Here is a 56288-nt window from a genome sequence, read left to right on the forward strand (position 1 = left end):
GCTGGCCTCCCTCCCCCAGCACGCGCCCCCGGGCCGCCGCCTCCCCGCCCTGCGCGGCACCCCGCCCGCCCCGGGCGCACTCCCGCCGGGCTGCGCCTTCACCCCGCGCTGCCCGCTCGCGGCGGACCTCTGCCGTACGGCGGAACCGGAGCCGCAGGAGGTGGAGGGACGCCTGGTGGCCTGCCACCGCTGGCGGGAACTCCCTTCCCCGGCAATGGAGTTGTTCCAGAACCAGGAAGAGAAGCGGCAGCCCGCATGAGTGATGACGCCCTGCTCGACGTCCGCGACCTCGTGGTCCGCTACGGCGACGTCACCGCCGTCGACCACGTCTCCTTCACCCTGGCCCCCGGCGAGACCCTCGCCCTCAACGGCCCCTCCGGCTGCGGCAAGTCCTCCACAGCCCTGGCGATTCTCCGGCTGCGCCGGCCCGACGCCGGTGAAGTCCGCTTCGAGGGGCGGGAGTTGACCCACCTCACGGAACGCGAGCTGCGCCCGGTCCGCCCGCGCATGCAGCCCGTCTTCCAGGACCCGTACGGCTCACTGAGCCCACGCCATCGCATCCGCGACGCGGTGGCCGAACCGCTGAAGGTGCAGGGCCGCTGGAGCGGCGCCGAGGGCCCCGCCCGGGTCGCCGAACTCCTCGACCGGGTCGGCCTCGACCCGTCGTACGGCGACCGTCGCCCGCACGAACTCTCCGGCGGGCAGTGCCAGCGCGTGGGAATCGCCCGCGCGCTGGCCTCCGGGCCCCGCCTGCTGGTTCTCGACGAACCGGTCTCGTCCCTCGACCCGTCCGTCCGGGCCGGCGTGCTGAACCTGCTCGCCGACCTCCAGGACGACCTCGGCCTCGGCTACCTCTTCATCTGCCACGACCGGGCGGTCGTACGGCATGTGGCGGACCGGGTGATCGAGATGCGCGAGGGGCGGGTCATTTCCGGGTAGCGGCGTCGATCACCTGGCGGAGGCCTTCGGTGAGTTCCTCGGCGCGGGGCGCGGTCTCGGGGTCGAACGTCCACTGGGCGATGAGTCCGGTCATGAGCGTCACATAGAACTTGCCGAGGGTGTTCACGGTCTCGTCCCGGACGTCCTCCTCACGCCCGCCCATGAGCAGCGGGATGATGCCGCGCCCGGCCTCCAGCTGGGCACGCGACAGATAGTCGCGCACCTCGGGCAGCTGGTCGCCCAAGGCGATGATCTCCACGCTGAGCCGCCACACGGAGCCGGGCTCCCGCATGGTGCCGATGATGTTCGACCACACCTCCTGGAACCGCTCGATCGAGCCCGGTTCGGCGGTGATCCCAGCCGTCCCGTCACCCTCGAAGGCGTCGCCCAGCTCTTCGACCAGCGCCACGTACGCCTGCGCCAGCAGCGCGTCCTTCGAGCCGTAGTGATAGCCGATCGACGCCAGGTTGGTCCCCGACTCCTTGACGATGTCGCGCGCCGTCGTGCGCACGAACCCCTTCGCCAGCAGGCAGCGCTTGGCTCCCTCGAGCAGATCCTCACGGTGTCCCATGGCACGCCACCCTACCCCGGATCCATACGGACGTCCTATACAGACGTTCTAGACAAGCGTTTAAGACGCGTGTACGTTCACCGGCATGACAACGAACACGACGAGCACCACCCCTCCCCCGCCCCCACCCGCCCGCGCCGGCCGCCGTGAATGGACCGCCCTCGGCGTGCTGATGCTGCCGTTGCTGCTGGTCTCCATGGACGTCTCGGTCCTCTACTTCGCGATCCCGGCGATCAGCGCGGACCTGGAGCCGAGCGGCACCCAGCAGCTGTGGATCTTCGACATCTACGCCTTCGTCCTGGCTGGCCTGCTGATGACGATGGGCTCGCTCGGCGACCGCATCGGCCACCGCCGCCTCCTGCTCATCGGCGCCGCGGCCTTCGGCACCGCCTCACTCGTGGCGGCGTACGCCAACAGCGCCGAGCTGCTGATCGCGGCCCGCGCGGTGCTCGGCATCGGCGGCGCCACCCTGATGCCGTCGACGATGGCCATGACCCGCACGATGTTCACCGACCCCGCCCAGCGCGCGAAGGCGATCGGCCTGTGGTCCGGCGTGATGACGGCCGGGATCGCGCTCGGCTCGGTGATGAGCGGCGTGCTCGTCGAGCACTTCTGGTGGGGCTCGGTCTTCCTGGTCAACCTGCCCGCGATGGCCCTGCTGCTGATCCTCGGCCCGATACTGCTCCCCGAGTCGAGGAACCCCGCGCCCGGCCGCTTCGACCTGCTGAGCGTGCCGCTGTCCATGGCGGCCGTGCTCCCCGTGGTCTACGGCCTGAAGGAGATCCCGTCCGAGGGCTGGAACGTCCGCTACGTCGTCTCGATCACCCTCGGCCTGCTCTTCGCGGCCCTCTTCGTCCACCGCCAGCGCACGACCGCGGCTCCGATGATCGACCCGGCCCTGTTCCGCGGGCGGGGGTTCGCGCCCTCGGTCGGCCTCAATCTGATCTGCGCCTTCGGGGTGTTCGGGTCGTCCTACTTCACCACGCAGTACCTGCAGTCGGTGCTCGGCAAGAGCGCCCTGGAGGCAGCCTTGTGGGCGCTGCTGCCCTCGGTGCCGATCGGGGCGGCCGGGCCCGTCGCGACCCAGCTGGTGCAGCGGGGCGTCAACCGCGCCTACGTCGTCACCGCGGGCTTCGCGATCGCCGCGGCCGGTTTCGCGCTGCTGTCCCTCGCCGGGACGGATTCCCTGTGGCTGGTGCTGACCGCGTGCGCGGTCCTCGCCGTCGGCGGCGTCACGGTGATGTCCCAGATCATGGACCTGGCGATGGGCACCGCCCCGGTGGAGCGTGCGGGTTCCGCTTCGTCCCTGATGGAGACCGGCGGGGAGTTCGGCGGCGCGCTGGGCATGGCGGTGCTCGGAGCGATCGGCACGGCGGTCTACCGGCACGAGATTCCCGACTCGGCACCTTCGGTGGCCCACGAGACGCTGGGCGGCGCACTGGCGGTCGCCGACCGGGTCCCGGGACTGGCGACAGCGGCTCGGGAGGCGTTCACCAGCGGGATGCAGGGGGCGGCGATCGCGGGGGCCGTATTGCTGGCCGGGGCCGCGGTGCTGGCGGCGGTGACCCTGCGCCGGGTCGAGGTGCGGGAGCAGCCACACGAAACGCCGGACGAGCCGAGAAACCTCAGCCCGTCCGGCGTTTGAGGACGAGGCCCCTTAAGGGCCGAAGCGGGGGTCCGGGGGCGGCAGCCCCCAAGGACGGCCACCCCGGCCAACGGCGACCTACGCCAGGTTCACCGCACGGGCCGACGTCGCCCCGATCTCCTCGGCGACCTCGGTCAGCACCCCGGAGGGAACCGTGTCGTCGACCGTCAGCACGGCCAGCGCCTCGCCACCGGCGACGGCACGCGACACCTGCATACCGGCGATGTTGATGCCGGCCTCGCCGAAGATCCGGCCCACCGTGCCGACGACACCCGGACGGTCCTCGTACCTCAGGACCACCATGTGGTCGGCCAGGGCCAGGTCCACGTCGTAGTCGCCGACCGCGACGATCTTCTGCAGGTGCTTCGGACCGGCCAGCGTGCCGGAGACCGACACCTCCTCGCCGCTGCCGAGCGTGCCGCGCACGGTGACGACGTTGCGGTGGTCGGTCGACTCCGAGCTGGTGGTCAGCCGCACCTCGACACCGCGCTCCTGCGCGAAGAGGGGGGCGTTGACGTACGACACCGTCTCGTCGACGACGTCCTCGAAGACACCCTTGAGGGCCGACAGCTCCAGCACCTTCACGTCGTGCTGGGTGATCTCGCCGTACACCTCGACGTCGAGGCGGACCGCCACCTCACCGGCGAGCGCGGTGAAGATACGGCCGAGGCGCTCGGCGAGCGGCAGACCCGGCTTGACGTCCTCGGCGATGACACCGCCCTGCACGTTCACCGCGTCCGGGACCAGCTCACCGGCGAGGGCGAGGCGCACCGAGCGGGCGACGGCGATACCGGCCTTCTCCTGCGCCTCGTCGGTGGAGGCGCCGAGGTGCGGGGTGGCCACGACCTGGTCGAACTCGAAGAGCGGCGAGTCGGTGCACGGCTCCTTCGCGTACACGTCCAGACCGGCGCCCGCGACGCGGCCCTCCTTCAGCGCCGAGTACAGCGCCTCCTCGTCGACGATGCCGCCGCGCGCGGCGTTGACGATGCGCACGCTGGGCTTGACCTTGCGCAGCGCCTCGTCGCCGATGAGGCCGAGGGTCTCGGGGGTCTTGGGCAGGTGGACGGTGATGAAGTCGGAGACCTCCAGCAGCTCGTCCAGCGACAGCACCTTGACGCCCATCTGTGCGGCGCGCGCGGGCTGCACGTAGGGGTCGTAGGCGACGACCTTCATGCCGAAGGCGGACATGCGCTGTGCGACGAGCGCACCGATACGGCCGAGGCCGACCACGCCGAGGGTCTTCTCGGCCAGCTCGACGCCCGTGTACTTGCTGCGCTTCCACTCGCCGTTCTTCAGCGCGGCGTTGGCCTGCGGGATGTTGCGGGCGGTGGCGAGGAGGAGACCGCAGGCCAGCTCGGCGGCGGTCACGATGTTCGAGGTGGGCGCGTTGACGACCATCACGCCGGCCTTGGTGGCGGCGGAGACGTCGACGTTGTCCAGGCCGACGCCGGCTCGTGCGACGACCTTCAGCTTGTTCGCGGCGGCGATCGCCTCGGCGTCGACCTTGGTGGCGGAGCGGATCAGGATCGCGTCCACGTCGGCGATGGCCGGGAGCAGCTCGGCTCGGTCTGCTCCGTTGCAGTGGCGGATCTCGAAGTCGGGGCCAAGCGCGTCGACGGTGGCGGGCGACAGCTCTTCAGCGATGAGTACGACGGGTTTCGAGCTCACGTGAGTCCTCACAAGTCCAATGCGGACGGCCGTCCCGACGGCCGCAGGCGGTGGAGGGGTGCTAGCCGCGTGGAAGACGCACGACGCTGTGGGCCTGACGCGTATGTAGTACGGCAGTGTAGTGCCGTGGCGGAGGTCGTCTTACGCCTCTGCGGAAGGATCACCCGGACGAGAAACTCCATTTTGTATGGGGCCTTTTATGCGGGGCCTTCTACGGGGATATATGGGGTCTTCTACGGGGGTCCGTGGGCAAAGCCCCGTGGCGGTACCCCCTGCCGAGGGTACCGCCACGGACGTGAGGCTTACGCCTCCTCGTTCACCCAGCTCATGAGCTTGCGCAGCTCCTTGCCGGTGGTCTCCAGCAGGTGCTCGGAGTCGGCGTTCTTGTACTCGTTGTACTTCTTCAGACCGCCGTGGTACTCGTCCATCCAGGCCTGCGCGAAGGTGCCGTCCTGGATCTCGGCGAGGACCTTCTTCATCTCGGCCTTGGTGGCGTCGGTGATGATCCGCGGGCCGGTGACGTAGTCGCCCCACTCGGCGGTCTCGGAGATCGACCAGCGCATCTTCTCCAGGCCGCCCTCGTACATGAGGTCCACGATCAGCTTCAGCTCGTGCAGGCACTCGAAGTACGCGATCTCCGGCTGGTAGCCGGCCTCGGTCAGCGTCTCGAAACCGGCCTTCACCAGGGCGGCGGTGCCACCGCAGAGGACGGCCTGCTCACCGAACAGGTCGGTCTCGGTCTCCTCGGTGAAGGTCGTCTTGATGACGCCGGCACGCGTGCCGCCGATGCCCTTGGCGTACGACAGGGCGAGCGCGAAGGCGCCTCCGGAGGCGTCCTGCTCGACGGCCGCGATGCAGGGAACGCCGCGGCCCTCCTCGTACTGACGGCGCACCAGGTGGCCCGGGCCCTTCGGGGCGACCATGCAGACGTCCACGCCGGCCGGGGGCTTGATGAAGCCGAAGCGGATGTTGAAGCCGTGGCCGAAGAACAGGGCGTCGCCGTCGTTCAGGTTCGGGGCGATGTGCTCCTCGTAGACCTGGGCCTGGATCGGGTCCGGCACCAGGATCATGATGACGTCGGCCTCGGCGGCGGCCTCCGACGGGGTCACCACGCGCAGGCCCTGCTCCTCGGCCTTGGCCTTGGACTTGGAGCCCTCGTGCAGACCGACACGCACGTCGACACCCGAGTCACGGAGCGACAGCGCGTGGGCGTGGCCCTGGCTGCCGTAACCGATGACCGCGACCTTGCGGCCCTGGATGATGGACAGGTCGGCGTCGGCGTCGTAGAACAGCTCGGCCACTTTGGGTTCTCTCCTTGAGTGCAGGTGTTGCGTCCCACCGTATGACGGCGGGGGGAAGGGAAGTTTCGGGGTCTCGCTATACGGGCGGAATCCGGACGGCCGGTGTCACCCGACCGTCCGAACGCGTGCTCATGCCGAGCGGTCGAGGGCGCGCAGCGACCGGTCCGTGATCGAGCGGGCGCCGCGGCCGATCGCGATCGTGCCGGACTGGACCAGCTCCTTGATGCCGAACGGCTCCAGCATCTTCAGCATGGCCTCCAGCTTGTCGCTGGAGCCGGTGGCCTCGATGGTGACGGCCTCCGGGGAGACGTCGACGGTCTTGGCGCGGAACAGCTGGACGATCTCCACGATCTGGGAGCGGGTCTCGTTGTCGGCCCGCACCTTCACCAGAACGAGTTCGCGCTGAACGGCCGAACCGGGCTCCAGCTCGACGATCTTCAGCACGTTGACGAGCTTGTTGAGCTGCTTGGTCACCTGCTCAAGGGGCAGGTCCTCGACGTTCACCACGATGGTGATGCGGGAGATGTCGGGGTGCTCGGTGACGCCGACCGCGAGCGAGTCGATGTTGAAGCCGCGGCGGGAGAACAGGGCGGCGATCCGGGCGAGGATGCCCGGCGTGTTCTCCACCAGGACGGAGAGCGTGTGCTTGGACATGGTCTTTTTACGTCTCTCTCGCTCAGTCGTCTTCGTTGTCGCCGAAGTCGGGGCGGACGTCCCGGGCGGCCATGATCTCGTCGTTGGAGGTGCCGGCGGCGACCATCGGCCACACCATCGCGTCCTCGTGGACGATGAAGTCGATGACGACCGGGCGGTCGTTGATGGAGTTCGCCTCTTCGATGACCTTGTCGAGGTCGGCCGGGTCCTCGCAGCGGATCGCGTAGCAGCCCATGGCCTCCGACAGCTTCACGAAGTCGGGGACGCGGGTGCCGGCGCTGGGCTGCTTGCCGTCGGCCTCGGGGCCGGAGTGCAGCACGGTGTTGGAGTAGCGCTGGTTGTAGAAGAGGGTCTGCCACTGGCGGACCATCCCGAGGGCGCCGTTGTTGATGATGGCGACCTTGATCGGGATGTTGTTCAGGGCGCAGGTGGTGAGTTCCTGGTTGGTCATCTGGAAGCAGCCGTCGCCGTCGATCGCCCAGACGGTCTGCTGCGGGGCTCCGGCCTTGGCGCCCATCGCGGCCGGGACCGCGTAGCCCATGGTTCCGGCGCCGCCGGAGTTCAGCCAGGTGGCGGGCTTGTCGTACTGGATGAAGTGCGCGGCCCACATCTGGTGCTGGCCGACGCCCGCCGCGAAGATCGTGCCCTCCGGGGCGAGTTGGCCGATGCGCTCGATGACCTGCTGCGGGGACAGCGAGCCGTCCTCGGGCTGGTCGTAGCCGAGCGGGTAGGTCTCGCGCCAGCGGTTGAGGTCGTTCCACCAGGCGGCGTAGTCACCCTGGTGACCCTCGGCGTGCTCCTTCTGGACGGCCTGGACCAGGTCGGCGATGACCTCGCGGGCGTCCCCGACGATCGGCACGTCGGCGGCGCGGTTCTTGCCGATCTCGGCCGGGTCGATGTCGGCGTGGACGATCTTGGCGTACGGGGCGAAGCTGTCCAGCTTGCCGGTGACGCGGTCGTCGAAGCGGGCTCCGAGGGCGACGATCAGGTCGGCCTTCTGCAGCGCGGTGACGGCGGTGACCGCACCGTGCATGCCCGGCATTCCCACGTGCAGCGGGTGGCTGTCGGGGAATGCGCCGAGCGCCATCAGGGTGGTGGTGACGGGCGCTCCGGTGAGTTCCGCGAGGACCTTCAGCTCGGCGGTGGCGCCGGCCTTGATGACGCCGCCACCGACGTAGAGGACGGGGCGCTTCGCGGCGGTGATCAGCTTGGCGGCCTCGCGGATCTGCTTGGCGTGCGGCTTGGTGACGGGCCGGTAGCCGGGCAGGTCCATGGTGGGCGGCCAGGAGAAGGTGGTCTGCGCCTGGAGGGCGTCCTTGGCGATGTCGACCAGGACGGGGCCGGGGCGGCCGGTGGAGGCGATGTGGAACGCCTGCGCGATCACCCGCGGGATGTCCTCGGCCTTGGTGACCAGGAAGTTGTGCTTGGTGACCGGCATCGTGATGCCGACGATGTCCGCCTCCTGGAAGGCGTCCGTGCCGATCGCCTTGGAGGCCACCTGCCCGGTGATCGCCACGAGCGGCACCGAGTCCATGTGTGCGTCGGCGATCGGCGTCACCAGGTTGGTGGCGCCCGGGCCCGAGGTCGCCATGCAGACGCCGACCTTGCCGGTGGCCTGCGCATAGCCGGTGGCCGCGTGGCCGGCGCCCTGCTCATGGCGGACCAGGACGTGGCGCACCCTGGTGGAGTCCATCAGCGGGTCGTACGCCGGAAGGATCGCACCACCGGGAATGCCGAATACCGTGTCGGCGCCGACCTCCTCGAGCGAACGGATGAGGGACTGCGCACCCGTGACGTGCTCGGGGGCGGACTGGTGTCCTCCGGATCGGGGCCGCGGCTGCGGGTGAGCCCCGGTGGCCTGCTCGGTCATCGGCATTCTCTTCTCGATGCTGAGGGTTTTTTGCGAGGTTTGAGCGGAGTTTCGGTGCTGCACGACTGGTGCCTGTGCAACAAAAAACCCCTCGTGCCAAAAGGCAAGCGAGGGGAGCGCGCCGGGTGTGGTCGCTGGGAGTTCCGGGTCCGTCCGGACGTCACCAGCTTCAGCCGACGCGCTTTCCAAGTACGAGAATTCGGGTGCGCATGGCACTGACCCTCTCCCCGGCACACACTCACTGTCAAGTGGGTGGGACGGGAGTCTCATTATGTGAGCGAAGGGCACTGCCGCCTCCGAGAACAGCGGCCACACCACTGGTGTACACCCCCGAGCCGCCACCCGCGAACGCGGGCTCCACCGGTCCGTGCGGCACCGGATAGTGGCCGGAATTGAGCGCCCGGCGCAGCCGGTACTCGTCCAGCGGACCGGAGAACGCCATGCCCTGCCCGTGGGTGCACCCCATCGCGCGCAGGGCGACGACCTGCTCGGGCAGGTCCACCCCGTCGGCCACGGACTGCAGGCCGAGGTCGCCGGCGATCCGCAGCAGCCCGCTGGTGATCTTGTGCAGGCGGGCGGACTCGACGACTCCCTCGACCAGGCTGCGATCGAGTTTGAGTACGTCGACGGGAAGCCGGCGCAGGGCGGTGATCGCCGCGTATCCGCTGCCGAAGCCGTCCAGGGCGACCCGGACACCGCATCTGCGCAGGCCGCTGAGGCGGCGCTCCAGTTCGTCCAGCGAGACACGGGGGTCGAGGTCGGACAGCTCGATGATCAGCGAGCCGGACGGGAGCCCGTGCCGGGTCAGCAGCGCCTCGATCGAGCCGAGGGGCATCGAACGATCCAGCAGCCTGCGCGCGCCCATCCGCACGGCGACGGGCACGGCGAGCCCGGTCGCGGTGCGCTCGGCGGCCTGCTCGACGGCCTCCTCCAGCATCCAGCGGCACAGCTCGGCGGTCTTGTCGCTGTCCTCGGACACCCGCAGGAACTCGGCCGGCGTGAACAGCACCCCTTGCGAGGACCGCCAGCGCGCCTGGGTGGCGACCGACGTGATCCGGCCGTCCGCCAGGCACACCACCGGCTGGTGCAGCAGCGCGAACTCGCCGTCGTTCAGCGCGGCACGCAGGCGCGTGGCGAGCTCCGCCTTGCGGACGACGTCCTGCTGCATCTGCGGCTTGTACAGCTCGACGCGGCCCTTGCCGCCGGCCTTGGCGCGGTACATGGCCAGGTCGGCGTTGCGCAGCAGCTCCCCCGCGCCGAGGCCGGGCTCGGCGAAGGCGACGCCGATGGAGGCGTTGACACGGACATCGTTGCCGTCGATGACGTACGGCTGGGACAGCGTCACCCTGAGGCGGTCGGCGAGCTCCAGGATGTGCCGTTCACGGGCGGTGCGGTCGCGGGTGTTGTCCCCGGCGATCAGGGCCGCGAACTCGTCGCCGCCCAGCCGGGAGGCGGTGTCCCCGTGCCGGACCGCCTCGTGGAGTCTGCGGGCGGCCTGGACGAGCAGCTCGTCGCCGGCCTGGTGTCCGATCGTGTCGTTGACGCCCTTGAAGCCGTCGAGGTCGATGAAGAGGACGGCCGTGTTGCGCAGGGCGAGGCCCCGGTCGGTGGCGCGGCGACCGGACAGGGCCTGCTGGACGCGCTTGGTGAACAGCGCGCGGTTGGGCAGGTCGGTGAGCGGGTCGTGCTCGGCGTTGTGCTGGAGCTGCGCCTGCAGGCGCACTCTTTCGGTCACGTCCCGACTGTTGAAGATGAGGCCGCCGTGGTGCCGGTTGACGGTCGACTCCACATTGAGCCAGCCGTCCTCCCCCGACCGGAAGCGGCACTCGATGCGCGTAGTGGGTTCCTCAAGTGGGCTGGCGGCGAGGAAGCGGCGCACTTCGTGCACCACGCAGCCCAGGTCCTCCGGGTGGATGAGATTGGCCAGTTCCGTACCCACCAGCTCCTCGGCGGGGCGGCCGTAGACGCCGGCGGCGGCCGGGGAGACGTACCGGAGGATGCCGTTGGGCGCGGCGATCATGATGACGTCGCTGGAGCCCTGCACCAGGGAGCGGAAGTGGTTCTCCTTCTGCGCCAGTTCCTGGGTGAGGGTGATGTTGTCCAGCAGCATGATGCCCTGGCGCACGACGAGGGCGAGGACGACCGTGCCGCCGGTGATGAGCACCACGCGGTCGACGCTGCGGCCGTTGAGGACGTTGTAGAGGATCCCCAGCGTGCAGACGGCGGCGGCCAGATACGGGGTGAGCGCGGCCAGGGAGCCGGCGATCGGCCGCGTGGCCGGGTACCGGGTGAGATCACCTCCCTGCGCGGGCGGGTGGTGGTGGCTCGGGGAGCGCTGTCCGGGCACGTGCTCGTGCACCACGCGCGTGTGGCCCGCTCCTTCGCACCGGTCGGCGTCCGCGCGCCCGCGCCGGGGCGCGGCCCACGGGGCGTACGCCAGGAGCAGCGAACCGGCGAACCAGCCCGCGTCGAGCAGTTGGCCCGAGCGGTAGCTGTTGTGCAGCAGCGGCGAGGTGAACAGGGCGTCGCACATCACGGTCAGGGCGAGCGCGCCGATCGCGGTGTTGACCGCCGTGCGGTTGGCCGAGGAGCGGCGGAAGTGCAACGCGAGCACCATGCTGACCAGGGCGATGTCGAGCAGCGGGTAGGCGAGCGAGAGCGCGGTGTGCGCCACGCTCGCCCCTGCCCCGGAGTCGATCTTGGCGGCCTGGGCGAGGGCGAGGCTCCACGCGAGGGTCAGCAGCGAGCCGCCGATCAGCCAGGCGTCCAGCCCGAGGCAGACCCAGCCGGCCTTCGTCACCGGGCGCTTGGCGAGCACCAGGAGTCCCACGATGGCGGGGGGCGCGAAGCACAGGAAGAACCCGTCGGCGTAGGAGGGGCTGGGCACGGGCCGCTCCAGGACGACCTCGTACCACCCCCAGACCAGGTTGCCGAGGGCCGCCATCGCCGAGGAGAGGGCGAACAGCAGCCAGGCGGGTCGAAAGCGGATACGGCGGCTACGGGCGTAGCGGAAGCACGACACGGCGGCGGCGCCGGCGGCGGCGGCCAGCCCGAAGTCGCCCATGATCAGGGCGAGTCGGTCCGAACCCCAGCCGAGCGCGGAACCGACGGCGTATCCCGCGCACACCAGGGCCAGAGCGAGCTGCGGAACCAGTCCCGAGCCGCCCGGGGACGAAAGGCGGGGCAGCATCGCCGCCGGCGACGGCTGGGGCCTCAGCGCCGAGTCGAGGGTGGTCGTGGGGGGCGGCGGCGAGCTCACCGGAGCCTCCCGGTCCGCGCCGCTCCCGGATCCCGAGGGTCCCGGTGCGCCGGCTGGGCATGCCGCCTGCGGCTGCTGTGCCTGCGGTGGTGAGGGGTGTGGCGGCAGTTGTGAGTGTCGTGGTGGCCGCGTCTGCGCGCGGCCGTACGCCAGGGTCGCCGGCGGCGGCCCCGCCGCGTCGGATCGCTCGTCCATAGGCCGTGCATCGCCCGTCGCCCCCCTCACACATCTGAAATGTCCATCCCCGGCGCCGACAGTGCGCGGCGCAACCCCTGTCCGGACGATACACCAGTCTCGTCACTCAGGGACATAGCGCCTCTACGCTCCGTGACGACCAGCGCATATGCGAGTACGGACCGCTTCCGTGAGGTTGCGGAGGGTACTCGAAGCGCGTGAATGGATGGTTGCGGTTGCCGGGCGCGGCACGCGTGCGACGTTCAGCCGGTGAACGTCACGCGCGCGTCACGCCCGTCGTAAGGATCACGTTGCGCAGGGGCTCCCGGTTCACATAACGACGCAACTGGTCCACCAGCAGCCGCTTGGCGCGCGGCAGGAACGCGGACGTCGGTCCGCCCGCATGCGGGCTGATCAGCACGCCCGGCGCACGCCACAGAGGGTGCTCCCGAGGCAGTGGTTCGGGGTCGGTGACGTCCAGGGCGGCGGTGATGCGCCCGGTCTCCAGCTCGGCGAGCAGCGCCTTGGTGTCGACGACGGCTCCGCGGGCGACGTTGACCAGCAGCGCCCCGTCCTTCATCCGGGCGAGGAAGCCGGCGCCCGCCAGGTGGCGGGTGGCGTCCGTCAGGGGCGTGGAGAGGATGACGACGTCCGCTTCCGGGAGCAGGGCGGGCAGTTCGGTGAGCGGATGCACTGGTCCGCGCGCCGTGGTGCGCTCAGAGCGCGCGACGCGCGCCACCCGCGCGAGTTCAAAGGGTGCGAGCCGGTCCTCGATCGCGGCTCCGATCGAGCCGTATCCCACGATGAGGACGTTCTTGTCGGCGAGCGCGGGCCGGAATCCGCCGAGCCACTCCCCCTTGTCCTGCGCCCGCACGAAGTCGGGGATGCCGCGCAGCGAGGCGAGGATCAGCGTGAGGGTGAGCTCGGCGGTGCTCGCCTCGTGCACCCCGCGCGCGTTGCACAGCCGCACGCCCGGGCGCAGGTGCTTCAGGCCCGCCTCCACGTGGTCGGTGCCGGCGGACAGCGTCTGCACGACCTCCACGGAGGTCATCCGCGGCAGGGGACGCTGCCCGAGTTCGGGCGCCTTCATGTAGGGGACGACGTAGAAGACGCAGTCGGCCGGGTCGGCGGGGAAGTCCTCGGCGCCGTTCCAGAAGCGGTACTCGGGGCCCTCCGGGAGTCCTTCGATCTCGTCCGGCGGGAGGGGGAGCCATACGTCACCAGTCATGTCAGGAGGCTATGTCAGGCGAACAGGAGTTCAGAGGTTAGGTTGGGGTGCCGAAAGAGGGAGGGTTACGGCCAGGTGGAGCGCAGGACGATCGGCGCGGCGGCGCTCGCGGTGGGAGCCGTCGGGCTCGGGTGCATGCCGATGAGCTGGGCGTACAGCTCGTCGCGGCAGCGGGGCGAGGAGTCGGTCAGGGCGGTGCACCGGGCGCTCGATCTGGGCTCGACGCTGCTGGACACGGCCGACATGTACGGTCCGTTCACCAACGAGCTGCTGGTGGGGCGGGTGTTGAAGGAGCGCCGCCAGGACGCGTTCGTCTCCACGAAGGTCGGTCTGCTGGTCGGCGAACAGCACATCGTGGCCAACGGCCGCCCCGGCTATGTGAAGCGGGCCTGCGACGCCTCCCTGCGCCGCCTGCAGACGGACGTCATCGACCTCTATCAACTGCACCGCGCGGATCCCGAAGTTCCGGTCGAGGAGACGTGGGGTGCGATGGCGGAGCTCGTACAGGCCGGAAAGGTACGGGCGTTGGGGCTGTGCGCGGTGGGCGCGCGGGGTGGCCGCCGCTCCGGAACCCGGCTGCACGACGCGACGATCCGTCAGCTGCGGCGGGTGCAGCAGGTCTTCCCGGTGAGCGCCGTGCAGGCGGAGCTCTCGGTGTGGTCGCCGGAGGCGCTGGAGGCGCTGCTGCCGTGGTGCGAGGCGCGCGGCGTGGGCTTCCTGGCGGCCATGCCGCTGGGCAACGGCTTCCTCACCGGCACGCTGACCCCCGGCGAGGGCTTCGAACCGGACGACGTCCGCGCCCGGCACCCCCGCTTCACCGCGGAGATGATGGCGGCGAACCAGCCGATCGTGGCCGGCCTGCGCCGAATAGCGGCCCGCCACGGTGCCGGGGTCACGCCCGCTCAGGTGGCGCTGGCGTGGGTGCTGGCGCAGGGACGGCATGTCGTCGCGGTGCCCGGCACCAAGCAGGAGCGCTGGGTGACGGAGAACGCGGGGGCCCAAGGGGTGCGGCTGACTCAGGAGGACCTGGCGGAGGTGGCGGAGCTGCCGGGGGCACAGGGGTCCTGGGACTGACGTCCGCCGAAGGCCGGGCGGCACTGATTCGAGGTTCATGGATCGGGAACCTCTGAGACGCGAGCGGTGTATGAAGAGTAGAACCGGCCGCGTCGAAGGGACCGTGATCGTGCATCCTCGAGCTGTGACGGCCGTATGGGCCGCGGCCGCGCTTCTGCTGACGGCCGGCTGCTCCTCCGACGACGGGGGATCACCGGGCGAGGGCAAGAGCGCGGCGTCGAGCACCGCTACGGCCGGGGGGTCGTCGCCCACCGGTGACGCGGCCGGGACGCCGCCCGCGAAGGGCACGGCCAAGGTCGTGCGCACGGTCGCCGAGGGGCTGAACACCCCCTGGGGCCTGGCCCCGCTCCCCGACGGCGACCTGCTCGTCTCCTCCCGCGACGAGGCCACGATCACGCGGGTCGACGCGGAGACGGGCAAGAAGACCGAGCTGGGCGAGGTACCAGGGGTCGACCCGGCGGGCGAGGGCGGCCTCATGGGCCTGGCCCTGTCGCCGGACTACGCCTCGGACCACATGGTCTACGCGTACTTCACCTCCGCCTCGGACAACCGCATCGTCCGCATGCTGTACGACGAGCAGAGGCCGTCCGGCGATCAACTGGGCGCACCCGACACGATCTTCAAGGGCATCCCCAAGGGCTTCATCCACAACGGCGGCAGAATCGCCTTCGGCCCGGACAGGATGCTGTACGCGGGCACGGGCGAGAGCGGCAACACGGGCCTGTCCCAGGACAAGGAGTCCACGGGCGGCAAGATCCTGCGCATGACCCCGGAAGGCGAACCGGCTCCCGGCAACCCCTTCCCCGACTCGCCCGTGTACACCTACGGCCACCGCAACGTGCAGGGCCTGGCCTGGGACTCCGAACAGCGCCTGTTCGCCGCGGAGTTCGGCCAGGACACCTGGGACGAGCTGAACGCGATCAAGCCGGGCGACAACTACGGCTGGCCGGAGGCCGAGGGCAAGTCCGACAAGGCCGAGTATCACAACCCCCTGGCCCAGTGGGCCACCGACGACGCCTCCCCCAGCGGCATCGCGCACGCCGAGGGTTCCATCTGGATGGCCGGGCTGAAGGGGCAGCGCCTGTGGCGCATCCCGCTGAAGGGGACCGAGGCCTCGGCGGACCCGCAGGCGTTTCTGGAGGGCGAGTACGGCCGCCTGCGCACGGTCGTCGCGGCGGGCGGCGACAAGCTGTGGCTGACGACCAGCAACACGGACGGGCGGGGCAGCCCCAAGGACGGGGACGACCGGATCCTGGAGGTGCAGGTGAGCTGATCCGCCCCCTGTCACCTCTCCGCGTCGTCCTCGGCGTCGTCCCGCTCGGCCGACGGCTCGGGCGGCCGTACGACGACCTTCCCGGACGCGAGATCTATCGGACCGCGCCCGGGGTCGTTGTCGCCGACGTCCTCGCGGGTCAGCTCCAGGCGGTTCTGCTCGTCGCGGGTGTGCTTGCGGCCCGGGGCGAAGAGTTCCTCGAACGCGTTGAACACGGATCCTCCCTGGACCGACGTCCTTTACAGCGTAAGCCTCAGCTGCGCGTCCCGGACGTGAGCGTTTCGGCCGGAAACAACCCCATCCGATGCGCCACCGCGGCCGCCTCGCCCCGTCCCGAGACACCGAGTTTGCCCAGGATGTTCGAGACATGGACGCTGGCCGTCTTCGGGGAGATGAACAGCTCCTCGGCTATCTGGCGGTTGGTGCGGCCGGCGGAGACCAGGCGCAGGACGTCCCGCTCCCGGGTGGTGAGGCCGAGGGCGTCGGACGGGTCGGGCGGGGGCGGGGCTGCCGTGAGGGCGAGGCGGGCTCGCTGGGCCAGCTGGGCCGTGGCGTCGGCGAGGGGGCGGGCACCCAGATGGGTGGCGGTGGCCCGGGCCAGCCGGAGCAGTTCCGCGGCGCGGGCGCGCTCGTCGTCGCCGCCGATCTCGAGCAGGGCCTCGGCCAGGCGGTGGCGGACCCGGGCGAGGTCGTAGGGGCGCTCCAGGGCCTCGAAGGCGGTGACCACGTCCGACCAGGTATCGGGGGTGGCCCGGCTGTCGGCGCGGTCGAGTTCGGCTCGGGTCCACTTCTCGTATGCCAGCCACAGGGGCACGCCGGTGGTGAGCTTGCGGACGGTTTCGGAGAGCCGTTCCAGGAAGGCGGCACGGCCCTCCTGCGCGGCGGGCAGCGCGCGGGCGTCGGACTCGGCGACGGCGGCGGCCCGCAGCAGCGGCCAGGCGTAGCGATGGGTGCCCGGCGGGAAGCCGGCGCTCAGGGCCCGGTCGGTCTCCGTGCGGGCGTCGAGGAGGCGGCCCTCTGCGGCGGCTATGCCGATGGCGAGGCAGGACATCGGCAGGTTGTTCTGCGGCATGGGGTCGTGACTGCCGTAGGAGGCGCGGGCGGCGGCGAGATGGCGGGCGGCCTGAGCGACCTCGCCGCGGGCGAGCGCGAGGTGGCCGAGCCAGTTGGAGCCTCCCCCGCGTGGCTTGGCGGACTGTCCCGTGCCCCGCGCGTTGACCGCGGCCTCGGCGGCCTCGTCCCAGCGGCCCAGGGAGATCAGTGACTCGGCGAGGTTCGTCCAGACCCAGGCCTCGGAGTCGCGCAGGCCCATCGTCTGCGTCAGCCGCAGACCCTCCCGCAGGATGCCGGCGGATTCCTCGGACCGGCCGATGCCTTCCAGGACGGACGGCAGGTTCACATGGCTGCGCCCGACCACGGCGGTGAGGCCGCGCGCCAGCACCTCGTTCCTGACGTCGTACATCTGGGCCAGTCCGGCCTCGATCTGCCCGGCGTCGACCATGAGTCCGCCGAGCGTGAGGCGCGCGTTCAGTTCGATGTCCTCGGCGCCGACCATGCGCGCGTACTCGACGGCGCGCTCGGCGGCCGACATGGCCTCGGGTCCCGGGTTGCGCAGCATCGACCAGTTGGCCGCGATGGCCAGTACCTCGGCGTGCACCTCGGACGGTGGCAGACCGCGTACCAACTCCCGTGCCGTGCCGAGCTCTTTCCAGCCGTCGCCGCGGGCCTGCGCCTGGACCAGGCGGGAGCGCTGGACCCAGAACCAGGCGGCGCGGAGGGGATCCCCCTCCTCCTCCAGCAGGTGCAGGGCCCGCTTGGTGATCTTCAGGGCCCGTTCGCGCTCCCCGCACAGCCGGCCGGCGACGGCGGCTTCGGCCATCAGGTCGAGGTAGCGCAGGGGGGCGGTCTCGGGGTCGCAGCCGCAGGGCGGATAGACCTCGGTGTAGTCGACGGGGCGCAGTGTGGCCCGTACGTCCTCGGGGGTGGAGTCCCAGAGTTCCATCGCGCGTTCCAGCAGCCGCAGTTGCTCGGAGTGGGCGTGCCGGCGGCGGGCGGCGACCGAGGCGTCCAGGACGGCGGGCAGGGCCTTGGCCGGATCGTGGGCGTGGTACCAGTAGCTGGCCAGCCGCATGACGCGCACGTCGGCCGGGACGAGCGTCGGGTCCGCCTCCAGGGCTTCGGCGTAGCGGCGGTTGAGGCGGGAACGCTCGCCGGGCAGCAGGTCGTCGCCGACGGCCTCGCGGACCAGGGAGTGCCGGAAGCGGTAGCCGTCGCCGTCGGGCGCGGCGATGAGGATGTTGGCGTTCACGGCGGCCCGCAGCGCCTCGATGAGGTCGTCCTCGGCGAGCTGGGCGACGGCCGCGAGCAGCCGGTACTCGACGGTGGAGCCGCCCTCGGCGACGATCCGGGCGATCCGCTGGGCGCTCTCGGGCAGCCCCTCGACGCGGACCAGGAGCAGGTCGCGCAGGGAGTCGGTGAGGCCGGGGCGGCAGCCCTCGTGGGCGGCGCAGGCGAGTTCCTCGACGAAGAAGGCGTTGCCGTCGGAGCGTTCGAAGATCTCGTCGACCTGGGCCGGGTCGGGTTCCGTGGCGAGGATGCCGGCGATCTGACGGCCGACCTCGGCGCGGTTGAAGCGGCCGAGTTCGATACGGCGGACGGTGCGCACCCGGTCGAGTTCGGCGAGGAGCGGGCGCAGCGGGTGGCGGCGGTGGATGTCGTCGGAACGGTAGGTGGCCAGGACGACGAGGCGGCCGGTGCGCAGGGTGCGGAAGAGGTAGGCGAGGAGGTGGCGGGTGGAGGCGTCGGCCCAGTGCAGGTCCTCCAGGGCGACGACGACGGTGCGTGCGGCGGCGACGCGCTCCAGCAGGCGGGCCGTCAGCTCGAAGAGGCGGGCCATGCCCTCCTCGTCGGAACGGTCCGTCCCCCGGGCCGGAGACGTCTCGCCCAACTCGGGCAGCAACCGGGCCAGTTCCTCGTCCTGGCCGGCGGCCGCGGCGGCGAGCTCGTCCGGCAGTTCGCGGCGCAGGGCGCGCAGCGCGGTGGAGAAGGGGGCGAACGGCAGCCCGTCGGCGCCGATCTCGACGCAGCCGCCGAGCACCACCACGGCGTCCTCGCGGGCGGCGGCGGTGGCGAACTCCTCGACGAGGCGCGTCTTGCCGACGCCGGCCTCGCCGCCGATCACCAAGGCCTGCGGGTTGCCTGCGGCGGCTTGGGCGAGGGCGTCGTTCAGTGTCTCCAACTCGGCTGTGCGGCCGACGAACACGGGGCTTACGGACCTGCTCTCCACGGGGGCGAGCATCGCATGCGCCGCTGACAGTCCGGCACCGGTTTTCCGGGGGCTGCCGCCCCCGGACCCCCGCTTCGGCCCTGAAGGGGCCTCGTCCTCAAGCACCGGACGGGCTGGAATGCCCGGACCGGCGTCGAGAAGCTCCGCCCCCGCAGCCATCGCGTTCACGCGGTGCGTGGGTGTCGGTTCCTGCGGAGGCGGGACGTATGCGACTCCTTCTCCGCCGCACCCTTGGCGGAGCGTTCCGCGGACGCGCGGCGGGCGCGGAGTGCCTCGCGGACCATGCGCTCGTGTTCGGCGCGGCGGATCAGGTCGGCGGAGCGGAGGTGGTGGAACTCGTATTCATACATGGCAGATGCCTCGTTCTTCCTGGTGAGAGTCGGTTGACTCGGCTTCGCTCGCTGCGATGCCTCAACCTTCGTCTCCCAGGGGGGTCCGCCACATCGGGAGAGTTCCGCATCTTCGCCGGTGGGAGGGGCCTTAGACACGCATGAGGGGCCTCAGGCGCCGCCTAAGGTGCTTACGGCGGCTCTGAGACCCCTCGGGACCTGCGGTGATTCAGCTCGCTGACGGCAGGCCGAGCAGCGCGTCGGTGTACTTGAGCACGGCCAGCAGCAGGCCGATGACGCCGAGCGCGACGCCGCCCCAGGCGACCGACTTGATCCAAGGGGCCTGCGGCTTGCCGGGCGCCCCGAACGCGGGCCGGGCGAGCACCACGACGCCGACGATCAGCGCGGCCAGCGCGAACACGCCGGCCCACAGGGCGGAGGTCTGCCAGGCGTCGCCGTAGACCTCCTTGATCTGCTTGGCGACGCTCGCGCTCTGGGCGGTCTCCAGCTGGCCGACCAGGGTCTCGCGCGCGGCAGCGACCGTGCCGATCCAGCCACCGGTCAGGGAGACGAGGCCCAGCGCCGCGGAGACCACCGCCCCCGCGCCCTGGCCGACGCCGGTGGGGCCCTCTTCCGTGGCCTCAGCGGTCACCTCGTCCCCGGCCTCGGCCTCGTCGGTCTCCGTCACCTCGTCGGCGTCGGTGGAGCCGGTCGCGTCGGTCGTCTTGACGACGTCCACCTTCTCCTCGTCGGTCTTCGCCTCGGTGCCGGTGTCGGCGCCGGTCTCGTCCACTGTCTTCGTTCCCATGCCTCGCACCGTACGGACGCTGTCTGAGAGGTCTCTTAATGATCGCGTGACGATCGAGAGGACTCTTCATGGTCGTTGTGAGCGGCACGCGCGCGTGCCTCACGCCACTCGGGGGCGAGGACGGACCACACCTCGAGGTCCTGGCGCACTCCCCGATAGGGGAAGCTCTGTCGCAGCACGCCGTCACGCGTCATGCCCAGCCGCCGCGCCACGTTGATGCTCGGTTCGTTGGCGGACGACGCCTGCCACTCCACACGGTGGATGCCGCGCACGTCAACCGCCCAGTCGATGAGGACCCGCATGGCACGCGTGACCAGTCCGCGCCCCGCGCCCGCCGGCTCCAGCCAGCAGCCGACCTCGCAGGTGCCCCGTTCGGCGTCGAAGTGCAGGAACAGCACGCCGCCGACGAGCTTTCCGTCCAGCCACAGGCCGTGCAGGCTGCCGGCATCGGCGGCGCGCTTGTCCGCGTACGACTGAAGGAGTTCCCGTGCGGAGTCGACGTCGACGGCCTTGGCCCCGAACGGGATGTGCTGCCCGATGAACTCCCTGCCCCGGTTCAGATGCGCCAGGAACTCCTCCGCGTGCCAGGGTTCCAGGGGCCGCAGTTCCGCTCCGTCGTCACCCAGCGATATCGCGTACATCCCGCTGTCGCTCCTCCTCCGCCAGCACGTCCGCCACTTCGGCGTCCGTCGCGGCGGCCAGCCTCTCATGGGCGGCACGGGACTCGGGCGGCTCGATGCTGATGCGGGGCATACGCCGGTCGAGCCAGCGGGGCAGCCACCAGTTGGCGCCGCCGAGCATGTGCATCAGGGCGGGGACGAGGAGCGTACGCAGCACGAAGGCGTCCAGCGCCACGGCGGCGGCGAGGGCGATGCCGAACATGGCGATCACGCGGTCGCCGCTGAGGACGAAGGCGAGGAACACCGAGATCATGATGACCGCGGCGGAGTTGATCACCCGGCTGGTCTCGGCGAGGCCGACCCGGACGGCCCGCCGGTTGTCACCGGTCTCCAGCCACTCCTCGTACATCCGGCTGACCAGGAACACCTGGTAGTCCATGGACAGGCCGAACAGCACCGAGACCATGATGACCGGGAGGAACGGTTCGATCGGGCCCGCGCGGCCCAGGCCCAGCAGCTCGCTCCCCCAGCCCCACTGGAAGATCGCGACGACGACGCCGAAGGCGGCTGCGACGGCTGCGACGTTCATCGCGGCGGCCTTCAGCGGGATGCCGACGGACCGGAAGGCCAGCAGGAGCAGCAGACAGCCCAGGCCGATGACGACTCCGACGAACAGCGGCAGCTTGCCCACGATGACGTCGGCGAAGTCGTCGTAGCCGGCCGTCATGCCGCCGACCTGCACATCCAGCGAGGTGCCGGTCTCGGCGTGCGGCAGCACCTCGGAGCGGAGCCGGTCCACGAGGTCACTGGTCTGCTGCGACTGCGGGGAGGACTCCGGTACGACGGTGAGGTACGCGGTGTCGCCGCCGGTGTTGTACGTCACCGGGGTCACCGCCGCGACGCCCTCGGTGCCGCGCAGGGTGGCGTCGAGGTTGTCGAGGGCGAGCTTGTCGTCGGCGCCGTCGACCTCGGTGACCAGGGTGAGGGGGCCGTTCACGCCAGGGCCGAAGCCGTCGGCGAGGAGGTCGTAGGCCTGGCGGGTGGTCGAGGACTCGGGGTTGTTGCCCTGGTCGGAGGTGCCCAGGCGCAGGCCGAGGGTGGGCAGGGCGAGGACCGTGATGACGGCCAGGGCGATGGCGCCGAGCGCCTTGGGGTGGCGCTCCACGAACGCCGACCAGCGGGCGGCGAACCCGGTCGGCAGCTCGGGCTCGGGCCCGTGCTCGGCCAGCCGGCGCCGCTCGCGGCGACTCAGGGCGCGCATGCCGATGAAGGACAGCAGGGCGGGCAGCAGGGTCACGGAGGCCGCGACCGTCAGGACCACGGTCAGCGAGGCGGCGATCGCGACGCCGTTGAGGAAGCTGAGTTGGAGGATCAGCATGCCGAGCAGGGCTATGCAGACCGTCGCGCCCGCGAACACCACCGCGCGTCCGGTGGTGGACACGGCGTTCGTGATCGACTCGGCGACGGACAGACCGCGTTTCAGCCCGCGCCGGTGTCTGGTGACGATGAACAGCGCGTAGTCGATGCCGACGCCGAGCCCGATGAGCATGCCCAGCATGGGGGCGAAGTCGGCGACGGTCATGGCGTGCCCGAGCAGCGCGATGCCGGCGTAGGCGGTGCCGACGCTCACCAGCGCGGTGGCGATGGGCAGCAGCGAGGCGGCGAGCGAGCCGAAGGCGAGGAACAGCACGACCGCGGCGACGGCCACGCCGACGATCTCGGCGATGTGCCCGCCCGGCGACTCGGTGAGCCCGACAGCGGTGCCGCCCAGCTCCACCTGGAGCCCGTCGGCCTCGGCGGCCTTCGCGGCGCTCACGACGGCCTGCGCCTCGCCCTTGTCGAGGTTCTCGGCGCTGTCGTCGAAGGTGACGGTGGCGTACGCCGTGTGCCCGTCCTCGCTGATCTGGGCGGCACCCTGCTTGCCGTACGGGCTGCCGACGGCCGCGACGCCGGGCAGTTCCGCGATCTTGTCCAGCGTGTGGGTCATGGTCTGTTCGACGTCGGCGGCGCGGACGGTGCCGGACGTGGTGTGCCAGACGACGGTGTCGCTGTCGCCGCCGAGGCCGGGGAAGCCGTCCTCCAGGAGCTGGGTGGCGCGTCCCGATTCGGTGCCGGGGACGTTGTAGTCGTTCGAATACGCGGTGCCCGTGACGGCGGCTGCGGCGGTCACTCCGCCGAAGGCGAGCAGCCAGAGCAGTACGGCGACGAGGCGGCGTTGGACACACCAGCGTGCAAGAGCTGCCACGAACGTGCTCCCGGGTCGACTATGTGGGGATCTTTGGCCGGGAACAGTTGTTCATGAGGTGAACAGCCCGCAAAGAACGCATGAGGGTTGTGAAGCCACTGTTGCAGGCGCTGGTGATCGTTTGTCGTGTTCGTGGGTTTATTCACAGGAATGGGAGGCAGATCACAGGACAGTAACGGCCGCTCTGTCGTCGCGGGTGGCGTCTCTCACAGAACTACGTCCACGCAGCGGGAACTTCTCAGTCGAACTGGTCCCCCAGCGCCATCACCATCACCCCGGCGATGAGCAGCCACAGCGCCCGCCGGGTGCGCCCCCGGGAGCCGAGGAACGCGGCGAGCCCGCAGACGGCGGCCCCGAAGGCATAGGCGGCCGGGACGAGGACCGGGGCGGAACCGGTGGCGGCACGCAGCGTCGAGGCGGCCAGCCCGGCGAGGGCGAGGAGCGCACCGGTCGCGGCGGCCGTCCAGCGGGCTCGCCGCGCCTCCTGCGCCGGGTCCTCGACGTCCTCCGGGTCCGTCAGGGCCCGCTCGTCGTCCGGCGTCCTGGCCTGGTCCTCCCCCGTCTCGGATATCTCGGAATCACCACGTCCGCTCATGGCGGGCGAGCGTAGCGCGTCGCGCTGAGAAACCCGGATGCGGGGCGGTACGGGCCGCTGCTAGCTTCCGAAGGTCAGCCGTTGCCGCGGCACACCGCCGCCGACCTGGGCAGGTGCATTGTTTGAGCGTCCGGCCGAGCTCCGACGTATCCCTTTCCGCTTCTCCGGACTCAAGGAGCCCGTTCACCGATGCCAGACATCACCCGGGGGACCTCGAATGAGGACCTCACCAAGCGGCTGACCCACGCCCGCTACCCGCGCAGCAACAGCTACGACGTCCGCTGGGTCATCGAGAACCAGATGGGCCCGAACGCCCTGTGGCTGCTGGAGTGGCTGGCCCCCGCCCTCGGCCTGGACACCCTGCGCCCCTGCGCACGCGTCCTCGACCTGGGCTGCGGCCGGGCGATGACCTCGATCTTCCTGGCCAGGGAGTACGACGCCCAGGTCACCGCCGCCGACCTGTGGATCAAGCCCGACGAGAACGCCGCGCGTGTCGCCGAGGCCGGCTTCGCGGACCGTGTGCTGCCCGTGCACGCCGAGGCGCACGACCTGCCGTTCGCCGAGGGCAGCTTCGACGCGATCGTGAGCATCGACGCGTACCAGTACTTCGGCACGAACGATCTGTATCTGCCCACGCTCACCCGGCTGCTGAAGCCCGGCGGGCGGATCGGTGTCGTCGTACCGGCGCTCCGGGAGGAGCCGGAGGGCACCGAGCCGCCGGAGCACCTCGAGCCGTGGTGGGAGCCCGACTTCTGGTGCTTCCACTCCGCCGAGTGGTGGCGACGGCACTGGACCCGCGGTGGCGCCGTCGAGGTCGAGGCCGCCGACTGGCAGCCGGACGGCTGGCGGGACTGGCTGCTGTGGTGCGACGTGATCGCCGAGGAGAGCCCGGAGGAGTTCCATCGCACGATGGCCCGCCGGGTCGGCGAGATGGTCCGGCGGGACGAGGGCCGCGCGCTGGGATTCGTACGGCTCGTAGGACGCCGCAAGTGACCTGCTGAGCAGCACGACGGCCCCGGAGGACCTGCCTCCGGGGCCGTTGTGGACTTGTGCGCTCAGCCCTCGCTGACGCCCAGCTTCTCCAGGATCAGCTCCTTGACGCGCGCGGCGTCGGCCTGGCCCCGGGTCGCCTTCATGACCGCGCCGACCAGGGCGCCGGCCGCGGCCACCTTGCCGCCGCGGATCTTGTCCGCGATGGCCGGGTTGCCGGCGATGGCCTCGTCGACGGCGGTGCCCAGCGCGCCCTCGTCGGAGACGACCTTCAGCCCGCGCTTGTCGACGACCTCGTCCGGGGTGCCTTCGCCCGCGAGGACGCCCTCGATGACCTGACGGGCCAGCTTGTCGTTCAGGTCGCCCTTCGAGACCAGCTCGGCGACCCGGGCCACCTGCTCCGGAGTGATCGCCAGCTCGTCCAGCGCCTTGCCCGACTCGTTGGCGCTGCGGGCCAGCTCGCCCATCCACCACTTGCGTGCGGAGGCCGCGTCGGCACCGGCCTCGATCGTGGCGACGATCGGCTCCAGCGCACCGGCGTTGAGGATCGCCTGCATGTCGGTGGCGGAGACGCCCCACTCCTCACGGAGCCGGTTGCGGCGCACGAGCGGCAGCTCGGGCAGCGCGGCGCGGATCTCCTCGACCCACTCGCGGGTGGGGGCGACGGGGACCAGGTCGGGCTCCGGGAAGTACCGGTAGTCCTCGGCCTCCTCCTTCACGCGGCCCGAGGTCGTCGACCCCGTGTCCTCGTGGAAGTGGCGGGTCTCCTGGACGATCGTCCCGCCGCTGCTCAGCACGGCGGCGTGGCGCTGGATCTCGTAACGGCAGGCCCGCTCCACGGAGCGCAGCGAGTTGACGTTCTTGGTCTCCGAGCGCGTGCCGAACTTCTCGGTGCCGTTCGGGCGCAGCGACAGGTTCACGTCGCAGCGCATCTGGCCCATCTCCATGCGGGCCTCGGAGACGCCGAGCGCCTTGATGAGCTCGCGCAGCTCACGGACGTACGCCTTCGCCACCTCGGGAGCACGCTCGCCCGCGCCGACGATCGGCTTGGTGACGATCTCGATGAGCGGGATGCCGGCGCGGTTGTAGTCCAGCAGCGAGTGCGAGGCGCCGTGGATGCGGCCCGTGGCGCCGCCGACGTGCGTCGACTTGCCGGTGTCCTCCTCCATGTGGGCGCGCTCGATCTCCACGCGGAAGGTCTCGCCGTCCTCCAGCTGGACGTCGAGGTAGCCGTTGAAGGCGATCGGCTCGTCGTACTGGGAGGTCTGGAAGTTCTTCGGCATGTCCGGATAGAAGTAGTTCTTCCGGGCGAAGCGGCACCACTCGGCGATCTCGCAGTTCAACGCGAGTCCGATCTTGATGGCGGACTCGACGCCGGTCGCGTTGACGACCGGGAGCGCGCCGGGCAGGCCGAGGCAGACGGGGCAGGTCTGCGTGTTGGCGTCCTGGCCGAGCGCGGTCGAACAGCCGCAGAACATCTTGGTCTTGGTGCCGAGTTCGACATGGACCTCGAGGCCCATGACGGGGTCGTACGACGCGAGAGCGTCCTCGTACGACACCAGGTCGGTCGTGGTGGTCACGGTGAAACTTCCCTCTCAGCCCAGCAGGACGTCGTCGTCGCCCAGCCGCTTCAGCTCGCGGTAGAGGATGGCGAGGCCGGTGACGATGGCGGCGGCGGACACTCCGGCGTCGATCAGGCGCAGCGTGTCGCTCTCCAGGCGGGCCTTCTTGGCCTGCTTGACGACGGTGACCGCACCGAACGCGGTGGTGGCCATGGACAGGTACAGACCGGACTTGGACTTCTTGAAGCCCTTGGCCTTGGACAGTGCCTTACTCACAGCGACGGAGCCTCCTCGAGCAGCGGGTGCCCCCACTTTTCCACGAAGGCGGCCTCGACCGCGGCGCCGACCTTGTACAGACGGTCGTCCTTCAGCGCCGGGGCGATGATCTGCAGGCCGACCGGGAGGTTGTCCTCCGGGGCCAGACCGCAGGGCAGCGACATGGCCGCGTTGCCCGCGAGGTTGGTCGGGATGGTGCACAGGTCGGCGAGGTACATCGCCATCGGGTCGTCGGCACGCTCGCCGATCGGGAAGGCGGTGGTCGGCGTCGTCGGCGAGACGATGACGTCCACCTGCTCGAAGGCCTTCTCGAAGTCGCGCGTGATGAGCGTGCGGACCTTCTGGGCGGAGCCGTAGTACGCGTCGTAGTAGCCGGAGCTGAGCGCGTACGTGCCGAGCATGATGCGGCGCTTGACCTCGGGGCCGAAGCCGTCCGCGCGGGTGAGGGAGGTGACCTCCTCGGCGGAGTGCGTGCCGTCGTCGCCGGTCCGCAGGCCGTAGCGCAGGCCGTCGAAGCGGGCGAGGTTGGAGGAGCACTCGGAGGGCGCGATCAGGTAGTACGCCGACAGCGCGAGGTCGAAGGACGGGCAGTCCAGCTCGACGATCTCGGCGCCCAGCTCCTTCAGCAGTTCGACGGACTCGTCGAAGCGCTGGATGACGCCGGCCTGGTAGCCCTCGCCGCGGAACTGCTTGACGACACCGACGCGCATGCCCGCCACGCTGCCGTTGCGGGCGGCCTCGACGACCGGCGGCACGGGCGCGTCGATCGACGTCGAGTCCAGCGGGTCGTGCCCGGCGATGACCTCGTGGAGGAGGGCCGCGTCCAGGACCGTACGGGCGCAGGGGCCGCCCTGGTCGAGGGAGGAGGAGAAGGCGACCATGCCGAACCGCGAGACGGCGCCGTACGTCGGCTTCACGCCCACCGTGCCGGTGACGGCGGCCGGCTGGCGGATGGAGCCGCCGGTGTCGGTGCCGATGGCGAGGGGCGCCTGGAAGGAGGCGAGCGCGGCGGAGGAACCGCCACCGGAGCCGCCGGGGATCTTGGTGAGGTCCCAGGGGTTGCCGGTCGGGCCGAAGGCGCTGTTCTCGGTCGAGGACCCCATGGCGAACTCGTCCATGTTGGTCTTGCCGAGGATGACGACGTCAGCGGCCTTGAGCTTCTTGGTGAGGGTGGCGTCGTAGGGCGGAATCCACCCCTCGAGGATCTTCGAACCGACGGTCGTCGGGACGCCCTCGGTGGTGAAGATGTCCTTCAGCGCGAGGGGAACACCGGCGAGCGGCCCGAGCTTCTCGCCCCGCTCGCGCTTCTCGTCGACGGCACGGGCCTGGGCGAGGGCGCCGTCACGGTCGACGTGCAGGAAGGCGTGGACCTTCTCGTCGACGGCCTCGATGCGGGCGAGGTGGGCCTCGGTGACCTCGACCGCGGTGAGCTCGCCGGAGGCGATCTTCGCGGCGGTCTCTGCGGCCGTGAGCTTGATGATGTCCGTCATGGCGATCAGTCCTCCCCCAGGATCTGCGGCACCTTGAAACGCTGCTGCTCCTGGGCCGGGGCGCCGGAGAGCGCCTGCTCGGGGGTGAGCGACGGACGGACCTCGTCCGCCCGCATGACGTTCGTCAGCGGGAGCGGGTGCGAGGTCGGCGGTACGTCTTGGTCGGCGACCTCGCTGACGCGTGCGACCGCGCCGATGATGTCGTCCAGCTGTCCCGCGAAGTGCTCGAGCTCTTCGGGCTTCAGCTCCAGACGCGCCAGCCGGGCGAGGTGGGCGACCTCCTCGCGCGTGATGCCAGGCATGCAGCGATCCTCTGGGGTGAGTGTGTGTGGTTTGGCCCAATCCTATGGGGCGGGGGCCCGTGCCCGTGAAACGGTTTGCCGCCGGAGGCCTTCTGCCACGGCTCAGCCACGGCGGCCCTCCCAGGCCTCGCTCCTGAGGAAGTGGTTGTCGTACCGCTGACGAGCCAAAGGGGCGCTGCCGTTACTCGGCGGCAGGAAGTGCCGCCCTCGGGCGCTGCCAACCCCGCGATCCGCGGGCCCGCAGCCACGCCGTCGTTTCCTCCGGGGGCATCGCCGCGGCGACCAGCCAGCCCTGCACCGCGTCGCAGCCCAGGTCTCGCAGCCGTTCCCACGTCTCGTCGTCCTCGACGCCCTCTGCGACGACGAGCAGGCCCAACGAGTGCGCCAGGTCCACCGTGCAGCGGACGATCTCCGCGTCCTCGGTGTCCACGGCAAGGCGGGCGACGAAGGAGCGGTCGATCTTCAGTTCGCTCACCGGGAGGCGTCTGAGATGGACGAGGGACGAGTACCCCGTGCCGAAGTCGTCCAGGGACATCTTCACGCCGTGGCCGGTCAGACCGGCGAGCGTGTCGGCGGCGCGCTGCGGGTCCTCCAGGAGGACGTGTTCCGTTATCTCCAGCTGGAGCGCTCCCGCCGGAACACCGTGCCGGGCGAGCCGCGCGGCGACGGAACCCGCGAATCCGGGGGTGTGGACATCGCGCGGAGAGACGTTGACCGCGACGGGCACGTACAACCCCTGCGACCGCCACTGCGCCACCTGCCCGAGCGCCGTCTCCAGTACGTACTCGGTCAGGTGCGGCATCAGCCCGGACGACTCGGCGATCGCTATGAACTCGTCCGGCGGGACCTTCCCGCGTTCCGGATGCACCCAGCGGACCAGGGCCTCCAGCCCGGCGACCTGGCCGTCGAAACGGACCTTCGGCTGGTAGTGCAGCTCCACCTCGTGCGCGTCGAGGGCCCGGCGCAGATCCCCCAGCAGGCCCAGCCGGTCCGGGGTGTTGGAGTCCCGCTTCGACTCGTAGACCTCCACGCCCGTACGGTCCCGCTTCGCCTGGTACATCGCCACGTCCGCGCGCCGCAGCAGTCCCTCGGCGTCGAGGGCGTGGTCGGGGAAGACGGCGACGCCGGCACTCGCCTCCAGGACCAGGGTGAGCCCGTCGAGGTCGAGCGGGGAGCTGAGGGCGGTGACGAGACCGCGGGCGACCCGGGTCGCCGATGTCGTGGAATCGGCGACCGGCAGTAAGACGGCGAACTCGTCACCACCGAGCCGTGCGGCCTCCGCTCCCCGCGGCAGCGCGAGCCGCAGCCGGTCGGCTATCTGCAGCAGCAACCGGTCACCGGCGAGATGACCGAGCGTGTCATTGACCGATCGGAAACGGTCGAGGTCGATCAGCATCAGGGCGGACCGGGCGCCGATGCGCTCGGCGTCGTCGAGCGCGGTCCAGATGCGCTCCAGCAGCCACTGCCGGTTGGGCAGCCCGGTCAGCGGATCGCGCAGCTGCTCCTCCGCCCGGGCCCGGGCGATCCACAGGGTGGAGTCGAGGGCGATGAGGGGGATGGAGAACAGCGGCAGCAGCAGGGGCTTGGCGGTGGCGACCACGCACACCAGCGGTGCGATGCCGAGCAGCGCGACCGCGACCAGTCCCTGTCTGACCAGGGCGGTGCGGGCGACGGTGGGCAGGCCGCCGCGCGGGGCGTGCAGATACCAGAGCAGGACGCGGGTGACCGCGAGGTAGGCGGCGGCCACGAGCACCACGCCGGGGGCCGTGTAGAGCGTCCAGGTGTCGGGGTCCCAGGGGTTCTCGACGGTCGGCACGCGGCCGAAGGCGGCCAGCACGAGGGCCCCGGCGGCGATGCCGAGGATGTCCACCGCGCCGTGCAGCACGCCCTGCCGCCAGCGGCCCCTGCGGGCGACGCCGACCAGGACGACGACGGTCAGGCTGACCATGCCGGCGGGCACCCAGCCGTACAGCATGAGCACGGCGAGGGTGAGGGCGGCGCCGGAGCCGGTGCCGCCCCACCAGCGGGCGCGGCCGAGCATGACGAGATGGCCGACGATGACCCCGGTCAGGACGGCCAGGGACCAGCCGACCGTGCCGGACGGGAAGAGGGCGTGGCTGCCGGTGAACGCCCGGTAGAACCCGGCACCGAGGACGAACCCGGCCGCCGCGACGACCGCCGCGGGCAGCGCGGGCCAGGACAGGTGCCGTTCGTGATCGGAACCCGGCAGCCCGGCGGTGCGCTCGGCGCCGAGCGACACGGCCGCGTGGCCGTCCGCCACGGTGTGCGGTGCGGCGGCGCTCCCCTCGCCTCTTTCCGCGCGCGAACGCTCCGCGGTCCGCGCCGCCCACCCCCGCCATGCGCCGGCCATACGGCGCAGCCGTGAGTCCGGGGCGGCGCTCTCGGTCGGTTCCATTCCCGTCCCTCTCACAGCCGGCGGTGCCCACGCCACGCGGCCCGATGCCCGACAACAACCTTCAACGGCACCGCGTTGGAAAACCCTTCCCCTCGCCCTTCAAAGCCCTTCAGAGCCAAGGGGATGCCCCAACCGCAGCTGGGCACGGCAGGCGCACCCCTCAACAGTAGGCCGCAGAAGGCTTCCACGGGCAGCGGTCGTCGACGGTTGCCCGAATGCGCCCCAGCCACCCGTATGCATCTGATATGCGCCGATCGGGTGGCCTTCAACCACTACTCCTCTGTCGGGAGAGCAACTTCGGCCGCCGCGTCGGGCCCCTGCTCCAGCAGGACATTGAAGCCGTCTTCGTTCAGAACGGGCACCTTGAGCTGCATGGCCTTGTCGTACTTGGACCCTGGACTGTCCCCTACGACGACAAAAGACGTCTTCTTCGAAACGGAGCCGGTCACTTTCGCTCCGCGCGTTTGCAGTGCCTCCTTGGCGCCGTCGCGGGTGAAATGTTCCAGCGTGCCGGTGACGACGACGGTAAGCCCTTCCAGGGGGCGGGGGCCTTCGGCTTCGCCGGAGCCCTCCTCCTCCATGCGGACGCCGGCCGCCTTCCACTTGCGGAGGATCTCCTGGTGCCACTCCTCGGCGAACCACTCCTTGAGCGAGGCGGCGATGATCGGGCCGACGCCGTCGGTGTTCGCCAACTCCTCCTCGCTGGCCTGTTCGATGCGGTCGATGGAGCGGAACTCCCGGGCCAGCGCCTCGGCGGCGACCGGACCGACGTGACGGATCGACAGGCCCGTGAGGATGCGGGCCAGCGGGCGCTCCTTCGCGGCGGCGATGTTCTCGAGCATCGCGACCGCGTTCTTCTTCGGCTCGCCCTGCTGGTTGGCGAAGACCGTGGCGATCTTCTCCTCACCGGTCTTCGGGTCCCGCTTGGGCAGACCGCTGTCCTGGTCGAGGACGTACGCCTTGATGGGCAGCAGCTGCTCCACGGTCAGGTCGAACAGGTCGCCCTCGTCGACGAGCGGCGGCTCGGCCGGCTCCAGCGGCTTGGTGAGCGCGGCGGCGGCGACATAGCCGAAGTGCTCGATGTCCAGCGCCTTGCGGCCGGCGAGGTAGAAAAGGCGCTCGCGCAACTGGGCCGGGCAGGTGCGGGCGTTCGGGCAGCGCAGGTCGACGTCGCCCTCCTTCATCGGCCTGAGCGCCGTACCGCACTCCGGGCACTCGGCAGGCATCACGAACTCCCGCTCGCTGCCGTCCCGCAGGTCGACGACGGGTCCGAGGATCTCCGGGATGACGTCACCGGCCTTGCGCAGCACCACCGTGTCACCGATGAGAACGCCCTTGGCCTTGACGACGTCCTGGTTGTGCAGGGTGGCGAACTCGACCTCCGAGCCCGCGACCGTGACCGGTTCGACCTGGGCGTACGGCGTGACCCGGCCCGTACGGCCCACGCCCACACGGATGTTGATGAGCTTGGTGTTGACCTCTTCCGGCGCGTACTTGTACGCGATGGCCCAGCGCGGCGCGCGCGAGGTGGAGCCGAGGCGGCCCTGGAGAGGGATCTCGTCGAGCTTGACGACCACGCCGTCGATCTCGTGCTCCACGGAGTGGCGGTTCTCGCCGAAGTAGGCGATGAACTCCCGTACCCCGTCGAGGTCCTCGACGACCTTGTTGTGCCGGGCGGTGGGCAGGCCCCAGGCCTTCAGCAGGTCGTAGGCCTGGGAGAGGCGGGACATGCCGTCGAAGCCCTGAAGTGCGCCGATGCCGTGGACGACCATGTGCAGGGGGCGGGTGGCGGTGACGCGCGGGTCCTTCTGGCGCAGTGAACCGGCCGCGGCGTTGCGCGGGTTGGCGAAGGGCTTGTCGCCGGCCTCGACCAGGCGGGCGTTGAGCTCCTCGAACTTCTCCATCGGGAAGTAGACCTCGCCGCGGATCTCCACGAGGTCGGGGATGCGGTCACCCTGCAGGCGGTCCGGAATGTCCGCGATCGTACGGACATTGGGGGTGATGTCCTCGCCGGTGCGGCCGTCGCCACGGGTGGCCGCGCGGGTGAGGCGGCCCTGCTCGTAGGTGAGGTTGACGGCGAGGCCGTCGACCTTCAGCTCGCACAGGAAGTGGTACTTGGAGGTGCCGACGTCCTTGTGGACGCGCTCGGCCCAGGCTGCGAGCTCCAGATCGTCGAAGGCGTTGTCGAGCGACAGCATCCGCTCGCGGTGCTGGACCGCCGTGAACTCCGTCTCGTACGCGCCCGCCACCTTCTGCGTCGGGGAGTCCGGTGTGCGCAGCTCCGGATACTCGTCCTCCAGCGCTTCCAGCGAGCGCAGGAGCTTGTCGAACTCCGCGTCGCTGATGACGGGAGCGTCCTTCACGTAGTACCGGAAGCGGTGCTCCTCGATCTGCTCAGCGAGCTTCGCGTGCTGCTCCCGTGCCTCGGCGGGCACCGTCGTCTCCGCTTGCTTGTCGCCGGCCACCGTGTTGTCCTCCCGTTACTCTGGGTTGTCCGCGAGGGATCTCGCCGCCCGGACGCAGTGGGCGAGAACCTTGCGTGCATACTGCGGGGAGGCCCCCGCGAGTCCGCACGACGGCGTGAGAGTGACCGCCTCCGCGAGAAGCCCCGGTGACAGCCCCAGCCTGCGCCACAGCGTCCTGACACCCATGACGCTACCGGCAGGGTCTGACAATGGGCCGTCCGTGCCCGGGACGACACCGGCGAAGAGCCGGGTCCCCGCTTCCACCGCCTCGCCGATCGCGTCGTCGTCACGCTCGGTGAGAAGGGAGAAGTCGAAGGAGATCGCCGCCGCGCCCGCCCGGCGCAGGAGGGCGAACGGGACGTCCGGTGCGCACGAGTGGACCACGACCGGGCCGTCGCCGTGAACCCCGACGACGTCCCGCAGGCCGGCCTCGACGATCTGCCGGTCCACGGCCCGGTGGGTGCGGTAGCCGCTGGCGGTCTTCACCTGCCCGCGCAGGACGGCGACGAGGGAGGGCTCGTCGAGCTGGAGGACGAGCCGGGCGCCGGGGATGCGGCGCCGCACCTCCGCGAGGTGCTGCCGCAGCCCCTCCGCGAGCGATGCGGCGAGGTCGCGGCAGGCACCCGCGTCGGAGAGGGCGGCCTCGCCGTTCTTCAGCTCCAGCGCGCCGGCCAGGGTCCACGGCCCCACGGCCTGGACCTTCACCATCCCCTCGTACCCCTGCGTGAACTCCTCCAGCGCGTCGAGGTCCTCCCCCAGCCACGACCGCGCCCGCTTGGTGTCCCGCCCCGGCCGGTCCCCGATCCGCCACCCGCTGGGCTCCACGCGCGCGTACAACTCGACGAGCATCCCGGCGGTGCGGCCGATCATGTCCGCGCCGGGGCCACGGGAGGGCAGCTCGGCGAGGAACGGGAAGTCCTCGAAGGAGCCGGTGACGGTCTTGGCGGCCTCGCGGGCGTCGCCGCCGGGCATGGAGCCGATGCCTGTGGCTGCGCCGAAACGAATGTCTGCGTTCACATGTGCAGCCTATGTTTTCGCCCCCGCCGCCCCTACCCGTCCCATCCCCCAGGGGCTCCGCCCCTTCGACCCCGCCAGGGGGCTCCGCCCCCTGGACCCCCGCTCCTCAAACGCCGGAGGGGCTGACTTACTCAGCTCGTCCGGCGCTTGAGGACGAGGCCCCTTCAGGGCCGAAGCGGGTCTGGGGGCGGCGGGGGCGGAGAGGCTGTGTCAGCGGCCCGGTCGTACCGTCAGGTCGTTTACTTCCGCGTCCCCGGGCAGGTCGATCGCCATCAGGATCGTCGTCGCGACCGACTCGGGGTCGATCCACTTCGAGGCGTCGTACTCCTTGCCCTCCTGCTGGTGGACCTTCGCCTGCATGGGGCTGGCCGTGCGGCCGGGGTAGACCGACGTGACGCGGATGCCGTTGGCGTGCTCCTCGTGGCGGAGGGAGTCCGCGAGGGCCTTGAGGCCGTGCTTGGAGGCGGCGTACGCGGACCAGCCGGCGTGGGCGTTGAGGCCTGCGCCGGAGTTCACGAAGACCACGTGGCCGCGAGTGGCGCGGAGTTGGGGGAGGAAGTGGCGGGTCAGTTCGGCCGGGGAGATCAGGTTGACGTTGAGCTGGTGACGCCAGGACTTCGGGGTCAGGTCGCCCACCGGGCCGAGGTCTACGACCCCGGCGATGTGGAGCAGGGAGTCGACCCGGTCGGGGAGCGACTGGTGGGAGAAGGCCCAGGACAGCTTGTCCGGATCCGCCAGGTCGCCGACCAGTGTCTTCGCGCCGGGGAACGCCGCCGCCAGCTCCTTCGCCCGGCCCGCGTCGCGCGCGTGGAGGACGAGATCGTCCCCGCGCGCGTGCAGGCGGCGTGCGACGGCCGCGCCGATGCCGGAACCCGCTCCGGTGATCACATGAGTAGCCATGCCCGCCATGCTCGCATCAGCGCGAGGCACTCCGGTCTCCGGCTCAGTCCGTCCCGGGCTCACTCCACCCCGGGCTCACTCCACCCCGCGGCTCTCCTCCAGGTACGCCAGCGCCCCCACCGGCTCCTCCGCGAAGAACACCAGGTCGCTCAGCGGGCGGGGCAGGAAGCCCTCGTCCTCCATGCGGCGGAACTGCTCCTTCAGGCCGTCGTAGAAGCCCGCCGTGTTGAGCAGGACGACCGGCTTGTCCGTGTGGCCGTGCTTCTTCAGTTCCAGGATCTCCGTCGCCTCGTCCAGAGTGCCCGTGCCGCCCACCATGATCACCACGGCGTCGGCCTTCTCCAGGAGCAGCTTCTTGCGCTCGGCGAGGTCCTTCGCGATGACCATCTCGTCGACGCCGGGGCGCACCTTGGCGGCCAGGAACTCGACGGAGACCCCGACTAGCCGGCCGCCCGCCTCCTGCACCCCGTCGGCGACCACCTTCATCAGCCCGACGTCGGAGCCGCCCCACACGAGCGTGTGCCCGCCCTTGCCCAGCAGTTTCGCGAACTCGCGCGCGGGGCGCGTGTAACGGTCGTCGAGGTCGGCGGCGGAGAGGAAGACGCAGATTCGCATGAAGCCACCGTACGCGGGAAGAACCGGGGGCCCGCGAACGCTTTCCGGGTATGGCTGACGGACACACGATCACGATCGAGCAGGGCACACAGCGCGTACGGGTCGTCCACGGCGACCAGGTCCTGGCGGAGAGCGACCGGCCGCTCGTGCTGCGGGAGACGGGCTGTCCCGTGCGGTACTACATCCCGGCCGAGGACGTACGGCTGGACCTGCTGACGCCCTCCGACACGCACACGTACTGCCCGTTCAAGGGAACGGCCTCCTACTGGTCGCTGCCGGACGCGGCGGACCTCGTCTGGGCGTACCCGGACCCGAAGCCGGACGTGGCCGAGATCAAGGACCACCTCTGCTTCTACGAAGTCGAAGTGTCGTAAGCGATTAGTTCCGTGCCGTAAGGCAATCTCCACAGGCATGGACAAGAAGACCATTTCGCGCGACGGCACCTCCCTCGCGTACGAGAGCACCGGTCAGGGACCGGCGGTGATCCTCGTCAGCGGCGCGATGTCCACCGGGGGCACGGTGGCGCCGCTGGCCGTGCCCCTGTCGGACCGCTTCCGGGTCGTGGTGTACGACCGTCGGGGGCGTGGCGAGAGCGGTGACACGGCGCCGTACGCGGTGGAGCGGGAGGTCGAGGACCTCGCCGCGCTGATCGAGGCAGTGGGCGGTGAGGCGGCGCTGTGCGGCGTCTCGTCGGGTGGCGCGCTGGTGCTGGAGGCGGCGGCGAGCGGGCTGCCGGTGCGTCAGGTCGCGGTGTACGAGGTGCCGTTCGCCGTCCACGAGGGCGGCGCGAAGGAGCGCGCCGAGTACACCGAGCGGCTGACCGAGGCGCTCGAGCAGGGCCGTCGCGGGGACGCGGTCGAGCTGTTCCTGCGGCTGACCGGGATGGCCGAGGAGATGATCCAGGGCGCCCGCCACTCCCCCATGTGGCCCGGCATGGAGTCGATCGCGCCCAGCCTCGCCTACGACGACGCGGTCATGGGCGACGGCCTGGTGCCCCGGGAACGGCTGACCTCGATCACGGCCCCGGTGCTGGCCGTCGCGGGCGGCGCGAGCCCCGCGTGGATGCGCGAGGCGGCGCGGGCGATCGCGGAAGCCGTGCCGGAGGGGACGTACCGGAGCCTGGAAGGGCAGACCCACATGGTGGAGCCGGCCGTCCTCGGGCCGGTGCTGGTGGAGTTCTTCGGAGGGTGACCGGGGCGGTGAGGGCCGGGCACGCGCGTGTGCCATGGGGGAGCACACGCGCGGACCCTCACGCAGGGCCTTCCGGGCCGCCTCAGACGGCCGAAGGCGTCGCCCGCACCGTCGACGCGATCGTCGCCGAGCCCACCACGCGCGTGCCGTCGTACAGGACGATCGCCTGGCCGGGGGCCACACCGCGGACCGGCTCGGTGAAGGTGACCTCCAGGGAGCCGTCGATGAGTTCGGCGGTGACCTCGGTCTCGCCGCCGTGGGCGCGCAGCTGGGCGGTGTAGGTGCCGGGGCCGGTCGGGGCGGCGCCGCACCAGCGGGGCTTGATGGCGGTGAGGGCGGTGACGTCCAGGGCTGACGCCGGGCCGACCGTCACCGTGTTGTCGACCGGCGAGATGTCGAGGACGTAGCGCGGCTTGCCGTCGGCGGCCGGGGTACCGATGCGCAGGCCCTTGCGCTGGCCGATGGTGAAGCCGTACGCACCCTCGTGGGTGCCGAGCCTGGCTCCCGACTCGTCGACGATGTCGCCCTCCGCCTTGCCGAGGCGGGAGGCGAGGAAGCCCTGGGTGTCGCCGTCGGCGATGAAGCAGATGTCGTGCGAGTCGGGCTTCTTGGCGACCGCGAGGCCCCTGCGCTCGGCCTCCGCGCGGATCTCCTCCTTCGTCGTCACCGTGTCGCCGAGCGGGAACAGGGCGTGTGCCAGCTGCTTCTCGTCCAGGACGCCGAGGACGTACGACTGGTCCTTGGCCATGTCGGAGGCACGGTGCAGCTCGCGAGTGCCGTCGTCGTTCAGCACGACCTTGGCGTAGTGGCCGGTGCAGACCGCGTCGAAGCCGAGGGCCAGGGCCTTGTCGAGCAGGGCCGCGAACTTGATCTTCTCGTTGCAGCGCAGGCACGGGTTGGGGGTGCGGCCGGCCTCGTACTCGGCGATGAAGTCCTCGACCACGTCCTCGCGGAAGCGGTCGGCGAGGTCCCACACGTAGAACGGGATGCCGATGACGTCCGCGGCGCGGCGGGCGTCGCGGGAGTCCTCGATGGTGCAACAGCCGCGCGCGCCCGTCCGGAAGGATTGAGGGTTCGCGGAGAGGGCGAGGTGGACGCCGGTCACGTCGTGGCCCGCCTCGGCCGCGCGGGCGGCGGCGACGGCGGAGTCGACCCCGCCGGACATGGCGGCGAGCACGCGGAGGGGGCGGGAGGGCTGCGCGGTGTCAGTCATAACCCTTCCAGGGTACGGGGGCGTGGGAACCAGGGCCCGCGAGTATCCGTTGACGATCACATGGGACAGCGGAAGGCTCCGAAGGACGGCGACCGGAAGGTCGGGCGTCGCGCGTTGCTGATCGGTGGGACGGTGGCCGCGGCGGGCTCGGCCCTGCTGGCCCGGGACGAGCTGGCGCGCCTGTGGTGGCGGGTGCCGGGCGTGGAGAAGCCGCGCAAGGCGGGCGAGGTCGACTATGTCGGCGCGCGGTGGGTGCCGGCGTCGGACGCGAACTGGCGGCGGGCGGACCGTCCCGACGACTACGGCATAGACATGGTGATCATCCATGTCACCCAGGGCAGCTTCGACAGCGCGGTGAAGGTGTTCCAGGACCCGGAACACAAGGCGGCCGCGCACTACATCGTCCGCAAGGACGGCCGCGTCACGCAGATGATCCGCGAGCTGGACGTGGCGTACCACGCGGGCAACCGCGACTACAACGAGCGCAGCATCGGCATCGAGCACGAGGGCTTCGTGGAGCGGCCGCAGGACCTGACGGACGAGATGTACGAGGCCTCCGCGCGGCTGACGGCCCGGATATGCGCGCGGTACGACATCCCCGTCGACCGCGAGCACATCATCGGGCACGTGGAGGTGCCGGGGACCGACCACACGGATCCCGGGAAGCACTGGGACTGGGACCGGTACATGAAGCTGGTGCGGCAGGCGCGTACGGCGGCGCCGGCCTGAGCGGTCAGAACAGCGCGGCGACCAGGGCCACCGCGGGTGCCGGCCCCTGGCCCAGCGCGCCCCGCCGCAGTTTCGGGAAGGAGACCGCGAAGACGACGGCGGAGGCGATCAGGAACGCGCACACGTAGCCGATCAGTGTGCGGCCGACTGTGGTGGCGTCGGTGTGCAGGGCGACGACTCCGGTGGCGAGGCCCAGGCCGAGAAGGATGTCGCAGACCGCCACGCCCGAGCGCCAGACCTGCGATACGAGGTTCACGCCCGGAGTGTCCCGCTGCCATGCCCCTACGTCAGCCCCGCCGCCCGGGCCCGTTCCACCGCCGGGCCGATCGCCTTGGCGACCGCCTCGACGTCGGCCTCGGTGGAGGTGTGGCCGAGGGAGAAGCGGAGGGTGCCGCGGGCCAGGTCGGGGTCGGTGCCGGTGGCCAGGAGGACATGGCTGGGCTGGGCGACGCCCGCGGTGCAGGCGGAGCCGGTGGAGCACTCGATGCCCTGGGCGTCCAGGAGGAGCAGCAGGGAGTCGCCCTCGCAGCCCGGGAAGGTGAAGTGCGCGTTGGCCGGGAGGCGGCCGCCGGGTGCCGGGTCGCCGCCGAGGATCGCGTCCGGGACTGCCGTACGGACCGCCTCGACCAGGGCGTCGCGCAGGGCGCCGATCTCGTTCGCGAACCATTCGCGCTGCTCGGCGGCCAGCCGGCCGGCGACCGCGAAGGAGGCGATCGCGGGGACGTCGAGCGTGCCGGAGCGGACGTGGCGCTCCTGGCCGCCGCCGTGCAGAACGGGCACGGGGGTGTACTCGCGGCCGAGGATCAGGGCGCCGATGCCGTACGGGCCGCCGATCTTGTGGCCGGAGACGGTCATCGCGGCGAGGCCGGAGGCGGCGAAGTCGACGGGGACCTGGCCGAAGGCCTGGACGGCGTCGGCGTGCAGGGGGACGCCGAACTCCTTTGCCGCCTCGGCCAGTTCGCGGATCGGCAGGACCGTGCCGATCTCGTTGTTGGCCCACATGACGGTGGCCAGGGCGACGTCCTGGGGGTTGCGGGCGATGGCTTCGCGCAGGGCGTCGGGGTGGACGCGGCCGTAGGAGTCGACGGGGAGGTACTCGACCGTGGCGCCCTCGTGTTCGGCGAGCCAGTGGACGGCGTCCAGGACGGCGTGGTGTTCGACGGGGCTGGCGAGGACGCGGGTGCGGGTGCCTGCCGGGTCGGCGTCGCGGCGGGACCAGTACAGGCCCTTGACCGCGAGGTTGTCGGCCTCGGTGCCGCCGGACGTGAAGACGACCTCGCTGGGGCGGGCGCCGAGCGCTTCCGCGAGGGTTTCGCGCGCCTCCTCGACGGTGCGCCGTGCGCGGCGGCCGGATGCGTGGAGGGAGGACGCGTTGCCCGTGACGCTCAGCTGGGCGGTCAGCGCCTCTGCCGCCTCCGGGAGCATGGGGGTCGTCGCGGCGTGGTCGAGGTAAGCCATGGTGGCCATGATTCTAAAGGGCGCCCGGAAGGGGGCCTGTGTCAAGGTGGCCCCGGCCGCCATGAGGTCGTACGCCCTGCGGGCAGGCAGGCAGCAGTGCGGCTCGTCCCCGGCCGCCGCGTGCCGCGCCCGACTCAGGAGGGCTCAAGCCCTCGGCGTCCTCAGAAGCTCCACGACAGCGTGTTGTCCACCTGCATCACCGTCAGCAGGACCAGCAGGTCGGCGACGCCCAGGCCCATGCCGAGGAGCGCCCTGCCCCTGCGGTTCGTGCCGCGCCAGAGGGACGCCGCTGCCAGGACGATGGCGGTCGGGCCGAGGAAGAGGTTGAAGACGAGCAGGCCGATGAGGCCGAGGATGAAGGACGCCACGGCCATGCCGTCGGCATCGCGGGTGCGTGTGCGGGTGCCGGGGCGACCGGTGGCCGGTGCGGTGAGTTGCATGGGTATCAGCTCCTGGAAGGTCGGTTCGGACCGATGGACGGACGTCAGTTGCGGCGGGCGTGACGCTCGCGGGCGGCGAAGATGCCCAGCCAGGCGGCGATCACGGCGGCGGCGACGGCGGTGAAGGCGAGCGGCGCATGGGCCACGGCGCCCAGCAGCACGCCCAGCAGCAGGAGCGCGGCCACGAGGAACAGCATGGGACGGATCCCCCTCCGAGATCTCTTGTGTCGATCTCACTCGTTACGTTTCGGTGAACAGTTGTAGTAACACTTGTTCACTGACTCCAAGTCTAGCGCGCCCTACGGCTTTTCAATTCCAGAGAACAGTTGTTAACTGCATGGTATGAGTCACACCCTCGGCATCCGGCAGGCCCAGAAGCAGAAGACCCGGCAGGCGCTCCTGGACGCGGCGTTGGGCCTGTTGCAGGACCAGAGCCTGAGCAGTCTGGGACTGCGCGAGGTCACCCGCGAGGTCGGCGTCGCCCCGACCGCCTTCTACCGGCACTTCCGCTCCACCGCCGACCTCGGCGTCGCCCTCGTCGAGGAGGCGCTCGGCAGCCTGCACCCGATGATCCGCTCGATCGTCTCCTCGGCCGGCGACAGCGACCAGCGCATAGAACGCGCCGTCGGACTGATCGCCCAGCACGTCGCGACGCATCCGGCCCACGTCCGCTTCATCGCCCGCGAGCGGCACGGCGGAGTGCAGTCGGTGCGGGAGGCGATCCAGGACCAACTGGCCCGCTTCGCCGACGAAGTGAAGGTCGCGCTCACCACGGACCCGGTGTCCGAAGGCTGGAACGACGACGACCTCCTCATGCTCGCCAACCTCTACGTCGACCAGATGCTGATGACGGCCTCCCTGTTCCTGGACGTCCTGGACTCACCGGAAGAGGAGCGGCGGCGCGTCGCCCAGGTCGCGACCCGCCAGATGCGGCTGATCAGCATCGGCCGTGAGCACTGGCTGGACTGAGCTTCGGCAGCGAGGGGCGGCACCCCCGTTCACCGGGAGTTCTGCCCGTGCCGTACGGCGTACGTTGCTGCGTCCTGCGTCAGCTCTTGGTCGCCGTAGCAGCCGCGCTCGGCGCACCGCCAGGGGCCGCCCCGCCGCCCTGGCCCCCGCCCTGGGGCTTCCTCGAAGCCGTGCTGCACGAGGCCTGCGCCAGGGGCAAAGCGCACCTAAAGAGAGCCGGCCGGCCTGACCGTTTCCTCGGAGCCTCGCCCTGGCCGCCGGTACAGGGCCGTGACGGAAGCGGCCGCCCGTGCCAGTTCCTCCCGCACCTCGGGCGGTGAGACGACCTCGACCCGGTCCGAGAACTGCAGGAGTTGGCGGGCCTCGCCGACAACTCCCAGCGAGAGACGGGCGGTGGCCCAGTCGCCGTCGCCCTCCGGCAGAGAGACCAGCGACGTCGCCATCAGCCGCAGGAACAGGTCGAGCCGGTCGCGCCGTACCCGCACCGTCACATCGATCCCGCCGGGCCGCTCCTCCACCTGGCGGCGCACCACCTCCCAGGCGTCGGCGAGTTCGACGCCCGGCCGCCGCCGCACCGCGTCGTCCAGCACGGTCGCCGCCCGCACCCGGTCGGCGCGGAACAGCTGCGGTTTCCCGCGCCGGTCCGCGACGAGGTACCAGACGCCGGCCTTCGACACCAGGCCGTACGGATCGACGGTGTACATCCGCGGCTCCTGCTCCCCGCTGTGCCGGTAGCGCAGCCGGAGACGGCGGTCGGAGAACACCGCGTCCTGCAACACGTCCAGGTCGACGGCGGGTTGGGGGCCGCCCTTCCAGCGCGTGGCGTCGACGAGGATACGGCGGGAGGTCACCTCGGCGGCCGGGCGGTGCGGGGCCGGCAGGGCCGCCATGACCTTGCGCAGCGCCGAGCCGAGCGCCGCGTCCAGGCCGAGGGCCGCGTGTGCGCCCTGGGCGGCCAGGATGAACAGGGCGCGGGATTCGTCGGCCGTGAGGCCGGTGACGTCGGTGCGGAAGCCGGCGAGCAGTTCGATACCGCCGTGCCGCCCGCGCTCGGCGTAGACCGGGACGCCTGAGGTGGAGAGAGCCTCCACGTCCCGGTAGATGGTTCGCACCGATACTTCCAGCCGCTCGGCGAGTTCCCTGGCGGGGATTCGGCCTCGGGTTTGGAGGAGCAGGAGGATCGAGAGGAGGCGGTCGGACTTCACGTGGTCAGGCTATGAGGGATTGTGCGCCTACTGACCAGCCCCAACGGGTCCTCGGCGGCTGCCGGTCCGACGGGGCCGCTTCAGCTCAGCCTCACCCGTGCCAGCTGCCTCGACTGTGCCACCAACCTGTCCGCGCTGTCCCAGACCTCCGCGTCCTCCTCCAGGAAGCCCCCGGCCAGGTTGCGCGTGGTGATCGACACCCGCAGTGGCCCGGGGGCCGGGCGGCAGCGCACGTGCACGGTCAGTTCCACCGTCGGGACCCAGCCGGAGATGCCGATCTCGAAGGCGGTGGGCGGCAGCGCGTCCACCGCCAGCAGCAGCGAGAGCGGGTCGGGGTCGCGGCCGTCGGCGAGGCCGAACCAGGCCCTCATCTCGCCCTTGCCCGAGGGCTGCCCGAGCGCCCAGCCGAGGGTGGACGGGTCGAGCTTGAGCATCAGGCGGTCGGCGATCGCCGAGCTGCCGGACACCGGCGCCGGGCCGTCCTCGGGGCCGAAGCACTGGTCCATCGGCGGGAACGCGGGCGGCTTCGCCGTCGTGCGGACGTCGTCGGGGAGGGAGTCCAGGTCTCCGTAGGACGCGAGGACGCGGATCCGTTCGACCTCGCGGCCCTGCTCGTCGTACTGGAGGAGCGAGGCCTGGCCGGTCGACAGCGTCCGCCCCGTGCGCACGACGTCGGTGCGGACGACCGCCGGGCCCGGCTGGGACGCGGTCAGGTAGTGCGCGGAGATGGTGAACGGGTCGCTGTGCGGCAGGGCGTCCGCGAGGGCGCGGCCCAGGACGGCCAGCAGGTAGCCGCCGTTGACGGCGCTGATGATGGTCCAGCCGGCCAAGAGGTCGATGTCGTAGACGCCGGGTGCGCGCCGGGTGAGCGCGGTGTCGCGGTCGAACTCGCTGTCGCCGATGGTGGCCCGCGGGGCCGTCGGTGCGGAGGCTGCTTCTGGCATGGATGAACGGTACAACAGCAAACTACTAAGCGGTAGCTTTTGTCGCCCGCCGAGATGTGTCCGCCGAGCTGCGAGAGCGTCAAGACACATTGAGACATGGGCAACTTTTCGGTAAGCGTCGGCACCCGTCCGAAACCTGAGAGGGCGATAAGCCCTCTATCGGGACATGAGTCTCACCGGGACCACGTTCCTCTACACACTTGTCGCGCTGAGCGTCGTCGCCGTCGTGCTGCCCCTGGTCCTCTGGTCGCGGGTGGGAGGGCCGAGGGTCGTGCGCGCCGCCGCCAGAGTGCTGATGGTGCTGTTCGCGCAAGGCACGGCGGTCGCCCTGGTCTTCACCCTGGTCAACAACTCCAACCAGCTGTACGACAACTGGGGCGACCTGCTCGGCACCGGCGACCATGTGGAGCAGGCGGCCGACCTCGGGCCGAGCGGGACCGGCGGGATCGCGCTGGAGAAGCTGCCCAAGGTCCGTCAGGTCTTCAAGCCGGGCAAGGGGCCGGGCATGCGCGCGGAGGGCGGGGTGCTCGTCACCCAGCTCAAGGGCCAGGTGTCCGGAGTGCGCGGCGAGGTCAACGTCTGGCTGCCGCCGCAGTACCACGACCCCGCCTACCGCAATTACAAGTTCCCGGTCGTCGAGGTGCTGGCGGGCTATCCGGGCTCGTCGAAGGCGTGGTTCGGGTCGATGGACGTGACCCAGCAGCTGGCCCCGCTGATGCGCAGCGGGCGGATCGCGCCGTTCATCATCGTCTCGCCGCGCACCTCGCTGCTGGCCGGCCAGGACACCGGCTGTGCGAACGTCCCCGGCAAGGTGAACGCCGACAGCTGGCTCAGCATCGACGTGCCGAAGATGGTCACGGACAACTTCCGGGCGCAGGCCGCGCCGAACGGCTGGGCGGTCGCCGGGTACTCGGCGGGCGCGCACTGCGCGGCGAAGCTGGCCGTCGCCCACCCCGACCGCTACCGGGCCGCGGTCAGCCTGTCCGGCTACAACGACCCCGTCGCCGAACGCAAGTCGATCGCCGCGAAGACGCCGGAGCTGCGGGCCGCGAACAACCCGTATGTGCTGCTCAAGGGGGCCCGTGTCCCGCCGCGCGTGGCGCTCTATCTGTCCGGTCAGCCGCGCGACGGGTACGAGGCGGGCATGGCCCTCCAGCGGATCGCGAAGGCGCCGACGACCGTGGACGTGGTGTTCATCCCGAAGAGCGCGGGCGGCCACACCATGGCGCTGTGGAAGCCGCAGGTGGTGCCGGCGTTCCGATGGCTGACCGAGGTGATGGGGTTCGCGCACCAGAGCCGGACGGCGCCGGGGACTACTCCTCCCGCACCGTCGACCGCCGGTTCCAGGCCCGCGGAGCTCGCCAGTGGAACCGCATCGCGAGCAGGCGCAGCACAAAGGCAGTGACGGCGGCGAGGGTGCTGGTGAACGGGCTCAGGGCGTCGTAATGGATGCACAGGACGACCATCGTGGCGCCGACGATCGCCGGGACCGCGTACAGGTCCCGGTCCCAGCGCAGCAGTGACGGCACCTCGTTGGCGAGGACGTCCCGCAGCACACCGCCGCCGACGGCGGTCGCGAGGCCGAGGGTGGCGGACGCGGTGAGATTGAGACCGTAGTCGTAGGCCTTGGTCGTCCCGGCGACGCAGAACAGGCCGAGGCCCGCCGCGTCGAAGACGTTCACGCCGGTCTGGATGCGCTCCACGTGCGGGTGGAGGAAGAAGACGAGGAGCGCGGCGAGCAGCGGGGTGAGGAAGTACCCCAGGTCCGTGAAGGCGGCCGGGGGTACGGCGCCGATGATCACGTCCCGGAACAGCCCGCCGCCCAGGGCCGTGACCTCGGCGAGGACGGCGATGCCGAAGACGTCGAAGTTCTTGCGGACGGCCAGCAGGGCGCCGGAGATGGCGAAGACGAAGATGCCGATCAGGTCGAGCGTGTGCTGGACGGACGGGGTGAACAGTTGCTGGAGCACCCGTACATTCTTGCGCAGCACAACGCCCTCGCCTTACAAAGCAAGGCGAGGGCGTGCGGCCGGCTACTTCTCGGTGGGCTCGTCCGAGGACTCCTCGGCGGTGGCCTCCGGCTCCTCCGTGGCCGCCTCGGCATTCACCTCGGCATTCACCTCAGCCGCCACCGCCGCCGACGTCTCCGCGGACTCGGCCAGCACTTCGTCGGAGACCAGCTCCGCCGCCTCCTTGGCCACGGTCAGCAGCACCGTGTCCTGCGGCTGCTGGTCCTCGAAGTTCTCCGGGTGGTGGCAGGCGACGCGCTGGCCGGGGCGCAGCTCGAGCAGCGGCGGCTCGGTCGTCTTGCAGATCTCCGTCGCCTTCCAGCACCGGGTGTGGAAGCGGCAGCCGCTCGGCGGCGAGATCGGCGAGGGCACGTCACCCTTGAGCAGGATGCGCTCGCTCTTGGCCGACTTGCGCCGCGGGTCCGGGATCGGCACCGCCGACATCAGGGCCTTGGTGTACGGGTGCATCGGCGTCTTGTAGAGCAGGTCACGGTCGGCCAGCTCCACGATCTTGCCGAGGTACATCACCGCGATCCGGTCCGAGACGTGCCGGACGACCGAGAGGTCGTGCGCGATGATCACGTACGTCAGACCCAGCTCCGCCTGGAGGTCGTCGAGGAGGTTGACGACCTGCGCCTGGATGGAGACGTCCAGCGCGGAGACCGGCTCGTCCGCCACCACGAGCTTGGGGTTGAGCGCGAGCGCGCGGGCGATGCCGATGCGCTGGCGCTGACCGCCGGAGAACTCGTGCGGATAGCGGTTGTAGTGCTCGGGGTTGAGGCCGACCACCGACAGCAGCCGCTGCACTTCCTTCTTGATGCCGCCCTCGGGCGTGACGCCCTGGAGCCTGAAGGGAGCGCCGACGATCGTGCCTATGGTGTGGCGCGGGTTCAGCGACGAGTACGGGTCCTGGAAGATCATCTGCACGTCGCGGCGCAGCGGGCGCATGCCGCTGACGCCCAGGTGCGTGATGTCCTTGCCCTTGAACTCCACCGTGCCGGCGGTCGGTTCGAGCAGCCGGGTGATCAGTCGGCCCATCGTCGACTTGCCGCAGCCCGACTCGCCCACCACGCCGAGGGTTTCGCCGGCCCTGACCTCGAAGTCGATGCCGTCGACCGCGTGCACCGCCCCGACCTGCCGCTGGAACAGACCCTGCTTGATCGGGAAGTGCTTCTGCAGCCCGCTCACCTTCAGCAGGACCTCGCCGGGGGCGGCGTCCTTGGTGAGGGTGGCACCGTCGCTCGTCGCGGGAGTGGTCACAGCCGTGTCCTTGGATTTCTCGCTCACAGCTTCGGCGCAATCTCTTCGGTCCAGATACGCTCCCGCTGCTCCTTGGTGAGGTGGCAGGCCGCCCAGTGCCGGCTGCCGATCTCGGTCAGCTCGGGACGGACGGTACGGGTGACGTTGTCCTTCGGGAGGTCCGCGTACGGGCAGCGGGGGTGGAAGGCGCAGCCCGACGGGACGTTGATCAGGGAGGGCGGGGAGCCCTTGACCGGGATGAGGCGCTCCTGCTGCTCGCGGTCCAGGCGCGGCATCGAGCCGAGCAGGCCCCAGGTGTAGGGGTGGCGGGGCTCGTAGAAGACCTTCTCGGCCGGTCCGCGCTCGACACAGCGGCCGCCGTACATCACCAGGAGGTCGTCGGCCAGCTCGGCGACGACGCCCAGGTCGTGCGTGATGATGATGACCGCGGAGCCGAACTCCTTCTGCAGGTCGCGGATCAGGTCCAGGATCTGCGCCTGGACGGTGACGTCCAGAGCGGTCGTCGGCTCGTCCGCGATGAGCAGCTCGGGGTTGTTCACCAGCGACATCGCGATCATGGCGCGCTGGCGCATACCGCCGGAGAACTCGTGCGGGTAGCTGTCGACCCGCTTGTCCGGCTGCGGGATGCCCACCCGGTCGAGCATCTCGACCGCACGGCGCTTCGCGGTCTTCTTGTCGACGTCGTGGTGGATGCGGTACGCCTCCACGATCTGATGGCCGATCGTGTAGTACGGGTGCAGCGCGGACAGCGGGTCCTGGAAGATCATCGCCATGTCGCGGCCGCGCAGCTTGCGCACGTGGTCCGGGTCGGCGGACAGCAACTCGGTGCCGTTCAGCCAGATCTCGCCGGAGATCTGCGCCTTGCGCTTGCCGTACTGGCCGGCGGTGTGCAGGCCCATGATGCCGAGCGAGGTCACCGACTTGCCGGAGCCCGACTCACCCACGATGCCGAGGGTCTTGCCCTTCTCCAGCTGGAAGCTGAGCCCGTCGACGGACTTGACCAGGCCGTCGTCGGTCGGGAAGTGCACCTTCAGGTCGCGCACTTCCAGGAAGGAGGACGGGGCCGGCGAGGTGGCCGTGGGCTCTCCCACGGCCGCTCCGGTCTTGCTGAGTTCGGTCATGCGAGCCTCACTCGGGGGTCGATCACGGCGTACAGGACGTCCACCACGAGGTTGGCGATGAGCACCGCGAGAGAAGTGATCAGAGTGACGCCGAGGATGATGGGCAGGTCCTGGTTCCGGATGGCGTTCAGCACCGCCTGGCCGAGGCCGGGCAGATTGAACGTCGTCTCGGTCAGGATGGCACCACCGATGAGGGCGCCGAGGTCCATGCCGAGCATGGTCAGGATGGGCGTCATCGTGGAGCGCATGGCGTGCTTGCCGATGACGGTCTGTTCCTTGAGGCCCTTGGCCCGGGCGGTGCGGATGTAGTCCTCGCCGAGGATCTCCAGCATGGTGGCGCGGGTGATCCGGGCGTACATGGCCGCGTACAGGAACGCAAGGGTGGCCCACGGCAGGATCATGCTCTCGAACCAGCGGGCGGGGTTGTCCGCGAGGGGCACGTACTGCGCGTCGATCCAGTGCAGCCCGATGTCGAAGGTCACGATGCTGAGCAGACCGGTGAAGTAGATGGGCAGGGAGACACCCGAGAGCGCGACGACCATCGCACCGCGGTCCCACATGCTGCCCCGCTTGAGCGCGGAGAGCACACCGGCCGCGACACCGAGGACCAGCCACAGCAAGGCGGCGCCGAGCGCGAGACCCAGGGTCACCGGGAAGCGGTCGGTCAGCACCGGCCAGACGGCCTGCTCGCTGCGGAACGAGTAGCCGAAGCAGGGCGCGGCGCACTCCGTGACGTCACCGCCGCCCACATAGGTGCGGCCGACGAAGATGCCCTTGAAGAACTCCCAGACCTGGGCGTAGATCGGGTCACCGAGGCCGAGCTTCTGCCGGACGCCCTCGACGGCGGCGGGGTCGGCCTGCTTGCCCACGAAGCTCGTGGCGATGTCGACGCCCGCCCACTTGGGGACGAGGAAGAAGATGCCGAAGACCACCAGGATGATGACCACGAGCATCACTGCGGCGGCGAACAACCGCCTGATGAGGTAAGCGAGCACAGCTCTCGGCCCGCTGCGGACCGCGGACCACCGGAGATCATCCGGTGGCCCGCGATCACGCTGCGCCGGCCTTCACCTGCCTTTCGTGCCGTTCGGCGGGTGTGCCGGTTTACTTCTTCGGGTTCTTCAGACCGAGGTTGACGAAGTCGTACTGACCGCTGTAGCCGTCGGTCGTGTAGACGTTCGCCAGGTTGTCCGAGCGCCAGTTGATGAACTTCTCGAAGACGAAGGGCAGGTAGTACGCGCCCTCCATCACCTTGTGGTTGATCTCCGTGGCGATCTTTTCCTTGCCGGCGTCGTCCAGGGTGGTGACGTACGAGTCGAACAGACCGTCGATCGTCTTGTCCTTGATGAGCGCGTAGTTGTTGTTACCGCTCTCCAGGATGTACTTGCTGTCCCACAGCGGCAGACCGTAGCCCTGGACGGACGGGAAGTCCGGGCCCCAGCCCATGATGATGATGCCGTAGCCCTTCTTCTTCACGTTCGCGGGGCTGCCGATGATGCCGGTGGTCTGCGAGCCGTCGTACTGGTCGATCTGGGCGTCGATGCCGATCTTCTTCAGCGACGCCTGCAGGGACTGGGCGGTGGCCACCTCGACCGGCTTGTTGTTGCGGACGGCGATGGTGGTCTTGAAGCCGTTCGGCTGACCGCAGGCCTTCAGGGCCTCCTTGGCCTTGGCGGCGTTGCCGTTCTTGTTGGCGCCGGCGAGCTCGTACGGGTCGTACTTCTGACCCTCGGCACCCGGGACGGACGGCGGCAGCATGTTGGTGCCGATGTCACCGCCGGCGACCGGGCCGCCGCGCGCGGTCTGCAGCGAGACGTGGTCGGCGCCGTAGATGACGGCCTTGCGGCACTCGATGTTGTCGAACGGCTTCACGCTCTGCGGGAAGACCGCGTAACGGATGTAGCCGGAGACCGGGTTGTCCAGGTTGGCCTTGTGCTGCTTCAGGGCGGTGGTGCGGCCCTGCGGCGACATGCCGGTCTGGTTGAGGTCCAGGTCCAGGTCACCGTTGAGCAGACGCTGGTCGAGCTGGTTGGCGTCCGAGAAGAACTGGATGGTGATCTTGTCCGGGTAGGCCTTGCGGACCGGGTCCGAGGACTGCTTCCACTGGTCGTTGCGGACGAGGGTGAGGTCCTTGCCCGGGTTGTACGACTCGAACTTGTACGGGCCGGAGGAGAACGGGTGCAGCTGGTACTTGGCCTTGGTGTCCTTGTCCTGGCGGACCGGCGAGGCCGAGATCAGCGCCAGCATCTCCTCGAAGTCCGAGTTGGCCTGCGGCAGCTTGAAGACGATGGTCTTGTCGTCCGGCGTCTCGATGGCCTTCAGGCCCAGCTTGTCCGCGGACTTGTCCTTGTACGGGCCCTGGTACTCGCCCTTCGGGTCGAGCACCTCCTTCAGGTACGTCGGGCCGCCGGACAGCACGTCCTGCGCCCAGACGCGCTCGATGCCGTACTTGATGTCCTTGGAGGTGATCGGCTTGCCGTCCTCCCACGTGATGCCGTCACGCAGGGTGTACGTGTAGGTCTTGCCGTCGTCCGAGACCTTGGCGAGCCCGGTGGCGAGGTCCGGGGTCAGCTCCGCGCCCTTCGCGCCCGGCTCCGGCTTGTTCGTGACGAGCTGACGGCTGTAGTAGCGGGCGAAGTTCCACATCATGCCGTAGTAACCACGCGTGGTGTCCCACGAGTCGGCATCCTGGGCGCCGCCGAACTTCAGCGTGCCGCCCTTCTTGGCCAGGGAGGCCTGGGCGACCTTGTTGTTGGCGGCGTCGAAGCCGGCCGCGCCGGACTTCGAACCGCCGTCGTCGGAGCCACCGCCGCCGCACGCCGCCGTGGTCAGCAGCGCGGCGACCGCGGCGGCAGCGGCAAATGCCTGCTTCCGCCGCCCTGAGGTGCGTTGGGTAGTCACGATCTCGGATCCTCCGGTGTTGATGAGAGACCCCGTTGGCGATGCCACGGGACGCTTGCGGTACGGCAGTTCAGCGGGAGGCCTTCGGGTCCAGCGCGTCGCGCACGCCGTCACCGAAGAGATTGAAGGCCAGAACGGTGATGAAGATCGCCACGCCCGGAACCACCATGTACATGGGGTCCGACTCGTAGTAGTCGATCGCGCTCGAGAGCATCTGCCCCCAGGAGGACGTGGGCGGCTTGACGCCCACACCCAGGAAGCTCAGCGCCGCCTCGGTGAGGATGTTCGTGGGGATCATCATCGTCGTGTACACGATGATGGGCGCCACCAGGTTGGGGAGCAGCTCCTTGAACAGGATGTACAGCCGCCCGGCACCCAGGGAGCGGGCGGCCTCGACGTACTCCCGCTCGCGCAGGGACAGCGTCTGGCCGCGCACCACGCGTCCGATGTAGGGCCAGCCGAAGAAGCCGATGACCAGGATCATCACGAACACGCGCACGGACGAACCGGTCAGGCCCAGCAGCTCGTTCGGCATGACGGAGACCAGCGCGATGATGAACAGCAGCTGCGGGAAGGCCAGCAGACCGTCCATCACGCGGCTGATGACGGAGTCGACCCAGCCACCGAAGAAGCCTGCGAGCACACCCAGGACCGTGCCGAGGATGACGGCGACGACCGCGGACAGGAAGCCGACCATCAGCGAGATCCGGGCGCCGTAGAGGATCCGGGCGAAGATGTCACGGCCGTTGACCGGCTCGACTCCCAGCCAGTGCTCGCCGCTCACACCGCCGAGGGATCCCGTGGGTGTGCCGAACAGCGGGTCGATCAGGTTCTCGTGATAGGCGTCGGGGTCCTGCCCGTACAGGTTGGCGATCACCGGTGCGAGCAGCGCCACGACGATGAGGAACAGCACCACGATGCCGCCGGTCAGGGCGAGTTTGTCCCGCTTCAGGCGCTCCCAGGCGATCCGCCCCAGGGAGCGCCCCTGTACGGCCTTGGCGCCGGTGCTGGCTACCGCCGCCTCTTCGGCCGCGCTGGGGGCCGCTTCCGCGGTCGGCTCGTGCAGTGGTGCCGTCATCAGGCAGGGACCCCTCTTCGATTCAACCGGCGGTGGCCGGCCCGCGCTTGCCGCTGTGGCGGCATGATCAGCCCGTCGTACTCATTCGTCGTACACAGGGGCGAGCACCCCTGGAGCGGGAGTCTTCAACGCTTCGGCGTTTTGTTGCCAGAGCTGGCGAGGAAAGGATGCGCAACCGTGATGCTGTCTGGGGGGTTCCGTTATCCGAACAGCAGGTAACGGCCGCCGGACGCTCACCAGTTGGGGCGTATGAGGGCGGACCGGGACCTTCCGATCGCATCTACGCGCGGAGATTCGCCTGCGAAACCGAAGCCGACGACTGCCTGCGCCTGCGACAGGCGGGGTGTGGGCCGACCGGTAGGTCAGCCGGGGAACGGTCCGTGATGATCAGTAACGGCCCTGTGCCGGTGGGTAACCGTAGCCCGCCGCCTGAGCCTGCGCGGGAGCGGCGGCGTGGGCCTCGCGGTCGTAGAACGGGCGGGCGCTCGCGCGCATCCACATGGCGACCGGGTCGTACTCGTCGGACATCGCCACGGTCGAGACGGGGAGGCCGTCCGGTACGGCGCCGATGGACTGCGACATCATCGAGCGCACCGAGTCCACGGCGGGCGGGGAGGTGTCGTACACGTCGAGCCCGATGGCGAGATACGGCGCACCGAGCGCCGGCTGCACCCAGGCGCGGCGCAGGGAGCGGACGGCCGGGGTGCGGTGGGCGTTCTGCGCGAGCAGGGCGTAGAACTGCGGGATCTCGATGCCGGGCTCCGACAGGCGGAGCGGGCCGGCGGGCTGGCGGTCCAGGCCGGTGGCGATGCGGCGCAGGTCGAGCCAGGGGATGCCGACGCCGCCGCCCGGGGCGTGCGGGTTGAGCCAGAGGCCGTAGTGGTCCGGGTAGAGGGTGCGGGCGACGTCGACGCCGTCGACCACCTCGTAGCTGCGGTTCCAACCGCTGGCCGACAGTTCCTGGGCGGAGGTGACGCACGGGGCGTAGCCGTGGCCGTCGACCTCCATGTTTCCGTACTGGGCGTCCGGGGAGCCGGCCTGGCCGTGCCACAGCAGCATCCAGACCTGGCCGGAGGACGGGGTCGCGAGCGCGCGGAGGAGCGCCTCGTAGGCGTCGTAGCGCCCGGGCGTCACCTGGCGCAGCATGTGCTCGACCTGTCCGGTCGAGGTGGTGCCGCTCGCGCTCACCTTTACCGCCCCTTCGGGAAACATGGATTTTCGCTCCCAGCTTAGGCGCTCCGCTGGGAGAGCCGGTTGGAGCTCGGTACCTATTGTGGTCTGCGGGCCGCGGGTCGTGTGTGGCTTGTCGCGCAGTTCCCCGCGCCCCTGACGGCGTTGCCCCTCACCGGCGTCTAGAGATCCCGCTGGTAGAAAGGGCGGACCTTCTGGCGCATCCAGTCGATCACCGGGTCCTCGGCTACGTCCAACAAGACCAGGTTGACCGGCCACTGGACCGGGACGCGGCCCAGAGCACGCCCCAGGGCGTCCGTGGGGGCGGCGCGCAGGTCGCCCTCCCACTGGGAGAGCTCCACGCCTATGAACATCACGGGGGCGGCCGTCTCGATCGCTGCCAGGCAGCGGCGGGCCGTGGCGACGACGCCGGTTGCGGCGAACTCGGCCGATGCCGCCGCGAGGAAGTCGACCGGGTCGTCCTGCCAGTCGGGTTCGTAGAGCTTGACGCGGCCCCCGGAGCTGAGGCCGTCCAGCGGGGTGCGGCTCACGCGGCAGAGCTCGGCGACCGCCGCCGGGGGCAGGGGAACGCCGACCACGCCGTCCGGGTTCACGGCGATGCCCACCTGTGGGGGCAGGCCGCGGGCGAACTCCACGGCGGGGGCGACGGTGTACGCCATGTGGGAGCCGACGACCTGGCGGAACTGCTCCTCGGAGCTGAAGACCGGGACGTACGCCTGGCCCTCGATCTCCATGGTGGGCAGGTCCAGCGGGCCGCTGTGCGGGCCGCCGCCGCTGGGCAGGGGAACCCAGACGAAGCTGCGGCCCAGCACCTCGATGATCCGGCCGCCCGCCGACGGCAGGCCGAGGGAGGCCGAGAGCACCTCCTCCAGCTCGTTGCCGGGCCAGCCGCCGTGCGGGTGGAGGTGTGTCTGTGCCGGGAAGTCCGCGGGGAGATCCGCTGGGATGTCCATCTGTCTGACCGCCTGCTGTGAACCACGTCTGTGGTCCAAAAGGCTATCCGGTGTCAGGGCGGGGCAGGCCCGGGGCACGGCAAGTCCAGGGCGGGGCAGGTCCGGGGCCGGGCAGGCCCCGGGGTCGCTCAGCCCGTGAACCCGATCCGGCGCAGCACGTCCCCCGCCGGACGGTCCATCAGCACCGCCGAGCCGCAGCCCTGGGGCAGGTCGCCCTTCTCCACGGAGCGGAGCAGACGGGCGGCCGCTCTGCGGTGGCGCAGGAAGGCGTAGCGGGAGACGCCGCGGCCGCGCTCTCGCTGGCCCTCCAGGGCGGCGTCCGGGGTGACGTCGAGCAGGAGCAGGTGGAGGGCGCCGCCGCGGCGGCGGGCCTCGCGGGCCAGCCAGGCACGCACCCAGGCCTGCGTACCGCAGTCGTGCACCACGACGCCCTCGCCGGAGCGCAGGGCGCGGCGCAGTCCGGCGTAGTGCGCGAGGCGGACCAGGGGGCGGTACACGGCGTAGGGGAGGAAGCCGGGCATGCGGGCGTCCCAGTGGTCCCGGGTGTCCTGGGAGTCGATGCGGATGCCCTTCACCGTCCGCTCCATCAGCGTGGACTTGCCGCTGCCGGGCAGACCGGTGACCACGACGAGGTCTTTGGGGCCGAAGAGCAGGGCGTGCGGGCTGCGGCCGGAGCGCTCGCGCAGGTCGCGGACCACCGGCGCGGGGAGCGTGCCGCGGGCCTCGGCAGCGGGGGCCGCGGACTGCTTGGGCAGCGCGATGCCCGAGGTCGTCGCGTACGCCGTGGTGCGGTTCACCGTCATCGTCCTCCTCCGGGGTCAGGAGTCCCTTCCCCACTGAGCGTAAAGAGAAGGTAATGGAGGATCTCTCGCATTTTCGTTCGCTTACTGCCACAAGCCGGTTACAGACACGGCCCTGCCGCAGCCGCGCCCGGCATGCAATGATGTCCGCGCCAACTGCATACCGGCCGTTTGAATCCGCGCGGGAGAGTTCCCAGCAGTGCATCGCTGGGACGCCGAAGGAGCAAGTCCCTCCCTTGAATCTCTCAGGCCCCGTTACCGCGCGGGCGAGGCACATCTGAAAAGCGAGCCGCTCTCCAGTGGCTCCACCCAAGGTGCAAGCCGGATCGTCCCCGTGGCGGTCTCGGCGAACCTCTCAGGTTCCGATGACAGATGGGGAGGAACGACCTCGCCCGTCCTGCCTTGGGAGACGACCGTCCGATGAGCAGTACCCCACTCCGTCATACCGCGCTCGATGCCCTGCATCGGTCGCTCGGCGCGACGATGACCGACTTCGCCGGCTGGGACATGCCGCTGCGCTACGGCTCCGAGCGCGACGAGCACAACGCCGTGCGCACCAAGGCCGGCCTGTTCGACCTCTCGCACATGGGCGAGATCACGGTCACCGGCCCGCAGGCGGCCCCCTTCCTCAACCACGCCCTGGTCGGCAACATCGCCTCGGTCGGCGTCGGCCGCGCCCGCTACACCATGATCTGCCAGGCCGACGGCGGCATCCTCGACGACCTGATCGTCTACCGGCTCGCCGACACCGAGTACATGATCGTCGCCAACGCCTCCAACGCCCAGGTCGTGCTGGACGCGCTGACCGAGCGGGTCGCCGGCTTCGACGCCGAGGTCCGCGACGACCGGGACGCGTACGCTCTGATCGCCGTGCAGGGTCCGGAGTCCCCCGGCATCCTCGCGTCCCTCACGGACGCCGACCTCGACGGCCTGAAGTACTACGCCGGCCTGCCCGGCACCGTCGCCGGCGTGCCCGCCCTCATCGCCCGCACCGGCTACACCGGCGAGGACGGCTTCGAGCTGTTCGTGAAGCCGGAGCACGCCGTCGAGCTGTGGCAGGCGCTGACCAAGGCGGGCGAGGGCGTCGGCCTGGTCCCCTGCGGCCTGTCCTGCCGGGACACGCTGCGCCTGGAGGCGGGCATGCCGCTGTACGGGCATGAGCTGTCGACCTCCCTCACGCCCTTCGACGCCGGGCTCGGCCGGGTGGTGAAGTTCGAGAAGGAGGGCGACTTCGTCGGGCGCGAGGCGCTCACG

51 protein-coding genes and 1 riboswitch (2 of these 52 only partly in view) are annotated in these 56288 nt (G+C 70.6%); of the genes, 12 read left to right on the forward strand and 39 right to left on the reverse strand.

Features of this window, described 5'->3' with window-relative positions; genetic code table 11:
* Positions 1–259, forward strand: the 3' end of a protein-coding gene (locus ACIBU0_RS27690; RefSeq protein WP_398823458.1) for an ABC transporter ATP-binding protein. The gene continues 719 nt to the left of window position 1, outside the view; 259 of the gene's 978 nt are visible here — the last part of the coding sequence; the start codon falls outside the window, past its left edge; the stop codon is at positions 257–259.
* The gene (locus ACIBU0_RS27695; protein ID WP_398823461.1) at positions 256–939 is read left to right on the forward strand and encodes an ATP-binding cassette domain-containing protein; all 684 of its coding nucleotides are present in this window, start codon (positions 256–258) and stop codon (positions 937–939) included. Before ACIBU0_RS27690 ends, ACIBU0_RS27695 begins: the two co-directional genes overlap by 4 nt.
* Here ACIBU0_RS27695 and ACIBU0_RS27700 read toward each other — a convergent pair.
* Positions 926–1510, reverse strand: coding sequence for a TetR/AcrR family transcriptional regulator (locus ACIBU0_RS27700; protein ID WP_398823464.1), 585 nt, complete (start codon positions 1508–1510; stop codon positions 926–928). The two genes, ACIBU0_RS27695 and ACIBU0_RS27700, sit on opposite strands and share 14 nt — an antisense overlap.
* Before the next feature lie 85 nt (positions 1511–1595).
* Here ACIBU0_RS27700 and ACIBU0_RS27705 point away from each other — a divergent pair, with 85 nt between their 5' ends.
* Positions 1596–3155, forward strand: coding sequence for an MFS transporter (locus tag ACIBU0_RS27705; RefSeq protein ID WP_398823467.1), 1560 nt, complete (start codon positions 1596–1598; stop codon positions 3153–3155).
* 78 nt (positions 3156–3233) lie between these two features.
* On the opposite strand, the gene serA is transcribed toward ACIBU0_RS27705, so the two are convergent.
* The 6 genes from serA to ACIBU0_RS27735 all read right to left on the reverse strand — a co-directional run bounded on the left by serA (position 3234) and on the right by ACIBU0_RS27735 (position 13309).
* A complete protein-coding gene (serA, locus tag ACIBU0_RS27710; RefSeq protein ID WP_398823470.1) occupies positions 3234–4823 on the reverse strand; it encodes a phosphoglycerate dehydrogenase in 1590 nt (529 codons plus the stop codon).
* 302 nt (positions 4824–5125) lie between these two features.
* Complete coding sequence (ilvC, locus tag ACIBU0_RS27715) at positions 5126–6124, reverse strand: ketol-acid reductoisomerase (protein ID WP_398823472.1); 999 nt, start codon at positions 6122–6124, stop codon at positions 5126–5128.
* A gap of 129 nt (positions 6125–6253) precedes the next feature.
* Positions 6254–6778, reverse strand: coding sequence for an acetolactate synthase small subunit (ilvN, locus tag ACIBU0_RS27720; protein WP_003997672.1), 525 nt, complete (start codon positions 6776–6778; stop codon positions 6254–6256).
* A gap of 22 nt (positions 6779–6800) precedes the next feature.
* A complete protein-coding gene (locus ACIBU0_RS27725) occupies positions 6801–8654 on the reverse strand; it encodes an acetolactate synthase large subunit (protein WP_398823476.1) in 1854 nt (617 codons plus the stop codon).
* 238 nt (positions 8655–8892) lie between these two features.
* Positions 8893–11907, reverse strand: a complete 3015-nt coding sequence (locus ACIBU0_RS27730; RefSeq protein WP_398823479.1) for a putative bifunctional diguanylate cyclase/phosphodiesterase — start codon at positions 11905–11907, stop codon at positions 8893–8895.
* A 451-nt stretch (positions 11908–12358) separates the two neighbouring features.
* Positions 12359–13309, reverse strand: coding sequence for a 2-hydroxyacid dehydrogenase (locus ACIBU0_RS27735; RefSeq protein ID WP_398823482.1), 951 nt, complete (start codon positions 13307–13309; stop codon positions 12359–12361).
* A 75-nt stretch (positions 13310–13384) separates the two neighbouring features.
* Between ACIBU0_RS27735 and ACIBU0_RS27740 the strand changes: the two genes are divergently transcribed.
* The gene (locus ACIBU0_RS27740) at positions 13385–14383 is read left to right on the forward strand and encodes an aldo/keto reductase (protein WP_398823485.1); all 999 of its coding nucleotides are present in this window, start codon (positions 13385–13387) and stop codon (positions 14381–14383) included.
* A 70-nt stretch (positions 14384–14453) separates the two neighbouring features.
* On the forward strand, positions 14454–15656 hold the full coding sequence (locus ACIBU0_RS27745) for a PQQ-dependent sugar dehydrogenase (RefSeq protein WP_398823488.1): 1203 nt from the start codon (positions 14454–14456) through the stop codon (positions 15654–15656).
* An 11-nt stretch (positions 15657–15667) separates the two neighbouring features.
* Here ACIBU0_RS27745 and ACIBU0_RS27750 read toward each other — a convergent pair whose 3' ends face one another.
* From ACIBU0_RS27750 to ACIBU0_RS27780, 7 genes are all read right to left on the reverse strand, one after another.
* Positions 15668–15871: a DUF6191 domain-containing protein gene (locus tag ACIBU0_RS27750; RefSeq protein WP_398823491.1), complete on the reverse strand. Its 204-nt coding sequence runs from the start codon at positions 15869–15871 to the stop codon at positions 15668–15670.
* A gap of 38 nt (positions 15872–15909) precedes the next feature.
* Positions 15910–18954, reverse strand: coding sequence for an AAA family ATPase (locus tag ACIBU0_RS27755; RefSeq protein WP_398823494.1), 3045 nt, complete (start codon positions 18952–18954; stop codon positions 15910–15912).
* 152 nt (positions 18955–19106) lie between these two features.
* Positions 19107–19292 carry a hypothetical protein gene (locus ACIBU0_RS27760; protein ID WP_398823497.1) on the reverse strand — a complete coding sequence of 62 codons (186 nt, stop codon included), beginning with the start codon at positions 19290–19292 and terminating at the stop codon, positions 19107–19109.
* A 208-nt stretch (positions 19293–19500) separates the two neighbouring features.
* Positions 19501–20079: a hypothetical protein gene (locus tag ACIBU0_RS27765; protein ID WP_398823500.1), complete on the reverse strand. Its 579-nt coding sequence runs from the start codon at positions 20077–20079 to the stop codon at positions 19501–19503.
* Between the two features lie 35 nt (positions 20080–20114).
* Positions 20115–20720 (reverse strand): GNAT family N-acetyltransferase, encoded by a 606-nt coding sequence (locus tag ACIBU0_RS27770; RefSeq protein ID WP_398823503.1) that lies wholly within the window; start codon positions 20718–20720, stop codon positions 20115–20117.
* Positions 20698–22944: an MMPL family transporter gene (locus ACIBU0_RS27775; RefSeq protein ID WP_398823506.1), complete on the reverse strand. Its 2247-nt coding sequence runs from the start codon at positions 22942–22944 to the stop codon at positions 20698–20700. Before ACIBU0_RS27775 ends, ACIBU0_RS27770 begins: the two co-directional genes overlap by 23 nt.
* A gap of 238 nt (positions 22945–23182) precedes the next feature.
* Positions 23183–23539, reverse strand: a complete 357-nt coding sequence (locus ACIBU0_RS27780; protein ID WP_398823509.1) for a hypothetical protein — start codon at positions 23537–23539, stop codon at positions 23183–23185.
* Between the two features lie 189 nt (positions 23540–23728).
* Here ACIBU0_RS27780 and ACIBU0_RS27785 point away from each other — a divergent pair, with 189 nt between their 5' ends.
* Positions 23729–24532 (forward strand): SAM-dependent methyltransferase, encoded by an 804-nt coding sequence (locus ACIBU0_RS27785; protein ID WP_398823512.1) that lies wholly within the window; start codon positions 23729–23731, stop codon positions 24530–24532.
* 62 nt (positions 24533–24594) lie between these two features.
* On the opposite strand, the gene gatB is transcribed toward ACIBU0_RS27785, so the two are convergent.
* The 9 genes from gatB to ACIBU0_RS27830 all read right to left on the reverse strand — a co-directional run bounded on the left by gatB (position 24595) and on the right by ACIBU0_RS27830 (position 35572).
* Positions 24595–26109: an Asp-tRNA(Asn)/Glu-tRNA(Gln) amidotransferase subunit GatB gene (gene gatB / locus ACIBU0_RS27790; RefSeq protein WP_398823515.1), complete on the reverse strand. Its 1515-nt coding sequence runs from the start codon at positions 26107–26109 to the stop codon at positions 24595–24597.
* Positions 26110–26124: 15 nt separating this feature from the next.
* A complete protein-coding gene (locus ACIBU0_RS27795) occupies positions 26125–26367 on the reverse strand; it encodes a hypothetical protein (RefSeq protein WP_398823518.1) in 243 nt (80 codons plus the stop codon).
* Entirely contained in the window at positions 26364–27857 is a 1494-nt protein-coding gene (gatA, locus tag ACIBU0_RS27800) for an Asp-tRNA(Asn)/Glu-tRNA(Gln) amidotransferase subunit GatA (RefSeq protein WP_398823521.1), read from the reverse strand. The genes ACIBU0_RS27795 and gatA overlap by 4 nt, the downstream gene beginning before the upstream one ends.
* A gap of 5 nt (positions 27858–27862) precedes the next feature.
* Positions 27863–28159: an Asp-tRNA(Asn)/Glu-tRNA(Gln) amidotransferase subunit GatC gene (gene gatC / locus ACIBU0_RS27805; RefSeq protein WP_007384860.1), complete on the reverse strand. Its 297-nt coding sequence runs from the start codon at positions 28157–28159 to the stop codon at positions 27863–27865.
* A 181-nt stretch (positions 28160–28340) separates the two neighbouring features.
* Positions 28341–30575: a putative bifunctional diguanylate cyclase/phosphodiesterase gene (locus ACIBU0_RS27810; protein WP_398823525.1), complete on the reverse strand. Its 2235-nt coding sequence runs from the start codon at positions 30573–30575 to the stop codon at positions 28341–28343.
* A gap of 272 nt (positions 30576–30847) precedes the next feature.
* Positions 30848–33040, reverse strand: coding sequence for an NAD-dependent DNA ligase LigA (ligA, locus tag ACIBU0_RS27815; RefSeq protein WP_398823528.1), 2193 nt, complete (start codon positions 33038–33040; stop codon positions 30848–30850).
* A 15-nt stretch (positions 33041–33055) separates the two neighbouring features.
* Entirely contained in the window at positions 33056–34012 is a 957-nt protein-coding gene (locus ACIBU0_RS27820; protein WP_398823832.1) for a methionine synthase, read from the reverse strand.
* 255 nt (positions 34013–34267) lie between these two features.
* Positions 34268–34957, reverse strand: coding sequence for an SDR family oxidoreductase (locus tag ACIBU0_RS27825; RefSeq protein WP_398823531.1), 690 nt, complete (start codon positions 34955–34957; stop codon positions 34268–34270).
* Between the two features lie 75 nt (positions 34958–35032).
* Positions 35033–35572: a TIGR00730 family Rossman fold protein gene (locus tag ACIBU0_RS27830; RefSeq protein ID WP_398823534.1), complete on the reverse strand. Its 540-nt coding sequence runs from the start codon at positions 35570–35572 to the stop codon at positions 35033–35035.
* Between the two features lie 50 nt (positions 35573–35622).
* On the opposite strand from ACIBU0_RS27830, the gene ACIBU0_RS27835 reads away from it, so the two are divergent.
* Positions 35623–35946, forward strand: a complete 324-nt coding sequence (locus ACIBU0_RS27835; protein WP_398823537.1) for a DUF427 domain-containing protein — start codon at positions 35623–35625, stop codon at positions 35944–35946.
* A 37-nt stretch (positions 35947–35983) separates the two neighbouring features.
* The gene (locus ACIBU0_RS27840) at positions 35984–36763 is read left to right on the forward strand and encodes an alpha/beta fold hydrolase (RefSeq protein WP_398823540.1); all 780 of its coding nucleotides are present in this window, start codon (positions 35984–35986) and stop codon (positions 36761–36763) included.
* 82 nt (positions 36764–36845) lie between these two features.
* On the opposite strand, the gene mnmA is transcribed toward ACIBU0_RS27840, so the two are convergent.
* Positions 36846–37976 carry a tRNA 2-thiouridine(34) synthase MnmA gene (gene mnmA / locus ACIBU0_RS27845; protein ID WP_398823543.1) on the reverse strand — a complete coding sequence of 377 codons (1131 nt, stop codon included), beginning with the start codon at positions 37974–37976 and terminating at the stop codon, positions 36846–36848.
* Positions 37977–38036: 60 nt separating this feature from the next.
* Between mnmA and ACIBU0_RS27850 the strand changes: the two genes are divergently transcribed.
* Entirely contained in the window at positions 38037–38705 is a 669-nt protein-coding gene (locus tag ACIBU0_RS27850) for an N-acetylmuramoyl-L-alanine amidase (protein ID WP_398823546.1), read from the forward strand.
* Positions 38706–38709: 4 nt separating this feature from the next.
* On the opposite strand, the gene ACIBU0_RS27855 is transcribed toward ACIBU0_RS27850, so the two are convergent.
* From ACIBU0_RS27855 to ACIBU0_RS27870, 4 genes are all read right to left on the reverse strand, one after another.
* Complete coding sequence (locus tag ACIBU0_RS27855; RefSeq protein ID WP_398823549.1) at positions 38710–38961, reverse strand: DUF1304 family protein; 252 nt, start codon at positions 38959–38961, stop codon at positions 38710–38712.
* A gap of 26 nt (positions 38962–38987) precedes the next feature.
* Positions 38988–40163: a cysteine desulfurase family protein gene (locus tag ACIBU0_RS27860; RefSeq protein WP_398823552.1), complete on the reverse strand. Its 1176-nt coding sequence runs from the start codon at positions 40161–40163 to the stop codon at positions 38988–38990.
* Between the two features lie 161 nt (positions 40164–40324).
* Entirely contained in the window at positions 40325–40603 is a 279-nt protein-coding gene (locus ACIBU0_RS27865; RefSeq protein ID WP_398823555.1) for a DUF4190 domain-containing protein, read from the reverse strand.
* A 44-nt stretch (positions 40604–40647) separates the two neighbouring features.
* Positions 40648–40800 (reverse strand): hypothetical protein, encoded by a 153-nt coding sequence (locus ACIBU0_RS27870; protein WP_398823558.1) that lies wholly within the window; start codon positions 40798–40800, stop codon positions 40648–40650.
* Between the two features lie 145 nt (positions 40801–40945).
* Between ACIBU0_RS27870 and ACIBU0_RS27875 the strand changes: the two genes are divergently transcribed.
* On the forward strand, positions 40946–41572 hold the full coding sequence (locus ACIBU0_RS27875) for a TetR family transcriptional regulator (RefSeq protein ID WP_398823561.1): 627 nt from the start codon (positions 40946–40948) through the stop codon (positions 41570–41572).
* A gap of 206 nt (positions 41573–41778) precedes the next feature.
* On the opposite strand, the gene ACIBU0_RS27880 is transcribed toward ACIBU0_RS27875, so the two are convergent.
* Both ACIBU0_RS27880 and ACIBU0_RS27885 read right to left on the reverse strand, forming a co-directional pair.
* Positions 41779–42777: a helix-turn-helix transcriptional regulator gene (locus ACIBU0_RS27880; RefSeq protein ID WP_398823564.1), complete on the reverse strand. Its 999-nt coding sequence runs from the start codon at positions 42775–42777 to the stop codon at positions 41779–41781.
* Positions 42778–42857: 80 nt separating this feature from the next.
* Complete coding sequence (locus ACIBU0_RS27885) at positions 42858–43721, reverse strand: thioesterase family protein (protein WP_398823566.1); 864 nt, start codon at positions 43719–43721, stop codon at positions 42858–42860.
* A gap of 166 nt (positions 43722–43887) precedes the next feature.
* Between ACIBU0_RS27885 and ACIBU0_RS27890 the strand changes: the two genes are divergently transcribed.
* Entirely contained in the window at positions 43888–45126 is a 1239-nt protein-coding gene (locus ACIBU0_RS27890) for an alpha/beta hydrolase (RefSeq protein ID WP_398823569.1), read from the forward strand.
* On the opposite strand, the gene ACIBU0_RS27895 is transcribed toward ACIBU0_RS27890, so the two are convergent.
* The 9 genes from ACIBU0_RS27895 to ACIBU0_RS27935 form a co-directional block, all read right to left on the reverse strand.
* Positions 45035–45691, reverse strand: coding sequence for a trimeric intracellular cation channel family protein (locus tag ACIBU0_RS27895; RefSeq protein WP_398823835.1), 657 nt, complete (start codon positions 45689–45691; stop codon positions 45035–45037). The genes ACIBU0_RS27890 and ACIBU0_RS27895 overlap by 92 nt on opposite strands.
* A gap of 63 nt (positions 45692–45754) precedes the next feature.
* A complete protein-coding gene (locus ACIBU0_RS27900) occupies positions 45755–46990 on the reverse strand; it encodes an ABC transporter ATP-binding protein (RefSeq protein ID WP_398823572.1) in 1236 nt (411 codons plus the stop codon).
* A gap of 23 nt (positions 46991–47013) precedes the next feature.
* Positions 47014–48111 (reverse strand): ABC transporter ATP-binding protein, encoded by a 1098-nt coding sequence (locus tag ACIBU0_RS27905; protein ID WP_398823575.1) that lies wholly within the window; start codon positions 48109–48111, stop codon positions 47014–47016.
* Entirely contained in the window at positions 48108–49106 is a 999-nt protein-coding gene (locus ACIBU0_RS27910) for an ABC transporter permease (RefSeq protein WP_398823578.1), read from the reverse strand. Before ACIBU0_RS27910 ends, ACIBU0_RS27905 begins: the two co-directional genes overlap by 4 nt.
* Positions 49107–49215: 109 nt before the next feature.
* On the reverse strand, positions 49216–51012 hold the full coding sequence (locus ACIBU0_RS27915; protein ID WP_398823581.1) for an ABC transporter substrate-binding protein: 1797 nt from the start codon (positions 51010–51012) through the stop codon (positions 49216–49218).
* Between the two features lie 70 nt (positions 51013–51082).
* A complete protein-coding gene (locus ACIBU0_RS27920) occupies positions 51083–52090 on the reverse strand; it encodes an ABC transporter permease (protein ID WP_398823585.1) in 1008 nt (335 codons plus the stop codon).
* Positions 52091–52477: 387 nt separating this feature from the next.
* Positions 52478–53278, reverse strand: coding sequence for an enhanced serine sensitivity protein SseB C-terminal domain-containing protein (locus ACIBU0_RS27925; protein WP_398823588.1), 801 nt, complete (start codon positions 53276–53278; stop codon positions 52478–52480).
* A gap of 164 nt (positions 53279–53442) precedes the next feature.
* Positions 53443–54234, reverse strand: a complete 792-nt coding sequence (locus ACIBU0_RS27930; RefSeq protein WP_398823591.1) for an enhanced serine sensitivity protein SseB — start codon at positions 54232–54234, stop codon at positions 53443–53445.
* Between the two features lie 128 nt (positions 54235–54362).
* The gene (locus ACIBU0_RS27935; RefSeq protein ID WP_398823594.1) at positions 54363–55037 is read right to left on the reverse strand and encodes an AAA family ATPase; all 675 of its coding nucleotides are present in this window, start codon (positions 55035–55037) and stop codon (positions 54363–54365) included.
* Between the two features lie 169 nt (positions 55038–55206).
* A riboswitch (glycine riboswitch) is annotated at positions 55207–55305 on the forward strand.
* A gap of 149 nt (positions 55306–55454) precedes the next feature.
* Between ACIBU0_RS27935 and gcvT the strand changes: the two genes are divergently transcribed.
* On the forward strand, positions 55455–56288 hold the 5' portion of the coding sequence (gcvT, locus tag ACIBU0_RS27940) for a glycine cleavage system aminomethyltransferase GcvT (RefSeq protein ID WP_398823597.1). Its footprint extends 285 nt past the window's final position; 834 of the gene's 1119 nt are visible here — the first part of the coding sequence; its start codon is at positions 55455–55457; the stop codon falls past the right edge of the window.

This window comes from Streptomyces sp. NPDC049627, from assembly GCF_044465645.1.
Classification (GTDB): domain Bacteria; phylum Actinomycetota; class Actinomycetes; order Streptomycetales; family Streptomycetaceae; genus Streptomyces.

Coding starts and splice junctions, on each gene's coding strand:
- ACIBU0_RS27695 (WP_398823461.1), top strand. CDS start 256: ATGAGTGATGACGCCCTGCTCGACGTCCGCGACCTCGTGGTCCGCTAC.
- ACIBU0_RS27700 (WP_398823464.1), bottom strand. CDS start 1,510: ATGGGACACCGTGAGGATCTGCTCGAGGGAGCCAAGCGCTGCCTGCTG.
- ACIBU0_RS27705 (WP_398823467.1), top strand. CDS start 1,596: ATGACAACGAACACGACGAGCACCACCCCTCCCCCGCCCCCACCCGCC.
- ilvN (WP_003997672.1), bottom strand. CDS start 6,778: ATGTCCAAGCACACGCTCTCCGTCCTGGTGGAGAACACGCCGGGCATC.
- ACIBU0_RS27725 (WP_398823476.1), bottom strand. CDS start 8,654: ATGCCGATGACCGAGCAGGCCACCGGGGCTCACCCGCAGCCGCGGCCC.
- ACIBU0_RS27735 (WP_398823482.1), bottom strand. CDS start 13,309: ATGACTGGTGACGTATGGCTCCCCCTCCCGCCGGACGAGATCGAAGGA.
- ACIBU0_RS27745 (WP_398823488.1), top strand. CDS start 14,454: ATGAAGAGTAGAACCGGCCGCGTCGAAGGGACCGTGATCGTGCATCCT.
- ACIBU0_RS27755 (WP_398823494.1), bottom strand. CDS start 18,954: ATGCTCGCCCCCGTGGAGAGCAGGTCCGTAAGCCCCGTGTTCGTCGGC.
- ACIBU0_RS27760 (WP_398823497.1), bottom strand. CDS start 19,292: ATGTATGAATACGAGTTCCACCACCTCCGCTCCGCCGACCTGATCCGC.
- ACIBU0_RS27765 (WP_398823500.1), bottom strand. CDS start 20,079: ATGGGAACGAAGACAGTGGACGAGACCGGCGCCGACACCGGCACCGAG.
- ACIBU0_RS27770 (WP_398823503.1), bottom strand. CDS start 20,720: ATGTACGCGATATCGCTGGGTGACGACGGAGCGGAACTGCGGCCCCTG.
- ACIBU0_RS27780 (WP_398823509.1), bottom strand. CDS start 23,539: ATGAGCGGACGTGGTGATTCCGAGATATCCGAGACGGGGGAGGACCAG.
- ACIBU0_RS27785 (WP_398823512.1), top strand. CDS start 23,729: ATGCCAGACATCACCCGGGGGACCTCGAATGAGGACCTCACCAAGCGG.
- gatA (WP_398823521.1), bottom strand. CDS start 27,857: ATGACGGACATCATCAAGCTCACGGCCGCAGAGACCGCCGCGAAGATC.
- gatC (WP_007384860.1), bottom strand. CDS start 28,159: ATGCCTGGCATCACGCGCGAGGAGGTCGCCCACCTCGCCCGGCTGGCG.
- ACIBU0_RS27810 (WP_398823525.1), bottom strand. CDS start 30,575: ATGGAACCGACCGAGAGCGCCGCCCCGGACTCACGGCTGCGCCGTATG.
- ACIBU0_RS27820 (WP_398823832.1), bottom strand. CDS start 34,012: ATGCCCGGCGGCGACGCCCGCGAGGCCGCCAAGACCGTCACCGGCTCC.
- ACIBU0_RS27825 (WP_398823531.1), bottom strand. CDS start 34,957: ATGGCTACTCATGTGATCACCGGAGCGGGTTCCGGCATCGGCGCGGCC.
- ACIBU0_RS27830 (WP_398823534.1), bottom strand. CDS start 35,572: ATGCGAATCTGCGTCTTCCTCTCCGCCGCCGACCTCGACGACCGTTAC.
- ACIBU0_RS27835 (WP_398823537.1), top strand. CDS start 35,623: ATGGCTGACGGACACACGATCACGATCGAGCAGGGCACACAGCGCGTA.
- ACIBU0_RS27840 (WP_398823540.1), top strand. CDS start 35,984: ATGGACAAGAAGACCATTTCGCGCGACGGCACCTCCCTCGCGTACGAG.
- mnmA (WP_398823543.1), bottom strand. CDS start 37,976: ATGACTGACACCGCGCAGCCCTCCCGCCCCCTCCGCGTGCTCGCCGCC.
- ACIBU0_RS27850 (WP_398823546.1), top strand. CDS start 38,037: ATGGGACAGCGGAAGGCTCCGAAGGACGGCGACCGGAAGGTCGGGCGT.
- ACIBU0_RS27860 (WP_398823552.1), bottom strand. CDS start 40,163: ATGGCTTACCTCGACCACGCCGCGACGACCCCCATGCTCCCGGAGGCG.
- ACIBU0_RS27865 (WP_398823555.1), bottom strand. CDS start 40,603: ATGCAACTCACCGCACCGGCCACCGGTCGCCCCGGCACCCGCACACGC.
- ACIBU0_RS27870 (WP_398823558.1), bottom strand. CDS start 40,800: ATGCTGTTCCTCGTGGCCGCGCTCCTGCTGCTGGGCGTGCTGCTGGGC.
- ACIBU0_RS27875 (WP_398823561.1), top strand. CDS start 40,946: ATGAGTCACACCCTCGGCATCCGGCAGGCCCAGAAGCAGAAGACCCGG.
- ACIBU0_RS27885 (WP_398823566.1), bottom strand. CDS start 43,721: ATGCCAGAAGCAGCCTCCGCACCGACGGCCCCGCGGGCCACCATCGGC.
- ACIBU0_RS27890 (WP_398823569.1), top strand. CDS start 43,888: ATGAGTCTCACCGGGACCACGTTCCTCTACACACTTGTCGCGCTGAGC.
- ACIBU0_RS27905 (WP_398823575.1), bottom strand. CDS start 48,111: ATGACCGAACTCAGCAAGACCGGAGCGGCCGTGGGAGAGCCCACGGCC.
- ACIBU0_RS27920 (WP_398823585.1), bottom strand. CDS start 52,090: ATGACGGCACCACTGCACGAGCCGACCGCGGAAGCGGCCCCCAGCGCG.
- ACIBU0_RS27930 (WP_398823591.1), bottom strand. CDS start 54,234: ATGGACATCCCAGCGGATCTCCCCGCGGACTTCCCGGCACAGACACAC.
- ACIBU0_RS27935 (WP_398823594.1), bottom strand. CDS start 55,037: ATGACGGTGAACCGCACCACGGCGTACGCGACGACCTCGGGCATCGCG.